The sequence below is a fragment of the Coleofasciculus sp. D1-CHI-01 genome (genome assembly GCF_040218875.1).
Lineage (GTDB): Bacteria > Cyanobacteriota > Cyanobacteriia > Cyanobacteriales > Coleofasciculaceae > Coleofasciculus.
Genome location: NZ_JAVJQP010000049.1, coordinates 1 through 57671 on the forward strand (window position 1 = coordinate 1; position 57671 = coordinate 57671).

Sequence of the window (57671 nt, forward strand, 5' to 3'; positions counted from 1 at the left end):
TTAGGGACTAAATTTAGATATCCACCGATAACGGAACAACAAAACCCGCCCTCTTCACCGATAACGGAACAACAAAACCCGCCCTCTTCACCGATAACGGAACAACAAAACCCGCCCTATTCACCGTTAACGGAACAACAAAACCCGCCCTCTTCACCGATATCGGAACAACAAAACCCGCCCTCCCCACCCCTAACGGAACAACATAACCCGCCCTCTTCACCACTAACGGAACAACAAAACCCGCCCTCTTCACCGATAACGGAACAACAAAACCCGCCCTCCCCACCGATAACGGAACAACAAAACCCGCCCTCTTCACCGATAACGGAACAACAAAACCCGCCCTCCCCACCGATAACGGAACAACAAAACCCGCCCTCCCCACCGATAACGGAACAACAAAACCCGCCCTCCCCACCGATAACGGAACAACAAAACCCGCCCTAGCTCACCGATAACCGAATGAGGACAAGATCCCCGACTTCTTCAAGAAGTCGGGGATCTGAGCATCTAGCATTTCACAACCCAAACAGGATGGCTATATTAAACCTGTACTTGGTAATTTATTGCCGTTCCTTGGGGCGATCGCCTTCAAAGGGTTGAACACCTGTATCTGGATATTCATCATCGTTAGCGCCGAAAATCCGCTTGACGCCTCCCCAGAGGTAATCAAACATCTCCTGTACTCGTTCTAAAACTGTCATAGCTTTCCTCCACAGGTTATCGTCAAAACCGATTAAAAAAAATGTTATTGATAAATAAGGGCGAATGCCCATCCCCAATGTAGGATAAAGAAGACGTTGTGTCTAGTTCGCTTAACCGAATCCTAGTTTTCACGCTTGTTGACTTGAATCAGTATCTGCGTATTTATACTCAAAGCAAGTGATAATTTGAAAGTCAGTGATTCAGTTAAACCGGGGATGAGCTACTCTTGTGACAACTGTACTTGAGAATACATGGCGCTAACCATCATCCTCTAAAAGTGGTACTCTGGCGACTCTTCAATTAAAGTCCAGGTGTCCATCAATACAGCGTTGTCCTTATTCCATCTCAAGTTCAGGTTCTCGTTGAGCAAAGTAGTTACTCAAGAAGGTATTAACCAGAGATAGGACAATCGGACCTAAAATAAACGCGGGTAAGCCCTGAACGGCAAATCCAGGTACAGCTACAGCAGCTAACCAAAAACACAATCCATTGACCACCAAAGAAAATAATCCGAGTGTCACGATATTCAATGGGAGAGATAGCACAGACAGAATTGGCTTGATAAATGAGTTCACCACGCCAATGGATGCAGCCCCTAATAAAGCCGCTATAAACGTGGCTAGGTCAACACCTGGAACAATTAGATCAACAACCAATAAACTCAAGGCTGTGGCTAACAAGGTAAAAAAGAATGCCTTCATCAATTTTTCCTCACTTGTAATGTTCAAATATCTGAAAAAACGATATTACTCTTACTATCCATCTCTATGGGTCTGATTGTCATCTCTACAGAGATAGATTTTGCCACCTGTTAGATTAGCTGGATAAATTGAGGCAGGTTGGGTCGAGGGACGGACTCAACACAAGCTAGCTTTAGTCTGTTGGGTTGAGCGAAGTCGAAACCCAACCTACCCAAGTGATACAAAGGAGTTGATTCACCTTGCCCACCCGACAATTATGAAAAAATCATTCTCCAGATGGAGGTTAACAACCGAGTTTAGCCGTTAATCTTTATAGAGTAACCGACAAACTTAATTTATTAATCCTTATGAAATTACTCCGAATAGTTTTGGGAATCCTGCTCCCGCCGGTGGGCGTTTTTATGACTACAGGAATTAGCTCAGCCTTTTTGATTAACATTTTGTTAACTTTACTGGGTTTGCTTCCGGGTTCCATTCATGCGGTTTGGGTTATTGTCAAACATGAAGAAAGATACGCTTAATACCGCCGCCTTGTAGAGACGTGCCATGGCACGTCTCTTTTTTAGTCTTGCTCCATTGGCACGAAGACCGTTAAGCCTCCAGGAATACAGTCCACATCAATTGGAGTTTCGCCAATAATTTCTCCATCTAAGACAATTTTCTGGGCAGGCTTCGCGGTCACTTTAACGTAGCGAGTTCTGATATATTTAATATCCTCATGTTCTGCACTTTCCCCCAAAATCGCCGATTGTAGAAGTTCATAAGAGGCGGCAATTACATTGGTTTGATCTTTGGGAGTGACGACGGTTAAATCCAGAAGTCCATCATCATAACTATTAATTACTGCCTCAATAGTTTTGATTGGGCTAGGGCAATGTAAAAAAATAATGCCCTTGATTAAGGTTAGGTTTATACTATTTTAATAGCTAGCCTAAAATATCGCTATCTATAATAATGCCTATTTCTAAAGGAGTACGTCTTCAGCTAGACGTATTAAGTATACCGGATTCGATATAATTTATGGTGTAGAAGTTAATTAAATATATCACTATGAGTACTGAAGATCGAATGAAAGCCACAGCTAAGAATATTGAAGGGAAAGCCCAGGAAGCCATCGGAGAAATTACGGGCGATCCAGAAGACAAGGCAGAAGGTAAAGCTAAACAAACTGAAGCTCAAGTACGACATTCGGTGGAAAATGTAAAAGAGGATGTCAAGAAAAAAATTGACTGATCTGTCTGTTTAAATTTCCATATAAAGCTACCTGTAGGGGCAATTTGCGAATTGCCCCTACGATTGTATAGTTGCGTAAGTCTGGTTACATCCGACGGATTTTCCTGCCAATCATCTTGCCTACGCCACCTAGGGGCCAAGATAGCAAAAGCAGTACGGGAATAATCTCCAAGCGTCCCATCCACATGAATAAAATCAACGTCAACTTACCTAGCCACGGCAAATTAGGATGGGTGATTCCTGTAGACAAACCGACACTTCCCAGGGCTGATGCGGCTTCAAAGATAATGTCACTTAAATTATATTGGGGTGTGACGATATGGAGTAAAACCACAACACCGATCGCGATTGAACTTACCCAAAGTATTGCCAAAACAGCCGCCGACTCAATCCGACGATTCGCTTCATTTTCCTTAATGACTTTGCCGTCTAATTTATAGCGCATCATCTGATGGGGTTTTAGGGTAATGCGTTGAAAGTGCCACAGAATCCCTTTAAACAAAGATACGACACGAGTCAGTTTTAACCCACCGACTGTAGAACCGGAAGCGCCACCGCAAATCATGCCAAAGGTTAAGAAGAGTTTAGTTGTGGGACTCCACAATCGCAAGTTTGTCGTACTAAAACCACAAGTTCCAAAAGCTGAAGCCCACTGGAATATACTATCAATCCAAAGAAGTTGTCCTCTAAACCAATAGTCTTCGAGAACCAGGATCACGATACCCACAGCTAGCAGTATCCACAGCGCTCGATGTTGAGTATCTTGCCACAATGCTGATAGCTTGCGCTGGCGAAGCAGTTGATAGTGAACCGGAAAACTAATCGCCCCCGCGATCATGATCGGGATGACAGCTAACTGGATTTGGGGACTATAGGAACCAATACTATTATCAGTTATGGCAAACCCCCCTGTAGAAATCCCAGTCATGCCATGATTTAGTGCATCCCACCATGGCATTCCAACTAAGCGCAACCAGACGACACTCACCACCGTGTAGAGAAGATAAATCCACCAAATTTGACGTACTGTTTCTGTAATCGTTAAACCAATTCGCTTCTGACGCCCTTCAGCATAGTAAAGTTGATAAGCATCAGTACTGGGTTCTAAGACTGAAACCATCAGCACAATCACACCCACGCCACCAATCCATTCCATAAAGGAACGCCACCACTGGATACTACGCGGTAAGTCACTCGAACGCAGCGCCATGCTTAGTCCTGTACTCGTAAACCCAGAAAACGCTTCAAATAAAGCATTCCAAGGTTCCTGAAAATTAAGCACAGTCATGGAAGGAAGAGTAACATTGGCTAAATGAGACGCAATTAATACCAATGGGATCGCACCAAAAAAGGGAATTAGCCCCCAACTGAGGGCAACAGCTATCAATGCATGAGGTAGGCGTGAGGCTTTTGCATGGCGAAACAGACGATAAAGCCCTTGTCCCGCCGCTAATGATGCTAATGCTGTCCAGAAGAAGGGCAATATTGCATAATATTCACCTAACAAAATGGCGATAGGTATAGACACTAATGCCATGACTCCTGGAACATACAGAAATAAACCCAGGTCACGTAAGATTGTTTTAATATGTCGATTCACGATAACTTAAAAAAATAGGTCTGAGTTTTGACACGTCGCTTCGTTCGAGAGATCCTGGTTTTGGGTGTAGAGACGTGATTTTGAAGCGTCTGTAGGGGCGGGTTTCACTATTATCGTTTATGGCTGCACCTAAATGCAACTAAACCCGCCCAGACCGAGTTTTGACTTGCCGAGTGAGATTCAATTGTAATGATTTAACCTATTCGGTCTAACCAATCAGTTAGAAAATTGCTCATGGTTTAACCTTTTATTCATTGTCAGAATCTTCCATCATCCCATAGAGAGACTTGGCAACAATCATTTCTGGATTAGTGAGAACCTGTACTCCCAAACGTTCAAAAAGAGACTGATGATTGGATTGATTGACCATGCTAATCAGTGTCTTAATTTCGTACTCTTTGCCCAGAAACATCGCCATCAGATTAGCTGAATCATCACTCGTTGCCGCGATTAGGGCATCAGCCCGATCAGCGCTGGCTTCCTCCAAGAGATTACTCTTGGCAATATCCCCTTGAAATACATTAATATCGTGGCTTTTGAGAACCCTTCTGGCTCGTTCTACATCTTCTTCAATCAGGGCGACCTCATGACCATCTTTAAGGGCTAAGTCAATTAAGCTAGCCCCCTCCGGTCCTGCGCCTAAGACAATCAAATACATGACAATGGTTCTCTAAAAAAACAAGCAATAACAGATAGCAAATTTCTGACCTGAAAATGTTTTGAGCGGTCAGTTCTACAATCCAAAATAAGATAGAGTTTACGCCCGAATCCGCCGATATTCTGCCTGAACAAACATGTGAATTCCGTAGGCAATTAAACCAATCGCCACAATTCCCAATAACCAAGGTCCATAAGGTTGTCGAGACAGTGTGTCTAACGCCCCATCCAGTCCTCTGACTTCACTCGAATCATACTGACGACCTGCCTGAATTGCAAAGAAACCAATCATCACAAAGACTAGACCCCGCGCCGCTAAACCCAGTCTGCCCGCACGAGTTGCCCATATTTCCTCAGTATCACTCATCTCGTACAACTTCAGCTTTTTGCGGAATTTAGCTTTGTAAGCTTTATAAAATTGGTAAAAGCCGTAACCAATAATAATTGCGCCAATTATACCCACTAACCACTGACCAAAGGGTTGGGCAAGCAGGCGGGCTGTCCACGTTTGCTTTTTACTTCCATCGCTAGCACTCTGAGTCGCACTCACAATGATTTGAATCGCACTGAAGGCTAAACTTGCATAAATCAAACCACTAATTCCGTAACCAATACGTCTGACAATATCGTCAGCATCATTACTTTTGCCTTTATGATCAGGATCTTGAATCGCTTGGACGAAACGCCAAACCATATATCCAATCAGACCAAAGGCGACTACCGCTAACATGAACTGACCAAAGGGCTGGGCTGCAATTGTGCCTAAAGCGCCTTTGCTATCTGTGGTTTTCCCACCGTTGCCTAATGCAGCTTGTACCGCTAATAAGCCGATAGTTGCATACACAATCCCTTTGGCGGTATACCCCAATCTAGCCAATTTGTCGATCCATGTACTTTCATTACGTGTTTGAGACATAACAATACTTTGCCCTCAACTCTTCTTTTGGGGAATGTACAAAGATTACCGATTGGCAGGCAAAATTATATCTATCGCCGGGATGAAATTTAAACCTCGGCTCTATCTGCCAAAATGATGAGGGTTGGTTCCAATAATTTAAGGGCGGGTTTAGTCAAGTTTTGGGATAGTCGCAAAAGGTTATTGGTAAAACCCGCCCCTACACCGCGAATTTTCAGGCTTTATTTACCCTATTAACTATCGCTGCCAAACTTATTTGTAATCCAGGCTGATTGGTAAGGTTGTAGCTTAAACGTATCATGGATATCGGGAATATTTTGCCCACTAATTAAGTCACGCCACTCATCCGTGGCAATTAAATTCAATTCCAATAACGGTAAGGTTTGGGGCTTATCGCTCAAATTATGGATCGAGAAAATGCTCTGATATCGGTTCATACTCTGTCGCCAAAACACTAATAGTCCCTGATTTAAAGGATGTAGTGTATATTGCGTCGCATTGGGATGAAATGCCTGCTGACGGCGACGAATTTGAATCAATCGAGACAGTTCGCGAAACACGATCGCGTGAGCTGAACTTACCTGTTCTAACTCCCCCTCTAGTTCCGCTATATCCCAGCAATGGCGGTTAATTGAGCGTTTTCTACCCGTCTGCTGCATGCCTGCGCGATCGCTACCCGTCCCTAGCAGACTGTGAATGTAAAATGCGGGAATTCCTTCTAAGGACATCATAATCGTTTGTGAGCAGATAAAACGCTGAATTTGCCATTTATATTCCCCGTTTACGGTTCCCTTAAGAGCATCAAATAAAGCAATATTAATTTCATAAGGAGTTTCTGTCCCATCAGGTTGACGGCGATAGCTAATTTCTCCGCCAAATTGAGTAACACATTGGAGTAATGTCTCATATTCGTCATCCGACAACAATCCCTCTGCCGGACGCAAACCAATGCCATCATGAGATGCGGTAAAATTCAAATAGGCACAACCCATCGGTGCCGGGGGCATCTGCATCATCCAGGTTTTTAGATGATCGGATTTTCCCTGAAGTAAAGCATTAAGCAACAGCGGCGGCAAACTAAAGTTGTAAATAATATGCGCTTCATTTTGGTTGCCAAAATAACTCAAGTTTTCTCGGTTCGGTACATTGGTTTCCGTAATAATTGCCACCGCTGGATCAACGAGTTGTAACAGTTCTCGCAGTAGCCGGATCAGGGCGTGAGTTTCGGGTAAATGGATGCAGGATGAGCCGATGCGCTTCCACAAATATCCCACGGCATCCAGCCGGATATATTTAGCGCCAATAGTGACTACATAAAATAACAGAATTTTGACATATTCCACCAACAGATCAGGATTGGCAAAATTGACATCAATTTGGTCGTCGCTAAATGTCGCCCATACATGCTTTTCGCCGCTTACGGTATCCACTTTGACTAATAAAGGGCTACTCCGGGGACGCACCACTTGGGATAAATCAGTCGTTGGGTCAACTTCAATGAAATAATTACATCCCGGCTTTATCCCCTGTTTAAACTGTTTAAACCAGGCACTTTGACTAGAAACATGATTGAGAACTAAATCCAGCATCAAATCAAAGGTTTGGGCAATGGATTTGATATCTTCCCAGGAACCTAATTCGGGATTGACTTTGAGATAATCAATGATGGCAAATCCATCATCGGAACTGTAGGGACAAACGGGTAAGATATGAACGCCGGTTATTGTGTCCTGAAGATGGTGATTGAGAAACTGTTTGAGTGTCACTAAGGGTTTTTGATCACCCTGACGATAGATGCTGTCGCCATAGGTAATCAGTAGTATCTGCTGTTCATTCCACTTATCGGGATTTTTCGCTACTGAATCGCAACAGTGGGGGCGCAGCAACTGCAATAAGCGCTCCGCTAGTTGCTCGATATCCGCCTCTGGATAGATGACTTCTAGTAGCGGCTTGATGCGTGACTCAAGAGAGTTGACCAGTTGGCTTGACGGCGACATAACGTTGCAAAACAGATCCTTGGGAAATAGTTTGTCGGGAGGATATCAGATAATCCAGGGAGGGTTTATGGCACTAAAGTGCTTACTACGTACCTTTATGGCACTAAAGTGCTTACTACGTACTTTTATGGCACTAAAGTGCTTACTACGTACTTTTATGGCACTAAAGTGCTTACTACGTACTTTTATGGCACTAAAGTGCCTACTACGTACTTTTATGGCACTAAAGTGCTTACTACGAACGAACCCTGTTCCCTGTTTCCAGTTTGTATAGATTATCACAGCATAGTTTTCAAATTAATTGAATAATCAAACGGTTGTGCAGAGGTGTCATCAGTCAGATGGACTATAAGCAAGAATTAATCACAACGATTCATGACTTTGGCTGTAATCTGGATGCTCTTGTAACCCGATTGATCCGCTTAAGTGAAGAATCTCCTACGGCGGTTTTAATTCCAGCACTCTACGAGGAACTCAAACGACCCGCGTTAACTACAATTCGCGATCATCTGGCTGATTGCGAGTTTGTCAAGACGGTTATCGTTTGTGTGAATGCGCCAACGGTGACTGATTATGCCAAAACCTTACAATTTTTTCAAACCTTACCGCAAAAAACCCTAATTATTTGGGAAAATGGTCCACGAGTCACTCAGCTTTTAGCCGATGTGCAGGAGAGGGGGCTGGATTTACTGAAGTTTAAGGGAAAGGGGTTAGCGGTTTGGTTAGGGTTAGGCGTCGCGTCTCTGAGTGCTGATGCGATCGCACTTCATGATGCTGATATTATTACTTATGACTGCTCCTATCCACTCAAACTGCTGTATCCCCTGCTGGATAAGGAATTTGGCATTGACTTTAATAAAGCCTACTATACCCGTTTAGGCAATTATCCCCAGAGTTTTCATGGGCGAGTGGTGCGTTTGTTTATTGCGCCGTTACTCAATGTGTTAAAGGAGGTGTTCGGCGAAAAGAACTACTTACGCTACCTGAGTGCTTATCGTTACCCTCTAGCTGGTGAATTTGCCTTGACTAGCGATTTAGCCTTACACACGCGCATTCCGGCAAATTGGGGTTTAGAAATTGGCTTACTTGCCGAAGTCTATCGCAGTATGCCATGCAAACGCATTGCTCAAGTCGATTTAGGTATTTTTGACCACAAACATCAACCCTTGGGTGAAGATGTGAATTCGGGGTTGCAAAAAATGTGTCGCGATATTTTCCGTTCCATCCTGCGAACCTTAACCGAAGCTGAACAGGTGGTGATTACGATGGAGCATATCCATGCGCTGCGCGTCAAGTTTCGCCGGGAAGCTCAAAGCTTCACTCGTAAGTATTTTATCGATGCTCGCTTCAACGATTTATTGTATGATCGCCACCAAGAAGAAATCGCGATCGAATGTTTTGAACAGGTTATTTCGCACGCAGGTGAGCAGTATTTTAGTGATCCAGTAGGCGCTCAAATTCCGGATTGGACGAGAGCATTAGCGGTTATGCCTGATCTGCGCGAACGACTCATCTATTGTGTTCAACAGGATGTTGCTCAAGTTACCGCCCAAGTTTTAGCGTCAACCCTGACACCGAAGATGGTAAATCCCTTCCATCTGGAGTCGTCAGAATTGCCAGCAGAAACCATGGGATTGAAAAACGACGCGGGAATTTCTATATCTCGATAATATAGATCTGTAGATAGTTTCGTCAGTTGAGTCGGTTAGTTTAGTTTGGGTAGCAAGAGACTCAAATAATAAACTCATGATTCATAATGATCAGACTAAACCCCAGACTCGATACACTTTAATCAAGATAGGAGCCGCCTTAAGTGCGATCGCGGCTATCCTAGCTGTTATCCTAGCAATTTGGTGGGCATTCCGCACGCCTTCTGTATCTCCTGTCTCACCCGCCTCACCCTCTCCACCTGCTTCGCCGTTGACTCCAGAGTTGGTTCCACCTCCTTCAGCCTCACCAGAGTTATCAGGAGAACCAACAAATCCGGAAAATCGTAATTGATGCTTCAAGAAGTCAAGGATCTAATTCTTCGCCTTCTTCTTCTTCTTCTGCTTTTTCTGCTTTTTCTGCTTCTCCTCTTTCTGGTGTTGGACTTCGATAACGGTGTGTACATTCCCTCGTGGGGCAAAATCGCCTTTGATAGTGACTTCTAAAGGATCACAGGCTTCTACAAAATCATCCAAAATCTGATTAACGGATTCTTCGTGAGAAATATAGCGATCGCGGAAACTATTGATATACAGTTTAATCGCTTTGAGTTCTACGACTCGCTCATTGGGAATGTAGCGGATATGGATGGTGGCAAAGTCGGGATAGCCAGAAAATGGGCATTTACAGGTAAACTCTGGCAACGTGATATCGATGTGGTAACGACGCCCAATTCGAGGGTTAGGGAACGTGATCAGCTGTCCTTCGGCAATGGCACGTTCACCATATTTCATCGGTTGTGCATCTGAGACAACAGAGTTCTGAGTTGGGGGATAAGTCATAAGCAGCGAAGAGGATTATTATTTTTTACCTATAACCTAGTACAACGAGGTATTAGTCAGACGGGCGAACCTATCGCCGACAAGCTAAAACGGGTTAAAGTCATCATAGCTTGAAGGATTTGATTCCCAGTCTGGGCAATTCTCACCATCCCAACCATAGGGATGCATTCCACAGACTAATAAATTTCCGCCATAGACTTGACCATGGTAATGACGACAACCAATACAAGCAGGATGTCGTTCCGGCGTCGGATCTCCAGGATAGGTAAAGCCCATGTCCGAATCCGTCGTCATATCTATCTCGTCATACTCTAACTCTAAATAGATCTCAATAATTGGTTCAAAGATATCCTCTAAGCATTTATCTATTTCGGCACCAATGGTATTTTGCCACTCTTCAGCAAAGTCTTCGATGATGTCCGCGACTTCCACGACAACCTCATCGACCACATCTACCAATGATTCCAGGGATTCCACAAAACTTTTAGACCACTCATCCATAGGAAAACGAATCGAAAAAACTCTGAGTTGGGCAAATCCTCACTTAGCTAGAGATCGGGTCGTGGCTAAGGGGGTGTTTGTTTAGGTTGACATCTCCTCTCCTTAAAAGAGAGAGGATTCTGAGCTGATGTGAAGCGACAGCTTGAAAGACTGTCGCTTCACATTTCTCACGATATGATCGTTTCAAATTAGTAAACAGGTCATATCGTTTTGGCAGTGCCAAACTGCCTCTACCCACCTTGGCTAGGTTTACCCCTAGCTGTGTGGCTACTTTTCTGATTATGTTGGCTGCACCGTTGCAGTCAGCATTAATTAGCTGACCGTCAGATGTTCTATACAACCCGCGTTTCACTCTTGTACCTGATGGTGTCCATCCTTCGGGTTTTGCACCGTATTTCGGTAATAAATCACCATCCAAGAATGATGCTTGACTTGTATAAGCTTCCTCGGTCAAGGTCAATACAATCCCATATTCTCCTGCCAGCTGCTTGAGGCGTTCAATTAACCTCCCCGTGGGAATGGGCATGAAGTTTTGGTTCCCCCGTTTACCCATCTGGGGACTGTTTTTTTGTCCCTCATTCCAGCCAATAACCAGATTACCGATCCCGTCAGCCAAGCATCGGTTAACGATGAATCGTGCCGCTTTGTTAATGGCATCTCGCACCTTCTTATTTCGCTTGCATTGCACTCGGTCTAAATTGGTATCCCAGTAAAATTCGGACTTGCCATGCTTATACTTAGCAACCAAGCGGCAATACCCCTGATTCATTGACTTAAGCTTGCGCCCATCAACAATTAGACTTTTCCCTTGGGTTGATACTCCGGTTAACCAATTGGTGCCACCGTGGTCAAACCCCCAGGCTTGAGAGTAATCCAGATTGGGATTAAACTTAATGAGTTTCTTTCCATCATCTATTACCCAGTCAATCCAAAGTTCACCAAGATAAGGGCGAATCGCCACTTCCTTTACCCAATCTGAATCAATGAACTCCGGCAATGGTAACTCAATCTGAGTGATTAATTCAGGCTTGGATTCTTTACTAATGGATGGGCGAAAACATCCGTCTTTTTTTTTCCTCCACTGATAATGACTCTGCCTGGTGTGATAAATTGCACAATTAATTAGACTATTGGCATTTTGACATTGATCTATCCAGTACGCTTTTTCTTCATCCGTAAACTTAGCTTTAATCGGGATAGTTCGATACAGTTTAATCACCTCCTTTATTGCTTTCTCTTGTATATCATTTAGCCAAAACTAACACCCTAAAAGTCAGGTTAAAACCTGAGCCAAACTTTCATCCCCTGGTTAAAACGCAGGGCTTCTCAGTTTCAGCCATGATAGTACAACCATAGCTAATTGTGAGGGATTTAGTCGAATCCTTTGTGCTGACTACAATAGCCAAGCACGTTATATTAAGTTGTCGTACATTAAATTTACACCTTTTCCCGTAGTAGACGCCGTTTACTCGGTGATTCTCTTGCTTCTCCTGCTCACCATAGCACCATGGCACGTCTCTACATAGCGTCTCCTGATTCGGAAGCTATCTACACCTGTGAGCCACTTATTCCCGCTTGAGCCGACGTAGTTCCTCTTGCATCGCTTGAACCTGTTGGCGCATGGCGTCAATATTCTGCTCTTCGCTAGCGGTTTGCTCCTCGTCGTCAGAAATAATTTCAATCCGGCGGGGTTCAGTTCCCGTCTTGTCAGGTTGGGGAGGTTGAGCTGATTGCTGCTGCTGTTGAGCTTGTTGCACCATATCATCAACCATCTTGCGAGCTTCTTCAGTGGTCATTTCACCACGAGCAACCAGTTCATCCGCCAGTTGTTGAGCTTGAGTTCGCAGTTCCCCGATTCTTCCCCCAGCTTTCTCACTGGCATAAGAGGCTAAACCAACGCCAAGATAAAACGCTTTTTGAAACAAATTTCCCAAGTCCGCCATAATAACTGATGCTCCTTCAAGTACGCAAGAACTCTTTTCTAGGATACGAGTGACGCTGGCAAAACGCCTACTTCCATAGTGTATAGAGAAATATGCGGGGATGGGAAAGGATACCGTTTACGCCAACAACTCATCCACGGACACGGTAAAACCCTGTAAGGCTTTCTGGGTACTCACCCGTTGACCCGATGTAAACATCAACCCCTGATTTTCCGTCATCACCATCACCCAGCGACTCTCCGGAAACACCAGCCAAACTTCTTCACCCCCTGACTCTAAATACTCCTGGGCTTTGAGCAACACCATCTCGGCTATATCCGTTGGCGAAACAATCTCAGCACACAAGGGAAAACTCTGAGGTAACGTAGCTACATTACCAAACTGCGCCACCAGTTCCGGGGTCAAATATGCCACATCAGGAGAACGTCCCTGCTTATTGGTGCGACAAGGCACATCTGTATAAACTTTTCCACCTTGTCCACTGGAGTTTTTGTAATCGTCCCAGTAACGACCTAGCTTCAGTTGAATTTCACCATGTCTGAGTGTCATACCGTTTTTTTCCACCAGTTGACCATTTACCCACTCCATTTTCTCAGGCGGATTGACCATAAAGTCGTCCAGTGAGAATTTGTCTGGGATAAGAGTTGCTGTTCCCATTGTTATTTCCTCATCCTGATCACGCTTTCGAGTATTTCCCTATTCTAATTTATCCAAAAATAACAACTTTAACCTGGATGGTACGAGCCTTGAGCCTAGGAACGAACCTTGAGCCTAGAACTAAAGTTCTGGCTTAAAGCTTAAACCCGTTAAAACGGGTTCAAAGATTTATTCAGCAAGCTACATTGATATTTCTGGTTTCTATTTGGGTTCTCGAATGGAACCCATGAATAAAATTGTTCCTGTTTGATTATCGCGAATCGCACAGAAAAAGGGACGATCAACCACCATCTCGAAGGGGGTTTGGGGAATAGTCGCAGAGGTGGGAATTATGCCAACAGAAGTCGCTGCTGCCGCTTCTGTGCCTTCTTCATTCACTTCGACAAAAGTTTTATGTTTGACTTGATTAATTAAAACATCTGCCTCTGTCATATTAGAAAAATTAGCCCGACGCTCAAAAGCAACGTCCATCCCCAAGGCTTTTAAGGCTTCGTTGAGTTGAATTTCGTACTCTAATTTAAACCGAGGTAGTACAATTGAGCCATCCCGTTTACCGAACTGATTCATCCATTGTTGCCAGTTTTCTGGATTAAGTTGCTGCTCAAAGGTATCTAGACTCACAGTTTCACGGGGGAGGAAGACATAGAAACTTAGGCGTCCTTTACCGTAAGGTAAGCTGATGGCTTGTACGCTGTCATCTTCATAATATTGATACTCTCCCGATTGAGACATCATCGGGTGTTGTTTCTGAGTCCCATCGGCTAAATAAAAGGGACGATCTACCGTTTTATCTTTGTCAAATTGCTCCATCCAGTTGCCTTTAAAATAGATGGCATTGATCAAAAATAGAATATCGTCGGGTTGGATGTCGCTAATAATTTGCGGTATTTTGCCATTAGTATTTTCATTGACCCAGTTATTGATGATGCGTTTAGCTTCAGGGTTAGCAAAGTCTAGGTCAGTTACTTGAGCATCATAAAATTCCTGATTACGTTGCAGGAATTCGGGTTTAAATGAAATGTCTTGTTTTGCCCAAAGCGAGTTGGCGATGGAAAGCTGAATATCAGAGTCGGCGTTTTCTAAGGTAGTTTTTAATGCTTCATTTGCCTGGTTAACCTCTGACAGACTCATTCCTTGGAGTTCTAGCGCGTTTGCCATAGCCGCTTGGGTTTCACCACTTGCCCCATTGTACGTCATGGCTAGCGCGATCGCGACGCTGGTTGGCGAGATAAAAACGTTCTTATTGCTATCTTGCTGAAGAATCTCAGAAAATAACTTAAATCCAAATTTGGTATTGGCTTCAACGATTTGGGTATCCACAGATGGGTTGGGTTGCTGTGCGGTTAACTCTGGCTTTTGAGGGTTTGGGGCGTTTTGGGCATTGATATTTTTGCTGATTAATCCGGCTAGTAATCCGGCGAAAATGATACATGCGGCGATAATGCCAGTGCGACGGAGTGTCTGTTGATTCATTAGTATACCTCGATAACCCATGTTCTGTTTAAGGATGACCGATTGGGGTTAGAGGTGTTCCGCAGGTTGCTATTTTGGTAACGAATCAGCAAGATGCGGCGATTGAAATCGCTGCTACACAAACTAAGTCCGCCTGCGCGGACTGGGTTATAACGGGGGTAGCTAAGCCGGATTTGGTATTAACAATAGGAATCCGCTCAATTTGCTTAGTCTCCCCACTTTTTCCACTGACTATTCAGTTTATTTCTCAATTTAAACCTTGGTCGGGGCGGGTTTATTCACATCTGGGTGAGATAATACACGATAATAGTGAAACCCGCCCCTACACAATAGGCAAAACTCTATCGGTCTGGTACTGTCCACCAGGCTAAGGCGTAAGGTTGAGAGTTTTCATTTTCCTGTTGACGATATTGAACCCGGATTTTATAGCGACCTGAAACCGGAACGGGACAGAATATATGTTCCACACTATCCACTTCACTTACAGAAGCGCAGGTACTTTTACGGGTATTATTTTCATCAAGAGGTATTAGGTAAAGATCGAGATTATTTAAGCCGCGATCGCGAAAACTTTCGCCAACATCATACACCTCATTTCCATTCTCATCGTTTAACTCAACCAACCGATCCCACGCCAGTGTCAGCGCCACATAACTATCTGCCTTTAACGGTTTTTCTAAGACATAATCCTGGAACGATTCGCTCTTAACTGAACTATAATCCCAACCCACAGGCGGTACAGCTTCCGTGTAACCCCACTGACCGGGACTAAATTGTTGATAGGCGCGGAAAACATTGAGGTGTCCGGTTCCCATTTGCATATCAAGGGGAATTTTGGCATTGAGATAAGCATCCGATTCTACCCAGGTGTAATTATCTTTACTCAACAGGGTGCGACTCATTCCCAGATGCAACCCATCCCCCTCGTCTTGGATTTTGTCAGCAGAGTTGAGTAGCACCGCTTTCATCACTTCATGGCGTCTCGAATCGGTTGTCCATTGGGGTTGATTGGCGTTGAGTTGGCGATCGCCAAATTCTTGAATCAGGGCGACTGAGGCGGTAATATGAGGCGCGGCGAAACTTGTCCCACTCACTTCGACAATTTTTCCATCCAGGTCGTAGACTAATATTTGACTTCCTGGCGCGACTAAATTAATCGCACGACGAGTTCCCTGGTTAATTTCCCGTTGAATTAAACGCCGACCAATTCCCTCTGGCAGATCACTCAAGTTGGCAAAGTCTACCTTGGCAAATTGTCCTTGTCGTTGAGTGGTATAGGCAGTGGTAATCCCGTTATAGTGATCAGTGGGAATGGGAATGCCACCTTTACCTTGGTTGCCTGCAATCACGTAGAGAACATTATGAGTCCGGGCTGACCAATCAATACATTTTGTTAACAGGGCATTGCCATCGAGCGCTGCTTGTGATCCTCTGGCATCTCGTTGCAGAGATTCGCCAAAACTAAAGTTAATTGCCCGAACATCACCACTATTTTGCAGAGCAACATGCTGGGAGGACAGGCATTCTTCCGGCTGTCCACTGCGGATTGGGGAACCAACAGCCGAAGCGTAGAGTCTCGCACCGGGCGCAACGCCGGTTAAGGTTTTATCTTTACTCACCATGACACCCGCCACCATTGCTGCATGGGTATCCACATCCGTATCCGCTTTCGCGGGTCGATCGCGATAAAAGACTCGTTCCAGTGCGATCGCGGGATTCCAAGATACGGCTTTATCAACGCCAAATAAGCCCGGTCTACCGATTTCTACCTGACCAATGGCGATCTTATGACCTCTCAAGTGGTAGGGGGAAGCATGGAGTCGTAATGCATCAATTCCAGCTTCTCCAATCGAGATCGGTGACGCTAGGATTGGGGTAGTGAGGGTAGAGAGTCCCACACCTCCAATCATCCATCCCAGTTTTTTGATCAGCGACCGCATAGCCAAGGCAGGTTCTCCTAACTTGAAAATAGTTGTGAGGGTATTGGGGTGGGTTTAGCCACTTCGTATCGCTATTAATGATAACGTTTCTACACAGCTTCCCTTGCTAAGGTTTTTATCGGGATTGATGCCATTGATGACGGTGGCTGGGAGGCGAGATTTGTCGATTCAGTCAATTAGGTCACGTTTGATTAGGGGATTGCTAAAGACTTTGTTAAGATAAAACTTAACACAACAGAGGACTTAGGAGAGTATCACCAGTTATGAGCCAAACGCAATCCCAAAAACCCATCGTCGTTGCCCCCTCCATTTTATCCGCCGATTTTAGTAGATTGGGGGAACAAGTACAGGCAGTGGATGCTGCTGGTGCTGACTGGATTCACGTTGATGTGATGGATGGGCGGTTTGTCCCCAATATTACGATCGGTCCTCTGATTGTCAAAGCACTGCGCCCAGTGACGAAAAAGCCTCTGGATGTCCACTTGATGATTGTGGAACCAGAAAAGTATGTTGAGGATTTTGCCGAAGCCGGGGCGGATATTATTTCGGTTCATGCCGAACATAACGCTTCCCCCCATTTGCACCGCACCCTGACTCAGATTAAAGAATTGGGTAAGCAAGCGGGTGTGGTACTTAACCCTTCAACCCCCTTAGAGTTGATTGACTATGTGTTAGATGTCTGCGACTTGGTGTTGATTATGAGTGTCAACCCCGGTTTTGGTGGTCAAAGCTTTATTCCGGGTGTACTTACCAAAATTCGCAAGTTGCGTCAGATCTGCGATGAACGCGGACTCGATCCCTGGATTGAAGTGGATGGTGGACTCAAAGCCGACAACACCTGGCAAGTTTTGGAAGCTGGCGCTAACGCGATCGTTTCTGGTTCGGGTGTGTTTAAGCAGGATGATTACGCCAAAGCGATTACCGGAATTCGCAATAGCAAGCGTCCCGAACCGGAATTAGCCAGGGTTTAACCCGAACAAGGTGGAATGGTATCATTCCTTTCCCTGTTTGATGTCAACTTAAGCTGAAAGCCAGAAAAACTTATATCTTGCACCCGTCTCACCAACCGCCTTGGCTTAAAACCCAAGGAACCCAAGCGAAAGTCAGAATCGAGTTGACTGGATAAGAATTGTAGTCGTCTTTAGACGACTTGTGCTTTTAGCCAAGAACTTGAGTTCTTGGCGGGTGTCAAGGCTTACTGACTCTCGGTGCAAGATATCAGAAAAACCGATTTGTCGGGGTGGGTTTTACCGATAAGGTTTGGCAACAACCGATAACGTAACTAACCCGCCCTGGTTGGGTTCATTTCTTAAACGCTTTTTCCTGATCAGCCATGGAAGCAATAACTTTGCATGTTCCCACCACGGTAACTCTAACCGATGAGCAATTCTATCAGTTGTGCATGGCAAATGAAGAACATCGGATGGAACTAACGGCTGAAGGAGACTTGATTATTATGCCGCCAACGGGTGGAGAAAGTGGGATTAGAAATTCGGATTTAAATGCTGATTTGGTAATCTGGAACCGCCAGACTCGACTCGGTTATGTCTTTGATTCCTCGACTATTTTTAAATTACCCAATGGTGCTAAACTATCGCCTGATGTTTCTTGGGTGATGCGAGAACGATGGGAAGCGTTATCTCCGGAAGATAGACGGCGATTTCCACCCCTGTGTCCAGACTTTGTGATTGAGTTACGTTCTGAAACCGATAGCCTCCCCCCCCTGCAACGCAAAATGGAGGAGTATCTTGCCAATGGTTTACGGCTAGGTTGGTTACTTGATCCGCAAACGCCTTTAGCAGCAATTTACCGTCCTGATCGAGAGGTGGAAACGTTGAATTTCTCCACTCAACCAATATCTTCTATTTTATCAGGGGAATCAGTACTTCCCGAATTTATTCTTGATTTGACTTCTATTTTTAATTTTGAGTGAACCGATTTGATTAATCGTACCAAATCCTAATGACAAATGACAAATGACAAATGACAAATGTACCAAGTTCCTTACGGAAAAACGTTTCTAGACTTTGATTTACCGCCAGGAATGCGGGGGACATTAGTGAAGTCTGAAGCCGTCCAACCCCTGACAGATGTTGAGGGTGCGATCGCGCAAACTCTCTCAACCCCGATCAATTCCCCATCCTTAGACCAATTGGCACATCCAGGCGATCGCGTTTGTATTGTGTTTACGGATATCACCCGCGATAGTCCCGATCAGGTATTGATTCCACCGATATTACATCAGTTAGAAAAAGCTGGGGTACGTGACCAAGATATTACCCTATTGTGCGGGATTGGTATGCATCGCCCTAGCACCCTGGTAGAAAAGGTGACGAAGTTAGGACAAGCGGTAGTTGATCGGTATCGGGTGATTGACCATGAACCGCAAAACCCGGATCAATTAGTAGACTTAGGTGTTGTTAATGATATCCCTTTATCGGTTAATAAAGTAGCTTATCATGCCGATATCCTCATCGCCACTGGAATTGTCGAACCTCATCAATATGCTGGCTATTCGGGTGGGTGTAAAACCGTTGCTGTAGGGGCGGCTGGAGAACCCTTAATTGCCTATAGTCATGGTCCTGAGTTTATCGATCATCCCCATTGTCGCCTGGGTAAACTTGAGGGAAATCCGTTTCAGCAGGCGGTGACAGAGGCGGCGATGCGGGCGGGATTAGGGTTTATTATTAATGTGGTTCTGGATGATAAAAAACGGATTGTTTCGGTATTAGCAGGAGAACCCATAGAAACCCATAAACAACTGGTCGAACAAGCGAAAACCTTTAATCAAGTCTCTATTTCTCAGCAATACGATGTGGTAATTGGTGGGGTGGGATTTCCCAAAGATGCTAACCTTTATCAAGCCAGTCGTGCAGCGAGTTATCTGTTTTTTGCCCCGACTCCGGTTGTGCGTCCAAGCGGTTATTTTATTATCCCCGCCCAATGTCCAGAAGGGGTGGGTGAAGGAGTAGGAGAACAGCGTTTCTTGGCGGCGATGCGAGATATCCCTTCTGTACAACAGATTCTACAGGAAGGGCGTAAACATGGGTATCCACCGGGTCAACAACGTGCCTTTGTTATGGCAAAGGTTTTAGAACAAAATTCGGTAATTATTGTTGGAAGTGATTATCCAGAGGTTGTGGAAGCTTGTAAAATGATTCCAGCCGCGACGATGGATGAAGCGTTAGTGAGGGTGGCTTCTGACTTAGGCAAGGATTTGGATGTGTTAGTTGTTCCTCATGCGTTGCTGACGTTACCTGTAATCAGTCATCAGTGATTTATCTCAATAGAGCATGAAATAAATTGTAGGTTGGGTTGTCAATTCCTTCATCACCATTATTCCTAATTGTATTCCCCGAAATCGTCAGATTTTCGATGATTGTATTACCTTCAATACCAATGCCAATACCATCGCCTCGGGTTGGATTGCTGCCGCCATTGTTTTCTATTGTATTTCCCTCAATTCTCAAATTGACGATGGGATCGCCGAAAGGAACACCTAAGCCGATCAGGATGGCATCTTCGTAATTATCAAACAATGAATTGTTTGAAAGCGTTATATTCACAGAACCTGTATCATTGTTGATCACAATACCTTGTCCACTTGGAGGGATTTGAGGGTCAGGCTTAAAACCCATTGTACCAGAAATTGTATTTGTACTAATTTCAATTCTTCCTGTAACATTATTGAGTAAAATACCTTGACCTGTTAAGGGTAAAACAGTATTATTATCAATTGTTTCTGAAATAATATTGTCAGTAATGTTGACTTCTTCATTCACATTTTCAAGGAAAATTCCTTGATTAGTTGCCCCTTCAATGCGGTTATTTGTCAGGGTAACATTACTGAGATCGGTTCCAGAAATACCACTATCGTCAGTATTCCGAATCTCAAATCCAGAAATAGCGATCGCACCCGTAGAATCAGAGAGTTCAATTCCTTGATTTGCCTGAGTAATCTGGCTTCCCTCATTGGCGGCTATATTCACTGTTCCCGTGACATTGCTAACGGATATGCCGTTAATGTTATCAAGTGGATCAGTAATCGTGATCGTGCTATTGCTAATATCAACTGTACCCCTAACCCCGTTAAGAGAGATACCGTTTGTTGATGAATTGATACTGGTAAGGGTGCTATCTGAAAGTGTGGCATTATTAATATTCCTTACTTCGACAACTGCACCCTCTATACTTGAGACGGTTACACCAGATAAATTAATCGCACCTGTACTTTCAGATAGGGAAATTCCGGCTTGATTTCCCTGTGTAGTAATAAGACTTCCTGTATTAGCGGAAATTGTCGCGATTCCTTGGATATTCGTGGCGAGGATACCGTTACTCGTGGGATTTTCAATCGTGATTGTGCTATCACTGATATCGAAATTACCGCTAACTGTGTCCAGAGAAATCCCTGCGGTTGCGGAATTGGTACTGGTGAGATTGCTATTCGCGATCGCGCCATTATTAATATTCCTTACTTCAACAACTGCACCCTCTGTACTCTCCACGGTTATACCCGATAAATTAATCGCACCTGTACTTTCAGTTAGAGAAATTCCAGCTTGATTTCCTTCAGTAGTAATCTGACTTCCTGTATTAGCGGAAATTGTCGCGATTCCTTGGATATTCGTAGCGAGGATACCGTTACTGGCTGGATTTTCAATCGTGATTGTGCTATCGCTGATATCGAAATTCCCGCTAACTGTGTCCAGAGAAATCCCTGCGGCTGTGGAATTTGTACTGGTGAGAGTGCTATTCGCGATCGCGCCATTATTAATATTCCTTACTTCGAGAACTGCACCCTCTATACTTGAGACGGTTACGCCAGATAAATTAATCGCACCTGTACTTTCAGATAGGGAAATTCCGGCTTGATTTCCCTCAGTAGTAATTTGACTTCCTTGATTGGCTGAAATTGTCGCGATTCCTTGGATATTCGTAGCGAGGATACCGTTACTGGCGGGATTTTCAATCGTGATTGTGCTATCGCTGATATCGAAATTACCGCTAACTGTGTCTAAAGAAATCCCTGCGGTTGCGGAATTGGTACTGGTGAGAGTGCTATTCGCGATCGCAACATCATTCACTGATGTAACACTTAAGCTAGGAACGCCATTTCCCGCAATCTCACTATTGGAAAATGAAATAAAACCGCCAGTATTTTCCAGTAATACCCCAGCTTGACTGGAACTGGTAATCATACTGTCTCGCACTTCCCCATTTTGAATACCCCTGGCGACAATTCCTGGATTGGTTACTCCAGTTATTGTAAATCCGGATAACACCGTATTATTTCCCAACGTTACTGTATCCATTACCTGAGGAAAAACACCAGCATCGGATAAGGGAAGTTGTACGCGACCAAATTCTATTGTATCCAATTGTTGCATCGGTGCTGTGGACAAAACTTGCACCTGATCAGGAATTGTAAAAGCCGGAATACCGGGATTAGTTCCCGCTTGTACATAAACAATATCATTCCCATCAGATTGCGTCGCGGCTAGGGCTAAATCGACTGTTCCAAACGGTGTTTCAACTGTACCATTTCCACCACTTGCACCTAAATTAACGTGCTGAAAGATATAAGGTTCACCGGTTTGGGGATTCGTTGCGGCGGTAGTAATTTCTTCGCTGAAAAAATCCGATTCTGTTTGACTATCAACCGTGATACTGGAAGTACGTCCCACACCATCCCCTAAACGGGATAAAATACCAGCATCCCCTGAGGAACGAGTTTTCCCGAAAATCGCCCCCACACTAACAATTACATTTGTGCCAAATATCTGATCCTCTTGCAGCGCCACACCGAAATTTAAGCTATCCGTGGGTTGTACTTCCAATCGCATCCGCCAACCCAGACTGGAATCACTTCCGGTTGCGTCATAATAATAAAGTCCACCATAGCCTCGTAATCCTCCCCCTTCACCCCATTGCGCCAATCTTGCACCGACTTCCAGATCAAACCCCGTCATTGCTGCTTCAAAGTGGCGCACTTGTCCCCGTTGTCGTTGTCCCTGAACCACTAAAAAATGGTCAGAAAAGAAGCGATCAGTCAGTTGAAATCCGGTATCAAATGTTGTTTCATCTACTAAATCGCGAGTATCACCCAGAGGAAAATAACCATTGAGGCGCACATCCCAAACCTCTCCCAAGGTTTCCAACCCCACACCGAGTTGATTGAATGTACTATTTCCCGTATCCCGACGATCAAAACCCACATAACCGCCAAAAATCCGATTCAGGGACTGATTATAAAAGCGGTGTCCAAATAAGAGATTACCACCGACATTCGCGCTATTATCTAACTGCAATCGTCCCTCTAAAAATGTCAGCGTACTACCGGGATTTTGTAGCAGCGGGAGAAAACTGTCCAAGCGGGTAAAACCATCGTATCCCGCACCGGAAGTACTGTACCCAATTCCCCAGCGAGGTTTAATTTGTAGTGTTGTTAAATCTGGAGAGGTAGACGGGGGAGAGTCTGGTGTCTGCGCTTGCAGCGGACTCCCCAAGGAGGGGTGATAGTGAAGAACAGCATCGGCTTTTGGGAGTAATGGAATCTCCGTTTGTGCTATAGCCGCCGGAATCAAGAGAGGGGTGAAACAGAAGCTAGTCCAGAGTAATCTAACCAAGCTGTTCATACACGCGATCGCCAATCGATTTTTTTACCTTAACCTACACTCAACAGAAGCACCCCCAATTCCTGACAATGGAATACTTTTTTAAACTAAATTTAGTTTAGTTCTGATGTACTATAGAAAAGGTCAAGCCTGACTCAGGATTAACGGATTTCAACGCCCTAATTTATTACTAATCCCATCGCACCCTCCCGGAATCGTTAGGCGAGACTGTTCACCGCACCAGGAACAGCAGTATTGACGTTGTTCCTCTCCTAACCGTTGCACCCCAGTAAAATTAATTCCCTCCACCACGGCACCCGTGTGAATTCCAGTGCGATAATCAGGCGGTTCAGTACGACTGCGAGGATTGGCGGTTTCCACTGATCCATAGAACAGGCGCACACCCTGGAGATCAGAACCGGATAAATTGGCTTTATAGAGAATCGTGCGAGACAAATTCGCTCCGGCTAGGTCACAATTGCTTAGATTGGCTTGAACCATATTGGCTTCACTTAATTCTGTCCAGCGTAGATCCGTACCTGCCAAATTAGCCCCGGCTAACATAACATTTAGTGCAATAACCCGCACGCCATAAACCCGATCTTCTTGATACCCGCCATAACCATCTAAAATAGGACGTCCCAAGTGGCGATCGCGTTTTAAGGGTGTCAGTAATCGGGATTGAGACAAAAACCGTAAAACTTTGGCTTTACCTGCGGCGTCTACGCTCTTAACAATAGCAGCGGTTCGTCCTTCACAAAACGCTCGTTCTTGGGGCCAATCTTCTAGCAATCCTTCATCATCTAAAGCCAGATCACAAATTCCCTGAAAATAAGCATCAATAGTTTGCTGTTGGGTAATTGTATTTTGCTGAATGGTGAGATCCTTAGAAATAACATACTGACGCCAAGCGATATAGACAGCGAGAATAGCAATCAGAATTTGCCCTAACGCACCAATCCATTCTGCTAAAGAACCCACCGAATCAAACGCTTTGGTAAACCCGGTTAACGCCGCAATCCCCACAATTGCCACAATCACACCACAAACCGCAATCACTTGCGATCGCTGCTCTTGAGAGAGAGATTTGTGAAACCATTGTTGTAAGGGTGACCAAATCACCGACACAGAGAGGAGTAACGTGACAATGACCCCGGCGAGAATCACCCAGTTGTTATCCAGAACTAAGCCAACAATCAAAACCGCGATCGCGCTGAGGGTGACAATAGAGGGATTAGCCAATGCTTTACTGTTAGGATTTTGTCGCTCAGAGAATTGAGTCGGAGACACAGCCGACACCTGATCAGAAGCCTGGGATGAGATTGGCTCAGGATTAGGGTTCGTTGACTGGATGGCTGGATTAGACGGAGAAGGATCGGGCGGGTTGGTCATAGTTTGCCAGTGCAGCAGTGGAAGCAGATACAAAAGATTTTAACGACACTGATCGTGTAGAGTGGGCATTGCCAGCTCACTACGCCTCTGGGCAAATTATGATAATTTAAGGGCTTGATCAGAAATTATGTCTCTATACCCACCCTACCCCTAGAGTAAACCGCCGTGACACCAGCTACAGCCCCGACATTAGTCAGTGAAGACCAAGCTTTATCCTTGGTTGATTCGGTGATTCAGCAATCTCAAGCCGAAGGGGTATTCGTCAGCGTAAGTTCCAGCGAATCTGCCCTCAGCCGCTTCTCAGAAAATCAAATTAGCCAGAATATTAACCGCCATAAATTTACTCTCACCGTTACCAGTTATTTCGGTAAACGCAGCGCATCGGCTTCCACCACAGAATTTTTACCCGATGCAATTACCGATACCATCCAGCGATCCGAAGAATTAGCTCGGATTGCACCTGAAGATCCAGAATGGGTTCCCTTGCTTGAACCCCAAGTCTACGAGTCCCGTGTTCCTGCCTTTGACGACGCCACAGCCACTTTATCACCCTTAGCACGCGGAGAAATGGTACAACAAATCTGTGCTAAGAGTGCTAAAGCTGGAGTGGAAGGTTCTGGACGATTGAGTACTCAAGCCTTTGCTAAAGCTGTAGGAAATTCCCTGGGATTACGCGCCTGCGATCGCGGTACAGAGGCGGAGTTGAGCTTTACGGCTCGAATTGAGGATGGATCGAGTTGGAATCAGCGTACAGCCTTTGCTATTGCTCAGTTACCCCTAGATTCCCTAATTGAACCCCTGATTGAGCGGGCATTTGCCGCCCGTAATCCCCGTGAAATTCAACCGGGTGTTTACCCTGTCATCTTTAATAATCCGGCGTTTGCGGATGTACTCCCCTGGGTGATCTTCAATTTAAATGCCCGATCCGCCGATGAAGGGCGATCCTTTATGTCTCGCACCGATGACACAGGTCAACCTGTGGGGAATCGCGTTGGTGAATCTCTATTTAGTCCCTTGGTACAAGTGCAACGCCATCCCGCTCATCCCTTGTTGCAGAGAGGAACCTGCTTTAGTGATGGATTGAGTAATCACTATCTGGAGATTATTCAGGATGGAGTGCCTAAAACCTTATCCTATAGTCGCTACTGGGCGCAACAGCAGGGAAAAGAACCGACAGGCTCATTGTTTCCCATCGTTATGTCTGGATCTGAGCAAAGCCTGAGCGATTTGATTGCTCAAACGGAACGGGGAATCTTGGTTAATCGCGCTTGGTATGTGCGCTATGTCAATCCACGTACCTTAGAGGTGACAGGAATGACCCGTGATGGTACATTCTGGATTGAAGATGGGAAAATTGCTTATCCGATTAAAAATCTGCGATTTAACCAAAGTCTGCCGGACATGTTACGGGATATTGATGCTCTGAGTACGGTACAGCGTTTCGGGGGTCGGGTGATGCCAGGGGTACGAGTTAAGGCGTTTAATTTCAGCAGCGTCACTGATAGCGTCTAGAGGGAACAGGGAACAGGGAACGGGGAACAGGCAACAGAGAATAGTATTGGGTAGGGTGGGCATAGCCTATCCTACGGTTCAGCTAAAGATTGAACTTGCCGTATCAAGTATTACTAAGTTGAGGTGAGATATCGATTAAGCTAATCTCACGTTAATATATCTCCGCTACACCATCATGCGTCTAGAGCAGTTACAAGCTTTTTTAGCCGTTGCTGAGACAGGCAGCTTTCAACAAGCCGCCCGTGAATGCGGTGTTACCCAATCGACGATTAGCCGCCAAATTCAAGCGTTGGAAGCTGAAGTAGGGCTACCCTTGCTCCATCGAACGGCTCGGGCGACATTAACCCTAGGAGGCGATCGCTTTTTATTTCGCGCCCGTAAAATCTGCCATGAATGGAAAACCGCCACCCAAGAATTATCTGACTTGTTAGACGGAAAACAACCTGAACTCTGTGTCGCCGCTATTCACTCCGTCTGCGCCCATTACTTGCCCCCGGTTTTACAGCGTTTTTGTCAGGATTATCCCAACGTGCAACTGCGGGTAACGGCATTAGGGAGCGATCGCGCCCTGAAAGTTTTGAAAGATGGTTTGGTTGATTTAGCGATTGTCATGAATAACCGCTATTTAACCGCCAGCGCCGAAATGGTGACGGAGCAATTGTATGACGAACCCATCGAAGTCTTAATGGCAGCCGATCATCCGTTAACCAAATATACCCTAGTGCCTTTGGATGCCCTAACCTGCTATCCCCATGTGATCTTTAAAGATGGTTATGGGATGCAGCGATTGGTACAAGACTTGTTCTCCCGGCAAAGTGGCACCCTTAACGCTAGCTTAGAATTAAATTCCCTGGATGCTTTTCGGGGAGTTGTGCGTCAGGGAAATTTAATTTCGCTGCTACCCCGATCTGCCTTGGTAGAAGCCCTAGGTGATCCGACTCTGGCTGTGCGTTCGATTACCGCTGCTGCTACTGAAAATGGATCACCCCCGAAACAAACCTTGACCCGGCAAGTGGTGTTAGTCACGACACAAGATCGACTGCAAATCCCACCGATTCGCTCTTTTTATAACATGGTGCTGGAACTTATGCCTACCTGTCATACAACAGTTCAAGAGACTGTGGGCAGAACTCCCGCGATCGCTCCTTAGGGGCTGCTGAATAAGTGGTGAGGTGAGGGGGAGATGAGGGAGATGAGGGAGATGAGGGAGATGGGGAAGATGCTGCTTTTAGGCTTGCATTGCAAGGTTTTTGACCGTTTAGGCATCAAAACGAAAGCACTTGTTGGGTCAAAAAATGGATTAAAACCCTTGTGTGGTATACCATCTACACTCATGCAGCAATCCCTACACAAAGCCCCATAAACTCAAGGGTTTACAGGGCTTGCCTTTATATTTGGTGGCGGGAGGCGGATTTGAACCACCGACCTTCGGGTTATGAGCCCGACGAGCTACCAGACTGCTCTATCCCGCGTCGCTTTAAACAGCATAACACCTATTTCCTAAATGTGGCAACTCCAAGCAAAAAAGCCTAGGTGCGGTAGTACAAACAAAGGACAAATGACCAAGGACAAATGACCAATCACCCAATTCAAAAACTCATCGAGAGTTCGCCAATCACCTCTAGACGCTTGAACTCACCGAAATGCATAAAGGTTTCCGCCAAACTTTCCGCCACGGCGGGACTAATCCAACCCATTTGTTTCAAAAGCTGAATCGCTACCGCATATTTAGCGCGTTTGGCTCCATCCATGACTTTAATTGTCATACCCAGTCCTTCACCCACACGACCGATACATTGAACCCCTTCTGATCCAGCTTTACTTACCAGTTCGCCTTGGGTCAATCGCATTAATTCTGTATCAAATGCCCCTTCTCCTGCCACTAGGGTAGGATGATGGGTCATTGCCCGAACAATTCGCTCCATTGCCAAATTGTCACCAGAAGCGAGTTGAGCAAAGAGGGTGGCGATTTGAGCGAGTTGCAAAAAATACGTCGGTGCGCCACAGTCATCGTGTGCCAAAATCAACTCTTCTGGTGGCATCCGCATCAATTCTGCGACTTTGCTCAAAACGAGTCGTTGAACGGGGTGATTGTACTGTAAATAACTATCAATCGACCAATTGCGTTGGCGGCAGACAGCAAGCATACCTGCATGTTTGCCAGAGCAGTTGTATTCTAAGGCACTTTGCTTGCCCGGAGGAATCGGACATTGCAAGGCTGATGGGTCAACATCGCAGCGCCAAAGAATCTTAAACACCTGGCGAACCTGTTCCAGATGACCTTGGTGGGAACTACAAATAATTGCCAAATCTCGGTCGTTAAGATTATATCGTTCCAGGGTTCCCGTTGTGGTAACTGCCAGAGCCTGAAACGGTTTGAGTGCCGAACGAATAAAGGTTGATGTTTCTGAATTGCCCGCTACAGATAGCACACGCCCTCGCTCGTCACAAAGGACAGCTTGAGCGTGGTGGATGGATTCGGCTATGCCTTCCCGGAGTAAACGGACTTCGATCGCTGGTGCTTGATTACGTTTTACCCTTGTCATTCGTTATTCGTCATTGGTCATTGGTCATTGGTCATTTGTAAGAGTTTAGGGAATATTGGCAGAAATTAATAGTGTTGGGTTTATTTCCACCAACCAACTTAATTGTTTTGAGGGAAAACCAAACCATAAATTATCAAGAAAGATTCCATAGCAAGCTGCCACTTATGATCAGAATAGCGATAATGCCCAATGTTCGTTGCAGGCGTTGCAGAATGGGCTGAACTTGATAGGAGACGATCAGGCGATCGCGACTCAGGACTTCTGGCGGCTTCGTCCAGGTTTGACCATCATACCAGCCGGACTCTTCATAGCCGATGGTTTCCTGAGATAAGCGATCGCACACGTAAGACCAACCTAAGTACAGTCGCAGTAACACCAATATCAAAAACACGCCAGCACCTGCGCCACCCGCCAAAATAAACTGTACCAGATCCTGGTGCGGCGCAAAACTAGCGGCGGCGACTGGACCCGCTATTAACCAGCTTAAGCCCCAAACCCAAGCCAGCTTGAGTCCATAATCCCCCAATTCTAGCTTCGCCCAACGGAAAAACCAAGAGTCTTTTAATTCTTGGTACTCATGAATCGGTTGTTGTTCTGTCGGTACGGGACAGAAAGAAACGGACGATTCCCTCATAGTGTTTGTTCAGGTTAGGATTGTTGCGAATTGAATTCAACATATTCGGCGTGACCCCAAAATGCTTCTAGATTATAGAACTCCCGTTCCTGGGGCAGCATAATGTGAACAATCACCTCACCGTAATCCTGAAGCAGCCAGCTTCCATCGGCTTGTCCTTCGGTGCGTAGAGGACGCCGTTGCCAAGTTGTTTCCACTTGATCTTCAATCGACTGAGAAATCGCCCTCACCTGTACCCGTGAAAAGCCTGTTACAATCACAAAATAATCAGCAATATAGGAAACATCTGCCACGCGCAGGATGACAATATTGTCGCCTTTGCGATCATCGGCAGCTTGAGCAATGGTTAATGCCAAATCGGGTCCAGTTTTTTGCTCTTGATTGTCGTTGACAAATAAGGTAGATGAGCGTTGAAATTGGTCTTTTGTCATTTGTTTTTTGTCATTTGTCATTTGTCATTTGTTAGAGTTTGATGATTTTTTATAAAACATAACATTTTTCGGTTGATGTCCATTGACCTACTGAGTCAATTCTGGTTTTTGGCTAAAGCGTTGCACCGCCCAGTTCCGAGTTAAGATCATGCGGGGGTGAATCAGGCGACGGGTATTGAGCAGGTGTTTGACACAGTAGTCGCACGTTAGCCAAACGGCTTTGTGCAGATCAACGCGAGCAATTTTCCGCAAATTTTCTAACTCCGGTGTATTGCCACGACCTGGTTCCAGGCTATCGGCTAAAAACACAACGCAGCTCATCTCACTCATTCCTGGATTTCCTAGCGTGTGCAGCGCGATCGCATTGAGTACAGCGTCCTCTTGGATAGCGAACTGCTCTTTAGCCACGATAGCACTGACATCAGCATGTAACAGATGGGGAGTCGCCGCACAGATTGGATCTATATCGATACCTCCCTCCTTAGCCATTCGCAAGAGTCGCTCTGGCTTAAAGTATTTAGCCAGATCATGCATCAATCCGGCTTGAGCGGCTTGCTCCACATTTAAATGATAATGTCGCGCTAATTCCATAGACATCTGCTCAACCCTCAGGATGTGCTGCATCCGGGCTGTCGGAACATTATCGTTTAGCCAGGTTAAAACCTGATCCCGCATTCGGTCACAAAACTCCTCAAGGCTAAGATTGACTCTATACTATAGGTATTGAATCCATTTTATCTCAACGCTTCTGAAGGGAAGCAAAGAGTTGTTCATAGCGATCAAGCGCTCGGTCAAACGCATAATTTTCTTCGGCATACTTTCTGCCTTTCTCACCCAAAGCTTTGACTTTTTCCGGATGGAGATAGAGATCCAAAATTTCGGCGGCTAAATTTTTGGGATCTTCGGGTTTGACCCTAATACCACCGCCACTTCTTTGAATGGCACTGGCGGCTGTACCTTCGGCTGGCACCGAGGCGATGATGGCACGACCGCTTGCCATCAAAACCGGAATTTTTGAGGGCATATTAAAGTCAATAACGTTGTGCTTTTGCAAGACCAAGCCCACATCGGCGGCGGCTAGCATTTCCGGGAGTTTTTCGCGAGGTTGAAACGGTAGCAGGAGTACGTTGGTGGCTTTACAGGTTTGTTTGTATAGCTGCAATTGTTGCAAGGCTTTAGCTTCTGCTTTCACCAGCGATCGCGCTTTCTTTTGGATCTCAATTTGCCATTCTACCAGCGCCCTCGCTTCTTCTTGCTGCAATCGTTCTAACGCTTTTTCTTCTCCCACAATGACAATGGCAATTTCGGGAACGTGGCGCAGGCGAATCGAAGCCTGGATCACGGTTTCTATGCCTTGGCTTAGCGCTATATTCCCGGAGTACATGACCACAAACTTCCCGTTGAGTCCATGCTCTTGACGGAATTCATTAGGTTCTTTCGGTAAAGGTTTGATGAAATCAACATTCACCCAATTCGGAATCAGCTCAATTTTGCTTTCACTGACTCCCTTCTTCCGCAAGTTTTTAATAAACCCATCAGCAATAACACTAATTTTGGTCGCAGTCCGGTAGGCAAATTTTTCCAAAATGGAAAAGATGCGAATCAGCTTGGGATTGGTCAGAATTTCCAGGTGTACAGCAGCATCTGGTAAAATGTCCTGAAGATTTAGAACCACTGGAACTCGGTGTAGCCATCCTAGGAGTGCTGCGGGTACCGCAACGGGTAGTGGTGGTGCTGTTAAGAAAACGATATCGGGGCGCTTACCCTTTAGAGCATGGACAAAACTTGTTGCCACAAAACTAACTTCCAATAATAATCGGTCGATTAAACTGGGTTCGGGGCGAATCCAGACATAGCTGCGCTGAATCGCTACACCGTTGATCACCTCGGTGCAGTATAATTTGCCTTGGTAGTCTTTATAGACTTCTTTTTGAGGATACCAAGGCATACCCGTAACCACCCGAACCTGATGTCCTCGTTTCACTAACCCCTCAGCGAGTTCGGTCATCAGTGGGGCAATGCCAATGGGTTCGGGAAAATAGTTGTAGGAATAAATCAGAATTCTCATAAATTTTAGGAAAGCAAGTGGGACTTACCCAGTTGGGGCTAATTTTTTCGCCAAACTAGCCGAGTGCCTATCAATCAGGATGTCTAGGCTTATGTTCAAGGACATTGCATGGCTCAATTGCTAAGGAAACACCATTATTGTAGAATCTACCTATTGTAGTTGCCTTTATCAGAATGCCGCATCGTAAGAGTAAGTGCAATCAGCTAGAGGCTGGATAAATTCACGGCTTTTACACATTCCTTCAATGGCTGACGGCATTCAATGGCTCACGGGTACGAGTCGTTTTCCCATAAACAAACAATTGCGTTGATCAGATAAGCGTTGATAAGATAGTTCATCCGTGAATTGCTCCATCAAAATTAATCCTCTGCCTGTTTCCTCTAGAAGGTTACAGCCTTTTTGGTGTAAAGCGTCCAACTTAGCTTGCAAATCGAACGGTTGTCCGTGATCCCAAATCCGCATTTCTAAGCGGTCAGCAAATATCTTCAGCTCCAGCTCAATCGGTGTAGTGTGAGGCAAGTAGCGATGAGCGTGGTGAACCGCGTTGGCAAAGGCTTCATCTAGTGCCACTTTACAATCCACACAAAATTGGCAAGGAAATTGGCGCAAGGCTAGCCGATCAAACCAGGCGAAAATTTTAGCAACAGCGTTGATGTCTGTGGCTACCTTGAGATGCGATTGTTTAAGGGGTTTGTCAGGGTGCATCAATCGAAAGCCAGTCCCATATTTTTTTAAGCCGCGCCACTATTTTTAGAAAAAACGACTAAAATTGTTTTGATAATTAATTTGACATCATACATCAAGCTCCAGTGATGCTGGTAGCGTAAATCTAAGTCAATGATGTCCTTAAAGTTGTGGATTTGATTTCGCCCATTGACCTGCCACTCTCCTGTCATACCCGGTTTGACATCTAAACGCTGCCATTCTGGTACCTCATAGTAATCTACTTCGTCGGGTGTTGGGGGTCGAGTTCCAACCAAACTCATTTCCCCTTTCAGGACATTGACAAATTGAGGCAGTTCATCAAGGCTACTTTTCCGTAAAAAGCGACCGACTCGTGTCACTCTCAGATCAGGGGCATTTTCATCCAACGGTTTAATTCTAATTTTACCCTTACTAATATCTTGACTCCCGACATACATGGAGCGGAACTTCAAAATCCGAAATTCTTTGCCCATCCACCCCTTACGGATCTGACTGAAGAAGATAGGACCTCGTGAATCAAGTTTGATGGCAATAGCAATTGGAATAAACAGCAGTGCGGTAATTCCTAAGCCAACGATTGCGCCGATAATATCAAGTCCACGTTTGATCCCAGAGCGGGTGGAAGGGTGAGTGGGTAGTAATGCTGGCGGCTGACTTGATTCAGACAGCAGTTCCACTGTGAGAACTTGATCGAGGTTCGTCATTCTCAAAACCATCATGACCGGAGTGCTAACATTGGTGAGTACCAGTTCAACCTCTTTACTGGTCGCATTTTTGTAATTGTTCACCAACGCCCCAATCCCACAGCTATCGATAAAGGTCGTTTGACGAAAGTCTAAAATAATTTTGGGCGGCAGGGGGTGATTCTGAAAAATTTGCTGGAAGGTTTCTTTGAAAGCCACAGCTTCAAGCACACTCAGGCGAGCCGGAAGTTGCATGACGGGAGTTTCATGCAATAGTATTACTTTAAAATCCGCTTCTGACATTGAGTCACCCATAACAACCTGTATTTTTTGTATTCACCTGTGTTCCTGATGTGTTCCTGACCAATATTGTGTCGTACAATTGCTAACTTAACCGAAAACTCACTTGAATTTACCGATCCTCAAAAAATGTCAGCTCAGACTGGACTAACCGCACGGCTCATTGAACTGTTTTCTGCCATTCAAGGTGAAGGACTCAATGTTGGTACCCGTCAATTATTCATCCGTTTGGCAATGTGTGATTTGCGCTGCCATTTTTGCGATAGTACGAATACCTGGGCAGTTCCCAATTTAGCTTCTGTGGAGCAAACCCCTGGACATCGGGATTTTGAAACTCATCCTAATCCTGTAACCTTTGATCAGTTATTGGCATGGGTTGAGCGGCAAAATTATCCAGGACTCCATGAAAGCATTAGTGTAACAGGTGGCGAACCCCTGTTGCAGGCTTCCTTTTTAAGAGAGTTCTTGCCCGTGGTGCGACACCGAACTGGGTTACCCATCTATTTGGAAACCGGTGGACATCGTCCAGAGCAACTAGCCCAGATTTTACCCTATTTAGATTGTATCGGCATGGATATGAAGCTGCCGAGTGTAAGTGGGGAAGAGTGTTGGCAAGCCCATCGTCAGTTTCTACAACTTTGTGGTTATACAGATGTTGAGGTTTTTGTCAAGCTGATTATTGCCCAAACAACGAACACCGCCGAACTGGAGTTAGCCGCCGAATTGGTTGCAGCGTGTAACCCCAGTATTCCCGTGTTTTTACAACCTGTAACGCCCCTAGCTAAACCCCATCATGCGCCAATGAGCCAGCCAACGCCGACTCAAGTTTTAGAATGGCAAGCGTTGATGAAGCGCCATCTCAAATCAGTGCGCGTCATCCCCCAAACCCATAAGATGATCGGTCAGCTTTAGGCTCTGGATTCCCGTTTGCTTTTTGCTTCAGCTTTGGCTTTAGCCGCACTTTTTTTCAATGCAGCTAGGCGGGCTTCGTAGCGGCGACGTTGACGGCGACTGGGTGTAACTTCAACTAAGGTTTTTAAGGCACTGCCTAGACTCTTGTAGGCGTTGGGGAGAGTGTAGCCAAAGCGAGTAGCCAGGGCGATCGCTTTTTCGTCTGCCTCAATTTCTGCCTTGAGAGTTTTCTCGCCGTTGTTTTTCTGATAGAGTCTCCATCCAGAAACACCACAGAGGGCGAGTGCCAACAGCAGTAGCAATCCATCTTGTACCCAAAGTTCCCCAACAGCGCCTCCCAAACCAATGGCTAGGGCTGCCATTTCCCACCCTTCTTTGGGGATCGTGTCATTCTGAATCCGGGCAACTTCGTGCCAAAATAGGAGATTACGTTGGTCAAGGGCAAACTGCTCCCATTTCACTAAGTCAATTTGCACCTCCACCTCATCGCTACCAATTTCTTCGGTGCGTAACAATGGGGGATTGACCTCAGTCGTTCCTTCCACCATGACCCAGCTTTGCAATTCTGGGGGGAGTAAGGTTTTTAGACGCCGGAGTTCACTCATCTCGGCTTTGGCAGAAGAGGTTGCATAGGATGTCATAAATCTGCCTCCAGGAAACTTAAACCAATTAGTAAGGGTATCATTTGGCAGTATAGCGAGATTCGTCCTCTGCCTTGTTTCGATTCCGGTGTTAGGGAACTTCCCATGCTTCCAGACGTTTCACCGGAGGAGTCTCTAACTCTCACCACAATACTGATTCCGCCACCCCGTAGTTACCACACCGTAGCGCCAGATACGAGAAGACCCGGAGTTCACGCCTATCCCAAGCATCTCGTATTGCTGCTACCTTCCGGTTCTGACAAGGTTTGAGCGTTGGGATTGCATGAATCCGAGTCATTTACCACTATAACAGCTTTGAACCTCATTGATCAGTTCACCGAGATATTTTCATTCGGCAATGATGAACCATTCGTGAAGTTGGTACTTGACACAGTGATTTGCTACCAACGGATCTTGTTCAACGATCGCCTGTGCTTCTTGTTTGGAAATTGCCTCAAACAGGAGCATTCCGCCCCCTTTCTCAGCCCAGTAACCTGTTTTGGCATGGTGTCCTTTGGCAATCAAGTCTTGGACGTAGGCTTTATGAGCCGGAACATATTGGTCAAACGTAGGTTTATCGACGATGCCTTCTTCTATCTTGACGAACCAGGGCATTTGCTTTTTACTCAAAACCGCAGATAGTACATTATCTCAGATATGAGGTCTGGGGGAAGGGCAAGGCGTCGCTGCAAGTCTGCTAAATTACGATAGTTGCCCATCTCTTGCCGATTTTGGGCGATCGCTCTGGCTACAAACAAGTCAACTCCAGGAATTCGGCTCAGTTGTTCCACGGATGCTGTATTCGCCGGAATCGACACGGGTGTTGCTGGACTTTCGGCATCATAGTAACAAAAGCTGAGAATTGGTTGTAACGGCTGTAACCGCGCCACAGAGATACTTAACGCCGCCGCAATATCCTCCAAACAGCAAAACTGTACCCCACTACTTGCCAATTCAACCAGCGATCGCGCTTGATGGATGGATATCCCCGGTAATCTTAGCCAGTCATCCACCGTCGCTTGATTGACATCAATTCTCATCCCCAGCGCCACCGCCACTTCAATTTCTTGCGCCGATTGCAGCCGATAGTAAGGATCACTCTGAATCCGGGATTGGATTGAGCGCCAGGTTGGGTTTAATCGATCCGTCGATAAGAGCCAGTCAAACAGTGCCATCTTCTTTTTTTCAGGCGATACGATCCAGTAGTTGGCGACGCTTTTGCTCAAACTCATATTCTGACATCAATCCCTCCTGACGCAGCTTGTCCAGTTGTCGCAGTGCATCCGCGATCGCACCCACTTGCGCCGGATCAACCTCTGGGATTTGACTTGGTATCGATGTCCCGGTTGATATCAAATTCCCATTAAAATTTTGGTCGAATTGCTCCGAATTTTGCAACAAATACCATACCCCTTCAATGGCACTCGCCACTCTGGGAATCGGTGTCCAGGACAGCAATAAATACAAAACTCCCCACCAAGGTTGCCCCAGATAAAACTTGTGCAGTCCAGAAACAGGTATCACTACCCCACTAAACGCCAGTAAGGAAGCGACTTTTCGACTTTTCGGCTTGCTCAACATAGTGGTTCTAACACCAGACGAAAGGACACCGTTATCAATCAAGAAAGAGGAACGCCATACTTTTATGATAGAGAGATACTGCTTAATACTACTGGCAGGAATCTCTAATTTCATTTCCTCTCCCCCCTGCACCCCTACTCCCTTGCATCCCCAATACGGATAACCGAAGTTTCCTCTAAGTGCAACACTGCACTAGAATATGACTGGAAACGGCAGTACAACCCACTCGGTTGATCGGGTAAGAGCTATGGGGTTTTTTGATTCAGATATAGTCCAACAAGAAGCTAAACAACTGTTTGAAGATTATCAGTCCCTTGTCCAATTGGGAGGCAGCTACGGTAAATTTGACCGAGAAGGGAAGAAAATTTTCATTGATCAGATGGAAGCGATGATGGAGCGCTATCGAATTTTTATGAAGCGCTTCGAGTTATCCGAGGATTTTATGGCTCAGATGACAGTTGAGCAGCTTAATACACAACTTGGTCAGTTTGGCATCACGCCTCAGCAAATGTTTGATCAAATGCAAATGACGTTAGAGCGGATGAAATCGGAACTGGAACAACAGTCTTAGAAGTGGACTCGCAGGGGTTTGGTTACCAAACCCTTATTATTTGCGCCGCCTATCCTAGACATCCACCCGATCAGGTGAAGCCAATTCGTGCTTGAATAAAGTAAGGGCAGCTTAATTGCTGCTCAAATCACGATATGGTGGAAAATGAAGATACCCACCCGTTCAACTTCATGAAAGGCAAACACGTTTTACTCACTGGCGGTACTGGCGGACTAGGAATAGGGGTGACTCCAGCCGTATTAGCCTCTACACCCAAAACGGTAACCATTCCTTATCGCAATCCTCAAGATGTAGAACGCCTAAAACAAATCCTATCCCCTGCGGATTTTGCCCGGATTAGCTTTGTCCCTACCGATCTCACTGATGAGGCGAATGTCAGCAAGATGATCGACGATATGGAAGGGGTGGATGTACTAATCCATTTAGTGGGTGGCTTTTCCATGGGAAAAACCCACGAATACAGTTATGAAGCCTGGAAAAACGATTTTGACCTGAACTTAAATACCACCTTTTTGGTGTGCAAGCACAGTTTGGCGAAAATGCTGCCCCAGAATTATGGGCGCATTATTACCGTGGGATCGCGGGGTGCTGTGCAACCGGGGGGACAGTTAGCCGCCTACTGTGCAGCAAAAGCTGGCGTTGTCGCCCTGACTCAAGCGATCGCGGATGAAACCAAAAGCACAAATATCACCGCCAATAGTGTACTCCCTAGTGTGATTGACACACCAACCAATCGTCAAGCGATGGGGGAAGAAAATGCCAATCAGTGGGTGAAACCCCAATCTATCGCCCAAGTGATTTGTTTTTTAGCCTCAGACGCGGCGCAGGATGTAAGCGGTGCGGCTGTTCCCGTTTATGGCAGCATTTAAGTATGGACGCGCCATGGCGCGTCTCTACATTGTTGTAGGGGCGGGTTTTACTTAACTAAATTTGCCCTTCTTTGGGGATCATATCTGGGCAATTAATCGCCGATCATTGGTCATTCGTCAGTGATAAGAAACACAGATAAGTAAGAATTTCAGAACTATTTTGTATCGCTCAAATCTAAATATATTATAGTCTCTATCAATTGGAGTTAAAAAACGAGGATGACTTCCCTGATCTCTAAAAAAATATGTATGCTGGGTGATTTTAGTGTCGGTAAAACTAGCTTAATTCGTCGCTTTGTAGAACGACAGTTTAGTGATAAGTATTTGTCCACTGTGGGGGTAAAGATTTCCCGAAAAACGGTTGAGGTGCAAGCCAAGACGCCAAAAAAGGCGCTCCAGGTACAAATGCTAATCTGGGATTTGGAGGGAAATACTAAATTTAAAACGGTGACGCCGATGTACCTACAAGGCGCAACCAGTGCGGTAATCGTAGCTGATGTCAGTCGCCAAGTCACAATCGATCATATTTCAGATCACTTACAGGCGTTTTTATCGGTAAATCCCAAAGGATTTGGTATCGTTGCGTTAAATAAAGCGGATCTTCTTTCGGAAAAACAACAGGAAGATTTGCTAGACAAGTGTCAATTGAATTATCCAAATAAAATCGCTGCTGTCTATCCCACATCAGCGAAAACTGGTAAAAATGTTGACGATATCTTTTTTACCCTAGCTCAGCGAATGGTTGAATGAAGAAGATTTCATCGACTGTAACAGTTACTCCTGAATATTTTACCTGAAAGGATACATTCGAGTTTGATCAACCAGGCATGATTGAAGTGAAGGGTAAGGGTAAGATGACTACCTATTTTCTTATTGCTGTAAAATAAATTATTATATTGGACAGCCAATAAACATACTTAGGCGAGGAGGTATTGAGTTTTTGCCTGTTCTGCGAAAATCTGCACTGATAGGGTAGAAACATAGCCAGCTACATTGGTGATTTAGAAAAGCCAGGTAAGAATAATGAATGAATAATACTCAATAGGATAAAATTATATAATTACTATATATAATTTCTATGCTACAGTCCTTGATCTAAGTAATTATTAACAATAAAATTAATTTAAATATCTTCACAAATCTAACTAATATAAAATTCCATGCATCCCCTTTTTAAAAAATTATTATTTTCTCGTCATATTGAATACTTAGCCGTCGATGAGTCATTCAATATTTTAGAACTATCCCATAAAATCGCTCAGTTCGCCGACCGTCCTCAGGATTTGACTATCGGTAAGGATGTGCGTCTGAGTTTCCCGGAACTTGTAGGGATTGAAGAGATTTTAAGCCATATCCTTCAGGGACAACAGTTAAACTTTGATTTAAAAGGAATTGGACGATTTTCTGGACGAGGTAATCTTCTCTATTTTGATATGTATATCATCAATGACAGTGACGATTATCAGGCGGGAAACCAACTCATTATGTTGTGCGAGGATGTGACCGAGCGGATGAATTTAGAACAGACATTAGTTCAACACTCAAATGAAACGACTTTATTGTTAGATGCTTGGGCAGCATCTAGTCAATATCTTGATAAAATAATCCAATATATAGGAGATGCTTTATTCATAACAAATGCGTTTTCTATTATAAAAATTGTGAATAAAGCAGCTAATTCATTGTTCGGTTATAGCAATTCTGAATTAATCGGCAAACCTTTATCTTTAATTATTGATGAGTCTCAGATTAAAGGTTTAGTTTTACACAAAAATGGCTCTTATTCAAATAGCGTCAACACAACCCAGGTAGTTTGTCATACTAAGACAGGAGACAAGATTCTAGTGGCATTTTCTTGTTCCAGAATTGAGAGCGAACTAGAGGAGGAACAGGATATTATTTATATTGGGCGTGATATCAATCAGTGAAGTAAATAGGTGGAGATCGTCTTATGTCTTATGTCTTATGTCTTATGTCTTATGTCTTATGTCTTATGTCTTATGTCTTATGTGAGAGTTTGAGGAAGATTTACAGAACTGGTGGAGTGTTGAGTTAATTTCCATCAATCTACTTAACGACCAAGATTTAGTAGCGATCAAGATTTAGTAGCGACCAAGATGGTCGCACTACAACCCGGATTCCGATGACTAGACTGGCGCTGGTACGCCTTTTGTTCCCCAATCCCCAGTCCAAACTGCATAAGTGTCACCGGATGAGAGATACCTTTGCTTCACAGAGGTTAAACTGGCGGACATTAGATCCCATCAGCATCAACTATGGAAGCAGGAACAGTTCTCCCATCCCCACCCCCCCTAAGTCAAGACTTAGCTATTTCTACCCATGGATTGACTAAGCAATTTGACCGACATATCGCCGTCAATGATATCGATTTACAAGTCGCCGCTGGTGAAGTCTATGGATTGATTGGTCCCAATGGCGCAGGGAAAACGACGCTAATCCGGATGTTAGCCGCCGCAGAGGAACCGACGACGGGTGAAATTTATATTAATGGCGATCGCTTTTTGCGGGATCAAACCAACCCCAAACTCAAACAGCGCATTGGTTATCTCCCCGATGATTTCCCTGTCTACGAGGATTTAACGGTTTGGGATTATCTCGACTATTTTTCCCGACTCTATCGCCTGAGAGAACCCCGACGTACTAGACGTTTGCGGGAAGTGTTGGAACTGGTACAGCTTACCAGTAAGCGCAAAAGTTTAATTGCTACCCTATCGCGGGGGATGAAACAGCGCCTGAGTTTGGCGAGAACGATTATTCATGAACCGATTCTGCTGCTACTGGATGAACCCGTTTCCGGATTAGATCCGATCGCGAGGATGCAGTTTCGGGAAATTATCAAAACGTTACAAGAAGCGGGAATGACGATTCTGATTTCGTCCCATGTCTTGAGTGACTTAGCCGAACTCTGTACCTCGGTGGGGATTATGGAACTCGGCTATTTGGTGGAAAGTGCGCCTTTAGCTGAACTTTATCGCCGCCTCAGTCGTCAGAAGATTATTCTCTCCAGTTTAGGAGATATGGATGCACTGGCGGCTGAACTGAAAAATTATCCCTTAGTGCAAGAAATCGAACCAATTCCCGGAAAAAATCAGATACGGGTTGATTTTACTGGGAATCCAGAAGAGAGTGCCATGTTATTGCGATCGCTTGTTGAAGCGGGAATTCCGTTAACCGAGTTTCACTGTACCCAAGAGGACTTAGAAACTATATTCTTAAAGCTAGGACATCAACAAGTCTCTTAGAACATTTTCAGAACTGTAGGGGCGGGTTTTACTATTATCGTTTTTGACATCACCCAGATGTAACTAAACCCGCCCCGACCAAGGTTTTTTAACGAATGACAAATGACCAATGACTAAGGACAAATGACAAATTTAGGAGACTGTTTTCATGGTACTTAAAGGAATAGACAGGCTAGGAAACTGGAACCCGCAGCTATTGCGGGAATTGAAGGGAAGATTGAAGGGAAGGAATATCGCGATCGCACTGATTATATCGTTAGTGGGTCAATTCCTGCTGTTCTTTTCTTGGTCAGGCGATCACCCTCGTCGCCACCTGAGTGAACTGGAGATCCAGCTTTGGTGGCAAGATCACTATCGCGACATATTCATCTCTCTCAGTCTTTTTGTTCTCTTTGCCCTTTTGGTGATCGGGAGTTATATGCTGATTGCTAATCTGGGTCATGAAGAACGACGGGGTACACTAAATTTCATTCGACTCAGCCCTCAGTCAACAGGGCAGTTTTGGCTGGGTAAACTCTTGGGAGTTCCCATTCTCCTCTATCTGGCAATTGCCATTACTATACCATTCCATTTATGGTTTGGTTTATCTGGCAAAATTACCTTAACAGAAATTATCAGTTTCTGGGTTATACTCATCGCCAGTAGTGGGTTTTTCTTCAGTGCGGCGCTTTTATTTGGCTTATTTGGTTCCTGGTTTAGTGGGTTCCAAGCTTGGTTAGGCAGTGGGGCAGTTTTTGCATTTTTGTTGATGGCGAATTTTAAACCAATTGACAACAGTTCCTTCGATTGGTTAAGCCTGTTTTCTCCATCAGTATTGTTTCCTTATCTTGTCAATGAAACCAATTCACGTTATACAGGTTTTCCCTTTCATCTAGGCAAAATTCAAGCGTGGCAATTTTTTAACTTACCCTTGGGAATGATGGGGTTGAGTATTGTGGTCTTGACACTGCTGAACTATGGTTTATGGACATACTGGATTGGACAAGCCTTTAACCGACAGTTTCGGAATCCAGGTACAACGCTACTGAGTAAACGCCAAAGTTATTTACTCACGGCTTGCTGGATAACCTTCACCCTCGGTTTTGCCCTGCAAGAGCCAACTTCAGGATATTCTTATCCGTTTCCCGATAACTTCTACATTGTACTGGGATTAAATCTAGTACTGTTTTTGGGGTTAATAGCTGCCTTATCTCCTCAGCGTCAATGTTTACAGGATTGGACACGTTATCGACATCAAAATCGTTCAACTGTTAATTCCTCATTGATAGCCGATTTACTCTGGGGTGAAAAGAGTCCAGGTTTATTGGCGATTGCCATGAATTTGATGATTGTGGTACTCCCGTTAATCGGTTGGATTTTGCTGGAGTCAGTGGACATTAACGTGAAACTGCAAGCCTTTGCTAGTCTAATTCTCAGCCTGATTATGATTTTAATCTATGGCGCGATCGCACAGCTAATGCTGTTGATGAAAACGTCTAAGCGGGGAATCTGGGCAACTGGGATAGTTGTCGCAGCAATTGTTTTACCACCGACTCTGTTGAGTGTGTTATCGATTTTTCCCGGACAAAGCTGGGGTGGATTATGGCTGTTTACAGCATTTCCTTGGGATTATGTGATGCGCCATGCATCCGTAGGATTGGTGTTGCAAGCCTTTCTGATTCAGGTGATTATCTTGGGTGGGTTAAATTGGCAGTTGACGCGACAGTTACGCCGAGCTGGAGAATCTGCTACGAAAGCACTTTTAGCAGGGCGTTTACCTTTGTCTAATTGAGGTACTAGATTGGGCGCACGCCATGCGCCCCTACAATTTCTGGATGTATTTCTAATTCATCAAATAAGGTGTGCCACGCCACGACTGGATTGACACAGCTAAAATTGTGGATTAGATGTGACGATTTTATGGGCGCAAGTCTTTGCGCCCCTACAGTTTCGGGATGGAATTATAATTCATTACATTAGGTGTGCCAAATCATTACTTTCCCAACTTTCCTTTTTCTCCCCTCTCCCAAGCTTGGGAGAGGGGCTGGGGGTGAGGGCTGTAAGTTAACGAATTTCCCCCATCCTATATTGCTTCTATCGCCGCTTCGAGTGCGATCGCGACATGAGTCCAATGGGTTCCCCCTTGACAAAATACAATATAAGGCTCTCGCAACGGTCCATCAGCAGAAAACTCCGAGGTACTCCCATCAATAAATGTGCCTCCCGCCATGACTAACTGACTCTCATATCCCGGCATTTGAGCAGGTACAGGATCGAGATAGGAACCAATGGGAGAATATTGCTGAATCGCCCGACAAAAAGCGATTAATTTTTCCGGTGAACCTAACTGAATTGCCTGAATGACATCCCGGCGAGGTGCCATGGGTTTAGGACTGACGGGATAGCCTAACTGATCAAAGACATAAGCGGTTAAATGCGTTCCCTTAATTGCCTCTCCTACCATTTGCGGGGCGAGAAAAAGTCCTTGAAATAATAACCGATTCTGTTCAAATGTTGCCCCACCTGAACTACCAATTCCGGGGGCGGTTAATCGACAGGTTGCGGCTTCGACTAACTCGGCTTTTCCAGCGATATATCCTCCAGCGGTGACAATGGTTCCACCCGGATTTTTAATCAATGATCCCGCCACTAAATCTGCACCAACGGCTGGGGGTTCTTGGTTTTCAATAAACTCGCCGTAACAGTTATCGACAAAACAAATTGTATTCGGATTTTGTTGTTTAACGCATTGGACAATTTTTCCGATGTCTGCTATAGAAAGACTGGGACGCCAAGAATAACCACACGATCGCTGAATTAAGACGAGGCGCGTCCGTTGTCCAATTGCTGTTTTTAACGCCTGCCAATCAATGGTTCCATCAGCCGTTAATTCTAACTGACGATAATCAATGCCAAACTCCTGTAATGATCCCTGACCTTGACCTCGAACACCAATCACTTCTTCCAAGGTATCGTAAGGCGCACCCACCACAGATACCATCTCGTCACCAGGACGCAACACCCCAAACAAGCAACAGGCGATCGCATGAGTTCCAGAAACCAATTGAACTCGCACGGCTGCTGCTTCAGCACCCATAACTTCTGCAAATACTTGGTCTAAGGTTTGCCGACCTAAATCGTCATGACCATAACCACTTACTCCAGCAAAGTGATGCACACCAACGCGATAATGACGAAAAGCCGTCAGGACTTTTTTCAGATTTTGCTTGACGTTTATGTCAATATCTTCAAAAATTGGACGGAGGGCTCTAACGGCTTCTTGAAGCTGTTCTGAACTGTTGATTACCATAGAACTGTTTTTAGAGCGAATCCATAAAATGCAACGTATTTTTGTCCAACTTGTTATCGTAACCAGTTTAGCCTTAAGCCTCCTCCTGACTAGCATCGCTCCCGCTGAAGCAATGACGGTTAATTTTACTTGGCAAGGCAATCAGGGCTATTCGGCGACAGGAACCTTCAATTATGATGAAAAAACGGCTCCTGCTATACTATCAGAAAAAGGAGTGGGTACAACTCAAGCTTTAGAAAGCTTGACCGTTTTTTTTGCTGATCCATCGAATCACCCGATCAAAACTTACGATAATATTAACGATGGTATCTCAACGGGTAAGTATTTTCAGTTTAACTTTAATACGATGACTCAAAACATTATCGGTTTAATTGATATTGGCGGTGAGTTACCCGGAGATATTTATTTAAAAGGAACGGTTGATACCGACTTATCCTTGATTCAGGTTTCGGCTTCAAGAGTGGAGAAAATAGTCGATAGTAATTCAGGGACAATTGTTGTCCAAAGTAATTAGGGGCTGCTGAATAAGTCTTGTGGTGGGGAGAGGCAATAGGCAATAGGCAATAGGCAATAGTTTCAACTCTCTGTTGAGGTGAAATTGGGCGCTTAGGTCAGCTTGCAATCCCAGGATGAAAAAGGGTGGTAGAGATACCGTAGGGTGGGCATTGCCGACCAGCCTTAAGTCAGGTATTAGTGAGCAAGATGCTCAATGTAGCGAGCAAGATGCTCAATGTAGCGAGCAAGATGCTCGCACTACAGCAAGGATTTCACCATTATCACCATTATTGACATTAAGGTTTAAATGCCGAACAGCTTATGACGAATGACAAATGACAAATGACCAATGACCAATGACCAATGACAATCCCTACTTTCTCCCACCTATAGAACCAGTTGTTCAATCGCATCTGCCTCAGTTGGTAAAGCGGCGGTGAGGACTTCACTACCTTCCGGAGTGACTAAAACATCATTCTCAATCCGAATCCCGCGCACATCAGCAAACTCAGCTAAACGATTCCAATTAACCACATCTTGATACTTGGCGCGTCGTTCTGGATCGTTTAAAATAGCTGGAACTTGATAGAATCCCGGTTCAATCGTCACTAGCATTCCCGATTGTAATGGTCGATCTAATCGCAGAAATCCTAAACCAAAGCGATCGCTTCTCACTCGCCCCTCTTGATACCCCGCTAAATCCCCTAAATCTTCCATATCATGCACATCTAAACCCAGCAAATGCCCAACGCCATGAGGAAAGAATAACGCATGAGCATCTTGTTCCACTAAATCTGATACCTGTCCCCGCAGAATCCCCAAATCCACTAATCCTTGAGTCAGGGTGGCGGCGGCTAACAGATGAATGTCGCGATATTCGACACCGGGATGAATTTTCTCAATACAAGCGTTATGGGCGGCTAAAACAGTATCGTAAATATCGCGCTGCGTCGAAGAAAACGTTCCGGTTACAGGGAAGGTACGAGTCACATCAGCTGCCCATCCTCTCTGGGTTTCCGCCCCCACATCTGCCAACAGTAAATCTCCCGGTTGCAAGGGATGATGATACTGTTCATTGTGCAACACTTCTCCATGAACCGTGACAATACTGCCATAAGCACAACTCATGTTGTGGGCAAGAATCATCCCTTCCATCGCCCCACGGATTGTGGCTTCGTAGAGGCATTCCGTTGCTACATCTCTACCCCCGATTGCCTGCATTCCCACTTTATGGGCAGCTACCGTCACGGCGGCGGCTTTACGTAACTCGGATAATGCCTCCGCGTCGTGGCACAGTCGCAAGGATACAATCGCTTTGGCTAAGTCTCGGTCAATTCCTTCGGGGGCGTTGGCGGGGGCGACGAATCGATTTAACAGTTGTTCTTGCTGCTGATACGTCGCCATATCTTGCACCGCAACAGTTGCAGCATTGGTTGTCCGCGAGGCTAATTCTGCGAAGGGAAACGCCGCATCAGCACCAATTTTTTGGGCAATTTCCTCTCGTTTGGGCATTTCACCATGCCAAAGGGTACTGGCTGGCGAGGGTTCATCCAGAAACAGTTCCAACCTGCCATCGTTGAGATAAATGGCGGCACCCTCCAGAGGTAAACCCGCAAAGTAGAGAAAATGACTACTGGCGCGAAATGGAAACGGATTCGCCGGAAAGTTGCGCGGGCAAGATTGTCCCGCCCAGAGAATGACGGGAAAATCGATAAGCTGGGCGAGACGAACTCGGCGATCGCGCAGGGTTGTGGCTAGGCTATCGTAGTTTGGCTGACTTTCCATTAACAGTGGTGTTAACCCATCACTGTATGATAACAAAACTGTTATATTTTAGACGTCCAACCTGTAACTTGGAGGTGAGAGCCTGCTACTTTTTTATCCTATGAGTCAAAACTGTTGGTGTATATAAGTAAAATTCGCATCTGAGATTATTCAGGATCATCATCAGCAGTGGTGTCTATCCCTTCCGCTTCATACCGTTTTTCTGCCTCCGTTTTTTCTTCAGCAACGTCTTGATCAGCATCTATGACTGAATCGTTCTCAGTTGCCTGATTTTCTTCTTGTGGTGTGGATTCACTGATAGGTTTTACCAGTCCACAGGAGGTCATCGTTAAACTGCCCATCATCAGCAGTAAGGTTAATGATGCGAGAGACTTCCAAAGGGGTTTTCTCGTGTTGGGTTTTCCTGAAAACATGAGTCAGCCTTGAATTTTAGTCATCCATTTAGTTTTAAGGGACGCTCAAGCGACTCAAAAAGTTTCGTTAATATCTTGTGTTTGGGTTAACTTATTTTTATTTTAAAACCGAAAAATATATTTGAATCAAAGCGTAATTGATTGAGTGAATTTAGCTCTGTTCAAGACTTACGCTGCCACATATTTACAGCAGATTTCAGGTCGATGAGGTAAAGCCTCAAGCAAGATCCCCGACTTCTTGGAGAAGTCGGGGATCTGTCTGTGTACCTAACTTACTTGTAACCTCTTCTCTTTCGGAGGGGAGACTTTCGGAGGGGAGAAGGGGAATCAGAACTATCCCTGACAGACTGGCTGATTTCAATCGATCAAAATTGACCCTAACCTCGTGTCATTTTGATATGATCCATAATCTGTTGCTTTCTCGAATCTGAAGTCATCGAAAAGCCTCGCTGAGGAATGGTGATCGAGCGCTTGATGTGTTCCATTATTCGCTGTTTCCGTTGGTCTGAGTTAGCCATGTTGAGTCCATTGAATGTTACTGTATGTTAAGTTATTTTAATATATTTGTTAAGTAATGTGAACAGTTCCCAAAAATTAATGGACGATCGCTCCGATTGGATTTACAGCTACCCACCGCTAGAGACGGGGACATTGCTCAGACGCTACAAGCGGTTCTTTGCCGATATTCAGCTTACATCAGGGGAAACCATTGTCGCCCACTGTCCGAATACGGGTCCAATGACAGGGGTTTCCACCCCTGGAAGTTTAGTTCAGGTATCCCGTAGTGATAACCCCAAGCGCAAATTAGCCTACACCTGGGAGATGATCCAAGTCAATGACACCCAACCAACTTGGGTGGGGATTAATACAGCCCTACCCAATCGGGTGATGAAGATCATCCTGGAAAAAAGGCTGATTCCGGAATTAGCCAATCGCTACAGCCAAATTCGCCCCGAAGTGGTTTATGGCGCAAATCGGAAAAGTCGGGTCGATTTTTTACTGACGGGGGAGAATGACGCGCCTCCCATCTATTTGGAAATCAAAAATACGACTTGGGCGCAGGGAACCTTAGCCTTATTTCCCGACACCGTAACCACACGGGGACAAAAGCACCTGCAAGAACTCCAGCAGTTATTGCCCCAAGCCAAGGCAATCATGCTTTATTTTATCAATCGGGGGGACTGCGATCGCTTCAGTCCGGGTGATAGTACTGACCCCGTTTATGGAAAACTCTTGCGAGAAGGGGTTCTCCAGGGACTTGAGGTGTTACCCTGTCGTTTTGACATTACTCCCCAAGGGATTCGTTATTTAGGGTTAGCCGAGTTTCTTGTTGATTAGAGATGATTTAATTACCCGCCTTTTCTATTGTCTTGTAACCAAGCCGATACTTCCTCTAAATCGTTAAAATCTAAAATAGCATCACCTAGACCTTCTAATTCTTCAACAGACAAGTTTTGAATCTGATTAATGATTGCTGGCGGAATTGACCCAAACTGACGCTCCAGCAAACGTAATGTCCATCGGATTCCTTCTTCTACTCGTCCTTCTACTCGTCCTTCTACTCGTCCCTCCTGCTTTGCCTTAACAATAAATCCCCGTTGATCTTCAAGGAATACTTCTCGCTTACGTATTTTTTCTAATTCCTCTACACTTAAATTCGCTTGGTTAGCAATATTCATGGCTTTCTCGAGTTCGGGTACCTGTCTAAACGTGGGTGGAATGACTTCCAAGCTGGGAGCGTCTTTAATAAAGTAAATCCATTTATCGGTTAAATTGTCTAACTGCTCAAGCTTTTTATTGAATTTGGGTAATTCCACAAAAATTAGTTCGATTTCTGGATCGGTATAGTCAAATAATTCCTGTTTTTCCTTTAAGCCAAAACGAGTCAGGAACCGCTGAGTCTGGTCAAAGAGTTGGAAATCCGTTATCGTTAAGGCGATCGCGGGTTTAAGATGGGAGTATCCTTCCCCATATTTTAATTGATTAGCATAGGTTTTGGTCAGGTTATAAATGACACGCTTTTCAAAAGATGCTACGTTCAGCACCTGCATTTCGATTAACACCGTTGAGCCGTTATCCAGGACAGCTCTGACATCCAGATAGCTGTCTTTTAAATCGACAACATCTCCAGGATTGTACGGGTCAATGATTTCTAAATCCTGAATCACCGGATTGGCATTATAGATTAAAGCGTTTAAAAAGCTAATCAAGATATCTTTGCTGTCCTTCGAGCCAAATATTTTTTTGAAGGCAAAATCAGTTTTCGGGCTAATAAATATAAAACTCATAATTTATCGCTGGCTTGCTAAAATGATATTAGACAATGTTGGGAGAATTCTCTAAGTCTTGCCGATACAGTTCCCTGTTCCCCGTTTCCTCAAGGTCGGGTGACACGGGAGAATGTTAAATATGGACTCTAAGCATGAACTTTTTCGTCCCAATTCGCTTCAACGGTAATGTGAGCTGATCACGCATGAGCCAAGACATCTGTAATAAATATGACTAAACTGAGAGTTAAAAGACCCATTGACAATTTTCGCACTATAATTTTCGCACTATGGGGATCGGGAGGATCAACTTGAGCAAGCATTTAACACCATCTGTGGCAGGTTTAACCCTATTCGCCTTTTTTGCCGTAACCGCACCGCTTCCGGGAATGGCGCAAGTCCCCACATTTTCGCCGCTTGCACCCACGACGGTTACGAATCCACCACCAGACTTACCCTATACCCTCGGATCAGGCGATCGCGTGGGCGTAACCATCTTTGATGTTCCCGAATACAGTGGAGACTACCAGGTTTTAGTCGATGGAACCCTCAATTTACCCGTTGCTGGCAGTATCCCTGTGGAAGGATTAACCATCAACGCGGCTAGTGAACGGATTTCTCAGCGATATGCTCCCTATGTCAGACGCCCTTTAGTCACCTTAACCCTGATTGATGCTCGCCCCCTAAAAATTGCCGTCGCCGGGGAAGTCAATCGTCCAGGTTCCTACAGCGTAACCCTGAACGAAGGGCAACAATTTCCCACCGTGACTCAAGTGGTTCAGCTTGCTGGCGGAATTAGTCGCTCGGCTGATGTGCGAAATGTGCAAATTCGCCGTCTGACTAACTCAGATACCCGACAAACCTATACAATTAATCTCTGGGAGTTATTGCAAAATAGCGATCTCGCTCAAGATGTGACCTTGAGAGATGGTGATGAAATCTTTATCCCCACCACCACCGGAATTGACCCCCTAGAAAGCCGTCAACTGGCAACCGCGAGTTTTTCGCCAGAGGCGGTTAAGCCAATTAAAGTTGCCGTAGTCGGGGAAGTGGTGCGTCCGGGTCCTTATACCGTTACCGCCGCCACATCGGGAGCGGCTACGGCTGACCAGGCTGGTGGCGGCGGTGGTAACAATACAGAACCGCCAACAGTGACCCAGGCAATTCAAGTGGCGGGAGGTATTACTCAATCTGCCGATATTCGTAACGTTGAAGTGCGACGCACCACCAGAGATGGCTCTGAGCAACTGATCGTTGTCAATCTCTGGGAACTCCTGCAAGAGGGTGATCTCTCTGAAGATGTGATTCTGCAACAGGGAGACACGATTAGAGTCCCGGAAGCCGAAACTCTAACCGCTTCAGAAGCTACAAAATTGGCATCAGCGAGCTTTTCGGCGGCAATTATCAATGTCAATGTAGTGGGAGAAGTCGAGAAACCGGGTACAGTATCAATCCCAGCGAACGCCCCCTTAAATCAAGCCCTGCTAGCATCTGGCGGATTTGATAATCGCCGCGCCCGCAAGAGTTCTGTAGAGTTGATTCGTCTGCAACCCAACGGTACCGTTAAAAAACGGGAAATCGATGTGGATTTTACGGCTGATGTTAACGATGAAAGCAATCCGCCATTGCGCCCTAATGATGTGATTATCGTCAGACGTTCCGGTTTGACCCGCGTCACGGATACATTGGGTACAATTGTCAGTCCGCTTGGTAGCGTGTTCTCCGTGTTTAGATTTTTTGGATTCTAGAGCGTTGGCTGGCGTAATAGCCGTTAGTAGAGACGTTGCATGCAACGTCTCTACAGAAAAGAGGGATATTGTCGCTTCTGTTACCGTTTTTGAGGAATTTCAGTCGATAATTGGATGACTGAATCAGTATGTCAGTATTTTAGGAGAGATAGGGAATCAAGGGTTGATTGTTGATGGCTGATTCCCTACTCCGATCAAATTTGTAAATTTCAGCGGTATTCGTGACGATTTTGAGCCAACCTGATACACAATTAAACAAGGTAAAATGATTTTTTGACGAACGCGCTCAATCCACGCAGAAGGAGTAGGGGGAAGATGGAAATCGGTCAGATTCAGCCACCATTATCGCCTAATGGTAATGGAAAACACCCGCAGTATGCACCACCGATGGTCTACCGGACGCCACCTCCGGAACCCGAACCGGATGAATGGACATTGCGACAGTTGGTCAACGTCATTCGGCGTCGGGCGTTAGTGATTGCTGGAGTCGCGATCGCAGTAACCTCGGGGATCAGTTTTTGGACGTTGAATCAGACACCGAAGTATGAAAGCAAGTTTCAACTGTTGGTCGAACCCGTCACGGAAGAAGGAGACTTAGACAAACTCACAGAAGTGGTGGGTGGCGGTGATGGACGGAATTCCACACTGGATTATGATACCCAGATTCAGGTGTTACGCTCTCCTCAGCTAATGGAGGCTATTGTCCAAGAGATCCACAAGCATTATCCTGAGGTCAGTTACGAGTCCTTAATGACTCAGCTAATTGTCAGCCGACTGGGGGACACCAAGATTCTGGAAGGGCGTTATCGGGATACTGAACCCGAACGAGTGCGGCGGGTTTTACATGAAGTGGCTCGAGGCTATCTACGCTACTCCTTACAAGAGCGACAACTGAACCTGAAACAGGGAATTCAGTTTGTGGATGACCAGTTACCCGTGCTGCGCGATCGCGTGAATAAGCTGCAAGGACAACTGCAAGCCTTTCGCCAACAACACAACCTCCTCGACCCGGAAATTCAAGCTCAAGAGTTATCTCAACGGGTGAGTGCGATTGAACAGCAGCAGTTACAAACTCAGGTTGAGTATCAAGAAACGCGATCGCTTTATAATACCCTCTTACAGCAGTTGGGATTATCACCCCAGCAAGCCATTGCCACTGTAACCCTCAGTGAAGCCCCACGCTACCAACAGTTACTCAACCAACTCGCGGAACTTGAATCCCAGATCGCCCTAGAATCGGCGCGGTTTACGCCCCAAAGTCCCACGATGCAAGCCTTGCGCCAGAAACGGGATAATCTATTACCCTTACTTAACAAAGAATCCCAAAACGTATTGGGCGCAAGCCTGAGCGAGGCTGGGGTGTCCGGTGCTTCCCCCAATTCGATTCGCACAAACTTGACCCAGCAACTGGTGCAAGCGACTAATCAACTGCAAGTCTTGCAAGTCAAACAAAGTGCGATCGCGCGATCGGCTCAACTGCTCAACCTCCAGGTTAAACAAATTCCCGTCATCGCCCGCCGCTACACAGATTTCCAGCGAGAACTCCAAGTCGCTACCGATAGCTTAAATCGCTTTCTGGCGGTGCGGGAAAATCTGGAAATTGAAGCCGCCCAGAAAGCCTTACCTTGGCAAATTATATTAAAGCCAGAAGTCCCCCAAGTCCCCGTGTGGCCCAATACCCAGCGCAATATCACATTAGGTGCGATCGCGGGATTATTGTTAGGTTTGGGCGTGGCGTTGCTGATCGAACGTTTGGATAATGTCTTCCATTCTCCCGATGAACTCAAAGACTTGACCAAACTTCCCTTACTCGGCATTATCCCCTACCAAAAACAACTCAAACAACAGATGATGTCTACGGCAAACTTAACCCAGGTGGCATCAGCTTCCCCTTCCGCCAATGGTGAAAAATCTCGCCGCTCATCCCGAAGCTACAACGCTTCTCCCTTCTTAGAATCATTCCGTTCGCTCCAGACGAATATTCGGTTTCTGGGTAGCGATACACCCGTTCACTCCATTATTATTAGTTCAGCTACCCCCTCAGAAGGAAAATCTACTGTTTCCGTCCACCTCGCCCAAGCCGCCGCCGCCATGGGTCAACGAGTATTGCTGGTGGATGCGGACTTACGACGCCCTCAGGTTCATCACTATTTGAACCTAGACAACCAGGTGGGCTTAAGTAACGTCATTGCCACGGGATTAACGGCGAAACAAGCAATCCAGCGCCTCCCCATGTGGGATCGGTTGTATGTCCTCACCGCCGGACAAGTCCCCCCTGATCCCAGTCGGCTGCTCTGTTCCAAGAAGATGCAACATTTGATGGAACAATTTCATGCGGTTTTTGATTTAGTGATTTACGATACACCACCCGTGTTAGGACTAGCTGATGGTCGTCTCTTGGCGGCTCACGCTGATGGTGTGATGATGGTAGTGGGCTTGGGTAAGAGCGATCGCTCGGCATTAATGCAAGCCCTAGATGGTATGAGAATCTCTAACGCTACCGTGTTAGGAGTGGTTGCCAATGGTGTTAAAGGGTATACCACCCGGTCTTACTACTACTATCACAATCACTATGGAACCGAATCCGATATCCTCAAAGCCAAACAGCTCTTGATGAAACGGATGGAGGAAAATATCCAGCCGGATGACGAAAACCAGAAGGATAACCAATGAAAAAGGTTTAACGTTCACTTCGTTCGTCAGGAATGGCGTCTGTGTCTGACTTTTCACGCCATCTAGAAAAATCTATTCCCCCTCCCGTCCCCCTTATAGATCCCCCTCCCGTCCCCCTTTTAGATCCCCCTTCCGTCCCCCTTATAGATCCCCCTTCCGTCCCCCTTATAGATCCCCCTTCCGTCCCCCTTATAGATCCCCCTTCCGTCCCCCTTATAGATCCCCCTTCCGTCCCCCTTCAAAAGGGGGAGACCAAAGGATGCTTCGCTTTTTGTTCCATGGGGGAAGCCAGCAGATGCTTCGCTTTTTTGGCACGGAAGGGGGAGAATTCAAAGCCTCTCTCCTCGCAGGAGAGAGGTTTGGAGAGAGGTTTTCCAGATCCCGACCAAAAGTAAGGTCTGTGTAGGGGCGGGTTTGACAACTATCGTTTATTCCCTCATCCAAATACGGCTAAACCCGCCCCGATTGTTCCAGACGTAACAGTCTACATCTGGAACATTGTTTAGACGGACTTGATATAAAAACAAAGCGCTCTCGCTAATCGCAGAATCTTCCTGATTACTGGGGGTTGAAACTGTTCCCTGTTCCCTGTTACACACCGAGCGTGTTACCGAGCGGAGTCGAGGTAAGCCGAGGTGTTCCCTCCCCTCACCACAACACTTATTCAGCAGCCCCTAAATATTGTAATAAGACCGATACCACTGCACAAATCGTTCCACACCCACTTCAATCGGCGTATTCGGTCTAAATCCCACATCTTGGATTAAATCATCCACATCCGCATAAGTAATCGGCACATCTCCCGGTTGCATAGGTAGCATATTTTTCACCGCCGTTTTGCCCAAACACTGTTCTAGGGTTTCGATGAGTTGCAAGAGTTCAATCGGTTGATTATTGCCAATGTTGTAGAGTTTGTAAGGAGCAGAACTTCTCGAACCCGGTGAAGCATTTCCTGACGCTTCCGGCGGGGGAATCTTACCCATGACTCGCACCACCCCCTCGACAACATCATCAACGTAGGTAAAATCCCGTTGCATCCTACCATAATTAAAAACATTAATCGGCTGTTCAGCCAGGATAGCTTTGGTAAATAAAAATAAAGCCATATCGGGACGATACCACGACCCATAAACCGTAAAGAAGCGCAAGCCTGTTGTCGGGATATTATACAGATGACTATAGGCATGAGCCATTAATTCATTGGCTTTCTTGGTAGCCGCATAGAGGCTAACAGGACAATCGACATTATCCTGTACTGAAAATGGCACTTTCGTATTCGCGCCATACACCGAACTGGATGAGGCAAACACCAGATGCTTGATGTCAGAATGGCGACACCCTTCCAGGATATTAGTAAAACCCACCAGATTACTATCCACATAAGCATGGGGATTTTTCAGGGAATAGCGAACCCCCGCTTGCGCCGCCAGATGGACGACATACTCAAAGGAGTCTTGGGCAAATAACTGGGCAATTCCCTCTCTATCGGCTAAGTCGAGTTTATAAAAGCGAAACCCCGGTTGGTTCTCCAGTTGCGCTAGTCTAGCTTGTTTGAGGGAGACATCATAGTACGGATTTAGGTTATCCAGTCCAATCACGGTATCACCCTGGGCAAGTAACCGTTGACTGAGGTGGTATCCGATAAAGCCGGCTGCACCTGTGACTAAAACATTGACCACACTTTAATTCCTCTTGTAAACTTCGGGATTGGTTAATTTCAAAGCACCCGCCTCGACAAATCAACGGGTTCTGGGGAAGAGCTATTCACAAGACACTGACACTACTATACTTGGCAACGATTATGGTGTAATTCGGGGAAGTATCACGCTAGTGACCAACGAGATGATATCAAGCCATTCCATACAAACCAATCCGGTTCATCAAGTCCAAACCCATTGGAAGCAAGTCAGCGTTCAAATTGTGGTCGTCACCGCATTCCTTAGTTTGGGGTTCCTGCTTGATGGCAATATGGGCGGCGGTAATGAAGTCAATATTTTACCCTTTGCCAGACAGTATGCTGACCCAAGTTGGATTCCGGGAGACTGGTATCTCAATCAGCCTCCGGGCTATCGTATCCCCTTCCTGGCTTTGTTTGGCTCAATGGCGGCGGCTTGGGGGTTTTTAGCCGCGTCTTTAATCGGGCGGCTGCTGTGTTACACCCTGATGGCTTCCGGGTTAGTGTTTCTGGGTCGAAAACTGGGGTTGAGTTTGCCGTTGCTGCTGTTGGCGGTTGGCTTATTTCTGTATGTGGATGACCATCAAGGTATAGTTGCCCGTGAATGGTTGGTGGGAGGCGTTGAGCCGAAAGTTGTGGCTTACGGTTTATTGCTGTTCGCCATTGGGTTAATGTTAACGGGTCGCTATCGCGTGATGGCACTCTTGTTAGGGCTAGCCACATTATTCCACATTTTTGTTGGGGGTTGGGCGTCTCTGGTGATAGGAGGATGGTTGCTACTCAGACGCCGCCGCCATTTTAGAAATATCCAGTATCTGGGTTCCGTTGTCGTTATTTATCTGATAGCCAGTGCGCTATCGATTTACACGATTCTGGAACATTTATTGACACACAGTCCCACAGGTGCTATTGAACCGTCCTATGTTTATGTGTTTATCCGTACTCCTCACCACCTGAATCCCCTTTATTGGTCGGCGGAATGGTGGATAAAACCTGCTGTTTACTTGCTGGTGTTGGCGCTGAGTGTGGGAATACTTTGGCGCAAGCGACAGTCTGAGGAACATGGGGTGCGGATGGGGCTGGCGGAGTTCACACTACTGACTTTGGTACCGTTTGGCTTAGGACTCGCGATCGCGCCGTTTGATGCTCAGGGTACGTTCTTACAATATTACCCATTTCGGCTGGGGGATGTGATGTTACCCCTAACTACTTGTCTGCTGTTTGCTTGCGCTCTGGAGCAAAGCTTTATCGGTAAAGCACGACCCATTTTGTTATTTGTTTGTATTGTCCTGTTGAGTGGGGCTTGTACTGTTCAGGCTGTACAATTTCACCAAGCTTTCGTTGCACTATCTGAGTTTCCCAGTGAACAACAGGGGATAGAGCCGGAAGGTAAAGCTATCAGTGATTGGATTCGCACTAACACCCCTGATGATGCGCTGATTGTTACACCCCCCGCAGAACTTACCCCCTTTACTTGGGTAGCAGAACGCCCCACTGTCGCCAAATTTAAGTTTATCCCCCCGACTAAGGTGGGAGTACTGGATTGGTATGAACGTCTCACTGACTTGAGTGGTACACTCAACCCTTGGCCCCAACCGGGTGAGAGAGTCACGTTCAGTAAGATGAAGCAGGCGCTTAGGGCTGGTTATAACAGTTTAACCACTGACCAAGCTCAGGCTGTGATGAATAAGTATGGCGCTGATTATCTGCTGACAAGTACCACTCACCCTCTGGATTTTGCGATCGCTTATCAAAATTCGCGTTATATTCTCTATGCTAGGTCTTT

At 45.6% G+C, this 57671-nt stretch carries 53 protein-coding genes, 1 tRNA gene, 1 other RNA gene and 1 pseudogene (1 of these 56 running past the window's edge); 21 read left to right on the forward strand and 35 right to left on the reverse strand.

Annotation, left to right across the window (positions count from 1 at the left end):
- A pseudogene (locus RIB93_RS09100) lies at nucleotides 1–450 on the forward strand (hypothetical protein); the annotation flags it as partial.
- Between the two features lie 116 nt (nucleotides 451–566).
- On the opposite strand, the gene RIB93_RS09105 reads toward RIB93_RS09100, so the two are convergent.
- Nucleotides 567–707 (reverse strand): hypothetical protein, encoded by a 141-nt coding sequence (locus RIB93_RS09105; protein WP_446343132.1) that lies wholly within the window; start codon nucleotides 705–707, stop codon nucleotides 567–569.
- 336 nt (nucleotides 708–1043) lie between these two features.
- Nucleotides 1044–1409, reverse strand: a complete 366-nt coding sequence (locus RIB93_RS09110) for a phage holin family protein (RefSeq protein ID WP_446343134.1) — start codon at nucleotides 1407–1409, stop codon at nucleotides 1044–1046.
- Nucleotides 1410–1756: 347 nt separating this feature from the next.
- Here RIB93_RS09110 and RIB93_RS09115 point away from each other — a divergent pair, with 347 nt between their 5' ends.
- Complete coding sequence (locus RIB93_RS09115; RefSeq protein WP_446372402.1) at nucleotides 1757–1930, forward strand: YqaE/Pmp3 family membrane protein; 174 nt, start codon at nucleotides 1757–1759, stop codon at nucleotides 1928–1930.
- A gap of 41 nt (nucleotides 1931–1971) precedes the next feature.
- Here the strand turns inward: RIB93_RS09115 and RIB93_RS09120 are convergent, their stop codons facing one another.
- Nucleotides 1972–2322 (reverse strand): hypothetical protein, encoded by a 351-nt coding sequence (locus tag RIB93_RS09120; protein ID WP_446372504.1) that lies wholly within the window; start codon nucleotides 2320–2322, stop codon nucleotides 1972–1974.
- Nucleotides 2323–2459: 137 nt separating this feature from the next.
- Between RIB93_RS09120 and RIB93_RS09125 the strand changes: the two genes are divergently transcribed.
- Nucleotides 2460–2642, forward strand: coding sequence for a CsbD family protein (locus RIB93_RS09125; protein ID WP_446343140.1), 183 nt, complete (start codon nucleotides 2460–2462; stop codon nucleotides 2640–2642).
- An 85-nt stretch (nucleotides 2643–2727) separates the two neighbouring features.
- On the opposite strand, the gene RIB93_RS09130 is transcribed toward RIB93_RS09125, so the two are convergent.
- The 4 genes from RIB93_RS09130 to RIB93_RS09145 all read right to left on the reverse strand — a co-directional run bounded on the left by RIB93_RS09130 (nucleotide 2728) and on the right by RIB93_RS09145 (nucleotide 7812).
- On the reverse strand, nucleotides 2728–4179 hold the full coding sequence (locus RIB93_RS09130) for a TrkH family potassium uptake protein (RefSeq protein ID WP_446372506.1): 1452 nt from the start codon (nucleotides 4177–4179) through the stop codon (nucleotides 2728–2730).
- Between the two features lie 310 nt (nucleotides 4180–4489).
- Entirely contained in the window at nucleotides 4490–4900 is a 411-nt protein-coding gene (locus RIB93_RS09135) for a potassium channel family protein (RefSeq protein ID WP_446372404.1), read from the reverse strand.
- Nucleotides 4901–4999: 99 nt separating this feature from the next.
- Nucleotides 5000–5815, reverse strand: a complete 816-nt coding sequence (locus RIB93_RS09140; RefSeq protein ID WP_446372406.1) for a DUF1206 domain-containing protein — start codon at nucleotides 5813–5815, stop codon at nucleotides 5000–5002.
- 233 nt (nucleotides 5816–6048) lie between these two features.
- Nucleotides 6049–7812: an alpha-amylase family glycosyl hydrolase gene (locus RIB93_RS09145; RefSeq protein WP_446372408.1), complete on the reverse strand. Its 1764-nt coding sequence runs from the start codon at nucleotides 7810–7812 to the stop codon at nucleotides 6049–6051.
- A 341-nt stretch (nucleotides 7813–8153) separates the two neighbouring features.
- On the opposite strand from RIB93_RS09145, the gene RIB93_RS09150 reads away from it, so the two are divergent.
- Complete coding sequence (locus tag RIB93_RS09150) at nucleotides 8154–9482, forward strand: glucosyl-3-phosphoglycerate synthase (protein WP_446372410.1); 1329 nt, start codon at nucleotides 8154–8156, stop codon at nucleotides 9480–9482.
- 90 nt (nucleotides 9483–9572) lie between these two features.
- Here RIB93_RS09150 and RIB93_RS09155 read toward each other — a convergent pair whose 3' ends face one another.
- The 8 genes from RIB93_RS09155 to RIB93_RS09190 form a co-directional block, all read right to left on the reverse strand.
- A complete protein-coding gene (locus RIB93_RS09155; protein WP_446372412.1) occupies nucleotides 9573–9821 on the reverse strand; it encodes a hypothetical protein in 249 nt (82 codons plus the stop codon).
- 12 nt (nucleotides 9822–9833) lie between these two features.
- Nucleotides 9834–10301: a preQ(1) synthase gene (gene queF / locus RIB93_RS09160; RefSeq protein WP_446372414.1), complete on the reverse strand. Its 468-nt coding sequence runs from the start codon at nucleotides 10299–10301 to the stop codon at nucleotides 9834–9836.
- An 84-nt stretch (nucleotides 10302–10385) separates the two neighbouring features.
- A complete protein-coding gene (locus RIB93_RS09165) occupies nucleotides 10386–10802 on the reverse strand; it encodes a hypothetical protein (RefSeq protein WP_446372416.1) in 417 nt (138 codons plus the stop codon).
- Nucleotides 10803–10845: 43 nt separating this feature from the next.
- The gene (locus RIB93_RS09170; protein WP_446372508.1) at nucleotides 10846–12012 is read right to left on the reverse strand and encodes an IS200/IS605 family accessory protein TnpB-related protein; all 1167 of its coding nucleotides are present in this window, start codon (nucleotides 12010–12012) and stop codon (nucleotides 10846–10848) included.
- Between the two features lie 355 nt (nucleotides 12013–12367).
- Nucleotides 12368–12745 (reverse strand): phasin family protein, encoded by a 378-nt coding sequence (locus RIB93_RS09175; protein WP_446372418.1) that lies wholly within the window; start codon nucleotides 12743–12745, stop codon nucleotides 12368–12370.
- Between the two features lie 117 nt (nucleotides 12746–12862).
- Nucleotides 12863–13402: a Uma2 family endonuclease gene (locus RIB93_RS09180; protein ID WP_446372420.1), complete on the reverse strand. Its 540-nt coding sequence runs from the start codon at nucleotides 13400–13402 to the stop codon at nucleotides 12863–12865.
- 201 nt (nucleotides 13403–13603) lie between these two features.
- Nucleotides 13604–14875 (reverse strand): serpin family protein, encoded by a 1272-nt coding sequence (locus RIB93_RS09185; RefSeq protein WP_446372422.1) that lies wholly within the window; start codon nucleotides 14873–14875, stop codon nucleotides 13604–13606.
- Between the two features lie 341 nt (nucleotides 14876–15216).
- Complete coding sequence (locus tag RIB93_RS09190; protein ID WP_446372510.1) at nucleotides 15217–16785, reverse strand: S8 family serine peptidase; 1569 nt, start codon at nucleotides 16783–16785, stop codon at nucleotides 15217–15219.
- A gap of 293 nt (nucleotides 16786–17078) precedes the next feature.
- Between RIB93_RS09190 and rpe the strand changes: the two genes are divergently transcribed.
- The 3 genes from rpe (at nucleotide 17079) to larA (ending at nucleotide 20092) form a co-directional block, all read left to right on the forward strand.
- A complete protein-coding gene (gene rpe / locus RIB93_RS09195; protein ID WP_446372424.1) occupies nucleotides 17079–17786 on the forward strand; it encodes a ribulose-phosphate 3-epimerase in 708 nt (235 codons plus the stop codon).
- A gap of 362 nt (nucleotides 17787–18148) precedes the next feature.
- Nucleotides 18149–18748, forward strand: a complete 600-nt coding sequence (locus tag RIB93_RS09200; protein ID WP_446372426.1) for a Uma2 family endonuclease — start codon at nucleotides 18149–18151, stop codon at nucleotides 18746–18748.
- A gap of 57 nt (nucleotides 18749–18805) precedes the next feature.
- A complete protein-coding gene (gene larA / locus RIB93_RS09205) occupies nucleotides 18806–20092 on the forward strand; it encodes a nickel-dependent lactate racemase (RefSeq protein WP_446372428.1) in 1287 nt (428 codons plus the stop codon).
- A 1-nt stretch (nucleotide 20093) separates the two neighbouring features.
- On the opposite strand, the gene RIB93_RS09210 is transcribed toward larA, so the two are convergent.
- Together RIB93_RS09210 and RIB93_RS09215 are read right to left on the reverse strand one after the other, a co-directional pair.
- Nucleotides 20094–23453, reverse strand: coding sequence for a right-handed parallel beta-helix repeat-containing protein (locus RIB93_RS09210; RefSeq protein ID WP_446372430.1), 3360 nt, complete (start codon nucleotides 23451–23453; stop codon nucleotides 20094–20096).
- A 150-nt stretch (nucleotides 23454–23603) separates the two neighbouring features.
- Nucleotides 23604–24824: a pentapeptide repeat-containing protein gene (locus RIB93_RS09215; protein ID WP_446372432.1), complete on the reverse strand. Its 1221-nt coding sequence runs from the start codon at nucleotides 24822–24824 to the stop codon at nucleotides 23604–23606.
- A 165-nt stretch (nucleotides 24825–24989) separates the two neighbouring features.
- Between RIB93_RS09215 and RIB93_RS09220 the strand changes: the two genes are divergently transcribed.
- Nucleotides 24990–26336 carry a TldD/PmbA family protein gene (locus RIB93_RS09220; protein WP_446372434.1) on the forward strand — a complete coding sequence of 449 codons (1347 nt, stop codon included), beginning with the start codon at nucleotides 24990–24992 and terminating at the stop codon, nucleotides 26334–26336.
- Nucleotides 26337–26511: 175 nt separating this feature from the next.
- Nucleotides 26512–27486, forward strand: coding sequence for a LysR family transcriptional regulator (locus RIB93_RS09225; protein WP_446372436.1), 975 nt, complete (start codon nucleotides 26512–26514; stop codon nucleotides 27484–27486).
- Nucleotides 27487–27731: 245 nt separating this feature from the next.
- Here the strand turns inward: RIB93_RS09225 and RIB93_RS09230 are convergent.
- The 8 genes from RIB93_RS09230 to RIB93_RS09265 all read right to left on the reverse strand — a co-directional run bounded on the left by RIB93_RS09230 (nucleotide 27732) and on the right by RIB93_RS09265 (nucleotide 33706).
- Nucleotides 27732–27808: transfer RNA gene (locus RIB93_RS09230), tRNA-Met, on the reverse strand.
- Between the two features lie 117 nt (nucleotides 27809–27925).
- Complete coding sequence (locus RIB93_RS09235; RefSeq protein WP_446372438.1) at nucleotides 27926–28882, reverse strand: asparaginase; 957 nt, start codon at nucleotides 28880–28882, stop codon at nucleotides 27926–27928.
- Between the two features lie 133 nt (nucleotides 28883–29015).
- Nucleotides 29016–29516, reverse strand: a complete 501-nt coding sequence (locus RIB93_RS09240; protein ID WP_446372440.1) for a CGLD27 family protein — start codon at nucleotides 29514–29516, stop codon at nucleotides 29016–29018.
- A 14-nt stretch (nucleotides 29517–29530) separates the two neighbouring features.
- Nucleotides 29531–29968 carry a ribosome silencing factor gene (rsfS, locus tag RIB93_RS09245; protein WP_446372442.1) on the reverse strand — a complete coding sequence of 146 codons (438 nt, stop codon included), beginning with the start codon at nucleotides 29966–29968 and terminating at the stop codon, nucleotides 29531–29533.
- Nucleotides 29969–30034: 66 nt separating this feature from the next.
- Complete coding sequence (gene yqeK / locus RIB93_RS09250) at nucleotides 30035–30622, reverse strand: bis(5'-nucleosyl)-tetraphosphatase (symmetrical) YqeK (protein WP_446372444.1); 588 nt, start codon at nucleotides 30620–30622, stop codon at nucleotides 30035–30037.
- Nucleotides 30623–30686: 64 nt separating this feature from the next.
- The gene (locus RIB93_RS09255) at nucleotides 30687–32015 is read right to left on the reverse strand and encodes a glycosyltransferase family 4 protein (RefSeq protein ID WP_446372446.1); all 1329 of its coding nucleotides are present in this window, start codon (nucleotides 32013–32015) and stop codon (nucleotides 30687–30689) included.
- Nucleotides 32016–32273: 258 nt separating this feature from the next.
- Entirely contained in the window at nucleotides 32274–32720 is a 447-nt protein-coding gene (locus tag RIB93_RS09260) for an ATP-binding protein (RefSeq protein ID WP_446372448.1), read from the reverse strand.
- 26 nt (nucleotides 32721–32746) lie between these two features.
- Nucleotides 32747–33706, reverse strand: a complete 960-nt coding sequence (locus RIB93_RS09265) for an anti-sigma factor antagonist (RefSeq protein WP_446372450.1) — start codon at nucleotides 33704–33706, stop codon at nucleotides 32747–32749.
- 126 nt (nucleotides 33707–33832) lie between these two features.
- Between RIB93_RS09265 and RIB93_RS09270 the strand changes: the two genes are divergently transcribed.
- Entirely contained in the window at nucleotides 33833–34615 is a 783-nt protein-coding gene (locus RIB93_RS09270) for a 7-carboxy-7-deazaguanine synthase QueE (protein ID WP_446372452.1), read from the forward strand.
- Here RIB93_RS09270 and RIB93_RS09275 read toward each other — a convergent pair.
- The 5 genes from RIB93_RS09275 to RIB93_RS09295 form a co-directional block, all read right to left on the reverse strand.
- Nucleotides 34612–35256, reverse strand: a complete 645-nt coding sequence (locus tag RIB93_RS09275) for a DUF3318 domain-containing protein (protein ID WP_446341055.1) — start codon at nucleotides 35254–35256, stop codon at nucleotides 34612–34614. The two genes, RIB93_RS09270 and RIB93_RS09275, sit on opposite strands and share 4 nt — an antisense overlap.
- 199 nt (nucleotides 35257–35455) lie before the next feature.
- An RNA gene (gene ffs / locus RIB93_RS09280) (signal recognition particle sRNA small type) lies at nucleotides 35456–35552 on the reverse strand.
- Nucleotides 35553–35604: 52 nt separating this feature from the next.
- Nucleotides 35605–35871: a YciI family protein gene (locus tag RIB93_RS09285; protein WP_446372454.1), complete on the reverse strand. Its 267-nt coding sequence runs from the start codon at nucleotides 35869–35871 to the stop codon at nucleotides 35605–35607.
- A gap of 11 nt (nucleotides 35872–35882) precedes the next feature.
- Nucleotides 35883–36431 carry a helix-hairpin-helix domain-containing protein gene (locus tag RIB93_RS09290; protein WP_446372456.1) on the reverse strand — a complete coding sequence of 183 codons (549 nt, stop codon included), beginning with the start codon at nucleotides 36429–36431 and terminating at the stop codon, nucleotides 35883–35885.
- Between the two features lie 10 nt (nucleotides 36432–36441).
- Nucleotides 36442–36837: an NINE protein gene (locus RIB93_RS09295; RefSeq protein WP_446372512.1), complete on the reverse strand. Its 396-nt coding sequence runs from the start codon at nucleotides 36835–36837 to the stop codon at nucleotides 36442–36444.
- Between the two features lie 247 nt (nucleotides 36838–37084).
- On the opposite strand from RIB93_RS09295, the gene RIB93_RS09300 reads away from it, so the two are divergent.
- The 6 genes from RIB93_RS09300 to RIB93_RS09325 all read left to right on the forward strand — a co-directional run bounded on the left by RIB93_RS09300 (nucleotide 37085) and on the right by RIB93_RS09325 (nucleotide 43311).
- Nucleotides 37085–37408, forward strand: a complete 324-nt coding sequence (locus RIB93_RS09300; RefSeq protein ID WP_044206685.1) for a DUF1825 family protein — start codon at nucleotides 37085–37087, stop codon at nucleotides 37406–37408.
- Between the two features lie 170 nt (nucleotides 37409–37578).
- Nucleotides 37579–38277, forward strand: coding sequence for a 3-oxoacyl-ACP reductase FabG (fabG, locus tag RIB93_RS09305; RefSeq protein ID WP_446372458.1), 699 nt, complete (start codon nucleotides 37579–37581; stop codon nucleotides 38275–38277).
- A gap of 219 nt (nucleotides 38278–38496) precedes the next feature.
- A complete protein-coding gene (locus tag RIB93_RS09310; protein WP_446372460.1) occupies nucleotides 38497–39027 on the forward strand; it encodes a Rab family GTPase in 531 nt (176 codons plus the stop codon).
- A 410-nt stretch (nucleotides 39028–39437) separates the two neighbouring features.
- Complete coding sequence (locus RIB93_RS09315) at nucleotides 39438–40205, forward strand: PAS domain S-box protein (protein ID WP_446372462.1); 768 nt, start codon at nucleotides 39438–39440, stop codon at nucleotides 40203–40205.
- Nucleotides 40206–40553: 348 nt separating this feature from the next.
- Nucleotides 40554–41540: an ABC transporter ATP-binding protein gene (locus tag RIB93_RS09320; protein WP_446372464.1), complete on the forward strand. Its 987-nt coding sequence runs from the start codon at nucleotides 40554–40556 to the stop codon at nucleotides 41538–41540.
- A 148-nt stretch (nucleotides 41541–41688) separates the two neighbouring features.
- Nucleotides 41689–43311 (forward strand): hypothetical protein, encoded by a 1623-nt coding sequence (locus RIB93_RS09325; RefSeq protein ID WP_446372466.1) that lies wholly within the window; start codon nucleotides 41689–41691, stop codon nucleotides 43309–43311.
- Between the two features lie 291 nt (nucleotides 43312–43602).
- Here RIB93_RS09325 and RIB93_RS09330 read toward each other — a convergent pair whose 3' ends face one another.
- Complete coding sequence (locus tag RIB93_RS09330) at nucleotides 43603–44829, reverse strand: methionine gamma-lyase family protein (RefSeq protein WP_446372468.1); 1227 nt, start codon at nucleotides 44827–44829, stop codon at nucleotides 43603–43605.
- A gap of 28 nt (nucleotides 44830–44857) precedes the next feature.
- On the opposite strand from RIB93_RS09330, the gene RIB93_RS09335 reads away from it, so the two are divergent.
- Nucleotides 44858–45343 (forward strand): hypothetical protein, encoded by a 486-nt coding sequence (locus RIB93_RS09335; RefSeq protein ID WP_446372470.1) that lies wholly within the window; start codon nucleotides 44858–44860, stop codon nucleotides 45341–45343.
- A 368-nt stretch (nucleotides 45344–45711) separates the two neighbouring features.
- Here the strand turns inward: RIB93_RS09335 and RIB93_RS09340 are convergent, their stop codons facing one another.
- Together RIB93_RS09340 and RIB93_RS09345 are read right to left on the reverse strand one after the other, a co-directional pair.
- Entirely contained in the window at nucleotides 45712–47109 is a 1398-nt protein-coding gene (locus RIB93_RS09340; protein WP_446372472.1) for an aminopeptidase P family protein, read from the reverse strand.
- Nucleotides 47110–47255: 146 nt separating this feature from the next.
- A complete protein-coding gene (locus RIB93_RS09345) occupies nucleotides 47256–47522 on the reverse strand; it encodes a hypothetical protein (RefSeq protein WP_446372474.1) in 267 nt (88 codons plus the stop codon).
- A gap of 597 nt (nucleotides 47523–48119) precedes the next feature.
- On the opposite strand from RIB93_RS09345, the gene sfsA reads away from it, so the two are divergent.
- Nucleotides 48120–48860, forward strand: coding sequence for a DNA/RNA nuclease SfsA (gene sfsA, locus RIB93_RS09350; protein WP_446372514.1), 741 nt, complete (start codon nucleotides 48120–48122; stop codon nucleotides 48858–48860).
- A gap of 11 nt (nucleotides 48861–48871) precedes the next feature.
- On the opposite strand, the gene RIB93_RS09355 is transcribed toward sfsA, so the two are convergent.
- Nucleotides 48872–49810, reverse strand: a complete 939-nt coding sequence (locus RIB93_RS09355; protein WP_446372476.1) for an Rpn family recombination-promoting nuclease/putative transposase — start codon at nucleotides 49808–49810, stop codon at nucleotides 48872–48874.
- Nucleotides 49811–50100: 290 nt separating this feature from the next.
- On the opposite strand from RIB93_RS09355, the gene RIB93_RS09360 reads away from it, so the two are divergent.
- A complete protein-coding gene (locus tag RIB93_RS09360; RefSeq protein WP_446372478.1) occupies nucleotides 50101–51537 on the forward strand; it encodes a polysaccharide biosynthesis/export family protein in 1437 nt (478 codons plus the stop codon).
- A gap of 315 nt (nucleotides 51538–51852) precedes the next feature.
- Complete coding sequence (locus RIB93_RS09365; RefSeq protein ID WP_446372480.1) at nucleotides 51853–54210, forward strand: GumC family protein; 2358 nt, start codon at nucleotides 51853–51855, stop codon at nucleotides 54208–54210.
- Nucleotides 54211–54884: 674 nt separating this feature from the next.
- Here RIB93_RS09365 and RIB93_RS09370 read toward each other — a convergent pair.
- The gene (locus RIB93_RS09370) at nucleotides 54885–55889 is read right to left on the reverse strand and encodes an NAD-dependent epimerase (RefSeq protein WP_446372482.1); all 1005 of its coding nucleotides are present in this window, start codon (nucleotides 55887–55889) and stop codon (nucleotides 54885–54887) included.
- Between the two features lie 163 nt (nucleotides 55890–56052).
- Between RIB93_RS09370 and RIB93_RS09375 the strand changes: the two genes are divergently transcribed.
- A protein-coding gene (locus tag RIB93_RS09375) for a DUF6798 domain-containing protein (RefSeq protein WP_446372484.1) crosses the window boundary here: on the forward strand, nucleotides 56053–57671 show its 5' portion. Its footprint extends 55 nt past the window's final position; the window shows 1619 of its 1674 coding nt (coding positions 1–1619); the start codon lies at nucleotides 56053–56055; its stop codon lies off the right edge, out of view.

What these genes read in the sequence shown, in the direction of transcription:
- RIB93_RS09105 (WP_446343132.1), bottom strand. Translation starts at nt 707, where the DNA reads ATGACAGTTTTAGAACGAGTACAGGAGATGTTTGATTACCTCTGGGGA.
- RIB93_RS09110 (WP_446343134.1), bottom strand. Translation starts at nt 1,409, where the DNA reads ATGAAGGCATTCTTTTTTACCTTGTTAGCCACAGCCTTGAGTTTATTG.
- RIB93_RS09115 (WP_446372402.1), top strand. Translation starts at nt 1,757, where the DNA reads ATGAAATTACTCCGAATAGTTTTGGGAATCCTGCTCCCGCCGGTGGGC.
- RIB93_RS09125 (WP_446343140.1), top strand. Translation starts at nt 2,460, where the DNA reads ATGAGTACTGAAGATCGAATGAAAGCCACAGCTAAGAATATTGAAGGG.
- RIB93_RS09130 (WP_446372506.1), bottom strand. Translation starts at nt 4,179, where the DNA reads ATGGCATTAGTGTCTATACCTATCGCCATTTTGTTAGGTGAATATTAT.
- RIB93_RS09135 (WP_446372404.1), bottom strand. Translation starts at nt 4,900, where the DNA reads ATGTATTTGATTGTCTTAGGCGCAGGACCGGAGGGGGCTAGCTTAATT.
- RIB93_RS09140 (WP_446372406.1), bottom strand. Translation starts at nt 5,815, where the DNA reads ATGTCTCAAACACGTAATGAAAGTACATGGATCGACAAATTGGCTAGA.
- RIB93_RS09145 (WP_446372408.1), bottom strand. Translation starts at nt 7,812, where the DNA reads ATGTCGCCGTCAAGCCAACTGGTCAACTCTCTTGAGTCACGCATCAAG.
- RIB93_RS09150 (WP_446372410.1), top strand. Translation starts at nt 8,154, where the DNA reads ATGGACTATAAGCAAGAATTAATCACAACGATTCATGACTTTGGCTGT.
- queF (WP_446372414.1), bottom strand. Translation starts at nt 10,301, where the DNA reads ATGACTTATCCCCCAACTCAGAACTCTGTTGTCTCAGATGCACAACCG.
- RIB93_RS09165 (WP_446372416.1), bottom strand. Translation starts at nt 10,802, where the DNA reads ATGGATGAGTGGTCTAAAAGTTTTGTGGAATCCCTGGAATCATTGGTA.
- RIB93_RS09175 (WP_446372418.1), bottom strand. Translation starts at nt 12,745, where the DNA reads ATGGCGGACTTGGGAAATTTGTTTCAAAAAGCGTTTTATCTTGGCGTT.
- RIB93_RS09180 (WP_446372420.1), bottom strand. Translation starts at nt 13,402, where the DNA reads ATGGGAACAGCAACTCTTATCCCAGACAAATTCTCACTGGACGACTTT.
- RIB93_RS09185 (WP_446372422.1), bottom strand. Translation starts at nt 14,875, where the DNA reads ATGAATCAACAGACACTCCGTCGCACTGGCATTATCGCCGCATGTATC.
- RIB93_RS09190 (WP_446372510.1), bottom strand. Translation starts at nt 16,785, where the DNA reads ATGATTGGAGGTGTGGGACTCTCTACCCTCACTACCCCAATCCTAGCG.
- rpe (WP_446372424.1), top strand. Translation starts at nt 17,079, where the DNA reads ATGAGCCAAACGCAATCCCAAAAACCCATCGTCGTTGCCCCCTCCATT.
- RIB93_RS09200 (WP_446372426.1), top strand. Translation starts at nt 18,149, where the DNA reads ATGGAAGCAATAACTTTGCATGTTCCCACCACGGTAACTCTAACCGAT.
- larA (WP_446372428.1), top strand. Translation starts at nt 18,806, where the DNA reads ATGTACCAAGTTCCTTACGGAAAAACGTTTCTAGACTTTGATTTACCG.
- RIB93_RS09210 (WP_446372430.1), bottom strand. Translation starts at nt 23,453, where the DNA reads ATGAACAGCTTGGTTAGATTACTCTGGACTAGCTTCTGTTTCACCCCT.
- RIB93_RS09215 (WP_446372432.1), bottom strand. Translation starts at nt 24,824, where the DNA reads ATGACCAACCCGCCCGATCCTTCTCCGTCTAATCCAGCCATCCAGTCA.
- RIB93_RS09225 (WP_446372436.1), top strand. Translation starts at nt 26,512, where the DNA reads ATGCGTCTAGAGCAGTTACAAGCTTTTTTAGCCGTTGCTGAGACAGGC.
- RIB93_RS09235 (WP_446372438.1), bottom strand. Translation starts at nt 28,882, where the DNA reads ATGACAAGGGTAAAACGTAATCAAGCACCAGCGATCGAAGTCCGTTTA.
- RIB93_RS09240 (WP_446372440.1), bottom strand. Translation starts at nt 29,516, where the DNA reads ATGAGGGAATCGTCCGTTTCTTTCTGTCCCGTACCGACAGAACAACAA.
- rsfS (WP_446372442.1), bottom strand. Translation starts at nt 29,968, where the DNA reads ATGACAAATGACAAAAAACAAATGACAAAAGACCAATTTCAACGCTCA.
- yqeK (WP_446372444.1), bottom strand. Translation starts at nt 30,622, where the DNA reads ATGCGGGATCAGGTTTTAACCTGGCTAAACGATAATGTTCCGACAGCC.
- RIB93_RS09255 (WP_446372446.1), bottom strand. Translation starts at nt 32,015, where the DNA reads ATGAGAATTCTGATTTATTCCTACAACTATTTTCCCGAACCCATTGGC.
- RIB93_RS09260 (WP_446372448.1), bottom strand. Translation starts at nt 32,720, where the DNA reads ATGCACCCTGACAAACCCCTTAAACAATCGCATCTCAAGGTAGCCACA.
- RIB93_RS09265 (WP_446372450.1), bottom strand. Translation starts at nt 33,706, where the DNA reads ATGTCAGAAGCGGATTTTAAAGTAATACTATTGCATGAAACTCCCGTC.
- RIB93_RS09270 (WP_446372452.1), top strand. Translation starts at nt 33,833, where the DNA reads ATGTCAGCTCAGACTGGACTAACCGCACGGCTCATTGAACTGTTTTCT.
- RIB93_RS09275 (WP_446341055.1), bottom strand. Translation starts at nt 35,256, where the DNA reads ATGACATCCTATGCAACCTCTTCTGCCAAAGCCGAGATGAGTGAACTC.
- RIB93_RS09285 (WP_446372454.1), bottom strand. Translation starts at nt 35,871, where the DNA reads ATGCCCTGGTTCGTCAAGATAGAAGAAGGCATCGTCGATAAACCTACG.
- RIB93_RS09290 (WP_446372456.1), bottom strand. Translation starts at nt 36,431, where the DNA reads ATGGCACTGTTTGACTGGCTCTTATCGACGGATCGATTAAACCCAACC.
- RIB93_RS09295 (WP_446372512.1), bottom strand. Translation starts at nt 36,837, where the DNA reads ATGTTGAGCAAGCCGAAAAGTCGAAAAGTCGCTTCCTTACTGGCGTTT.
- RIB93_RS09300 (WP_044206685.1), top strand. Translation starts at nt 37,085, where the DNA reads ATGGGGTTTTTTGATTCAGATATAGTCCAACAAGAAGCTAAACAACTG.
- fabG (WP_446372458.1), top strand. Translation starts at nt 37,579, where the DNA reads ATGAAAGGCAAACACGTTTTACTCACTGGCGGTACTGGCGGACTAGGA.
- RIB93_RS09310 (WP_446372460.1), top strand. Translation starts at nt 38,497, where the DNA reads ATGACTTCCCTGATCTCTAAAAAAATATGTATGCTGGGTGATTTTAGT.
- RIB93_RS09315 (WP_446372462.1), top strand. Translation starts at nt 39,438, where the DNA reads ATGCATCCCCTTTTTAAAAAATTATTATTTTCTCGTCATATTGAATAC.
- RIB93_RS09320 (WP_446372464.1), top strand. Translation starts at nt 40,554, where the DNA reads ATGGAAGCAGGAACAGTTCTCCCATCCCCACCCCCCCTAAGTCAAGAC.
- RIB93_RS09325 (WP_446372466.1), top strand. Translation starts at nt 41,689, where the DNA reads ATGGTACTTAAAGGAATAGACAGGCTAGGAAACTGGAACCCGCAGCTA.
- RIB93_RS09330 (WP_446372468.1), bottom strand. Translation starts at nt 44,829, where the DNA reads ATGGTAATCAACAGTTCAGAACAGCTTCAAGAAGCCGTTAGAGCCCTC.
- RIB93_RS09335 (WP_446372470.1), top strand. Translation starts at nt 44,858, where the DNA reads ATGCAACGTATTTTTGTCCAACTTGTTATCGTAACCAGTTTAGCCTTA.
- RIB93_RS09340 (WP_446372472.1), bottom strand. Translation starts at nt 47,109, where the DNA reads ATGGAAAGTCAGCCAAACTACGATAGCCTAGCCACAACCCTGCGCGAT.
- RIB93_RS09345 (WP_446372474.1), bottom strand. Translation starts at nt 47,522, where the DNA reads ATGTTTTCAGGAAAACCCAACACGAGAAAACCCCTTTGGAAGTCTCTC.
- sfsA (WP_446372514.1), top strand. Translation starts at nt 48,120, where the DNA reads ATGGACGATCGCTCCGATTGGATTTACAGCTACCCACCGCTAGAGACG.
- RIB93_RS09355 (WP_446372476.1), bottom strand. Translation starts at nt 49,810, where the DNA reads ATGAGTTTTATATTTATTAGCCCGAAAACTGATTTTGCCTTCAAAAAA.
- RIB93_RS09365 (WP_446372480.1), top strand. Translation starts at nt 51,853, where the DNA reads ATGGAAATCGGTCAGATTCAGCCACCATTATCGCCTAATGGTAATGGA.